Below are 57,671 nucleotides of genomic sequence, written 5' to 3'. Positions count from 1 at the left end.
CCGCTCCACTGACGAATATTCCCCCCCGTGTACAACCTCCCGCGGCTACCTGCGGGCTTCACTACGCTCCCTCTGCTCCCGTCCGCTGGCGCTCCCGTCCGCTCCGGTCGCTGCGTTCTGCCCTCCGTCCTGTCCGCCGTTGCAGCAGGCTGGCACCGGTGGGTGCATCCTTGTCCGATAATCGGTTGCCTGAAGCCGTCAGTGTCGCCGACAACCCGCGCCCCGCGCATGGTGCCAGCCTCGACGGGCCGACACCACGTCGGCGTTAGTACTTCTGACCTGCGGCGTGAGAACTTTCTTTACTGAGATCAAGCCTGGGTCCGCCGCCTACCCCGAGCTGACGCCAACGTATCTGTTTCTGGGAGTGCGGTTTCCGTTCCAGGGTCGTCGGCCCCGCAGCTGCGACTCCAACAGCATCGTGCTGGGCCGCTTCGATAACATCCACGGCCTCACCGATAGCGCCGGGCGGCCATTGCGGTTCAGCCAAACCCACCGGCTGCGCCATACCCGGACCACCGAATTGCACCGCGGGCGGGGCGCGGGGGACTGTCCGAACAACGGTGGATCTGATCTTGGTCTGACACGCCGAGCGTGAGCTTGGCGGGGAGGACTGACGATGTCAGAAACACTCGAATCTATGGCGATTGACCTGGATCAACGGCAGCTAGCGGAGCAGCTGCTCGCACAGGCGAAGGAACAAGGCGTCGAGCTGGTCGGCCCGAATGGGCTGCTGAACCAGTTGACCAAGAACGTGCTGGAAACGGCGCTGGATGCCGAGATGGCCGAGCACCTGGGCTATGACAAGCATGACCCGGCTGGCCGCGGCAGCGGTAATTCCCGCAACGGCACCCGGACCAAAACGGTGTTCACCGAGATCGGGCCGGTCGAGATCGACGTGCCGCGGGATACCAACAGCTCGTTCACCCCGCAGATCGTGAAGAAACGTCAACGGCGCCTGACGGGGATCGATGAAATCGTGTTGTCGCTGACGGCAAAGGGATTGACCACTGGGGAGATTGCCGCCCACTTCGGCGACGTCTACGGAGCCACGGTATCCAAGGACACCATCTCGCGGATCACCGACAAGGTGGTCGGCGAGATGACCGAGTGGTGCAACCGGCCGCTGGAGTCGGTGTATCCGGTGGTGTTCATCGATGCGATCTTCGTCAAGGTTCGCGATGGTCAGGTCACCAACCGGCCCATCTACGTCGCGATCGGGGTCACCTGCACCGGTGAGCGCGACATCCTGGGCCTGTGGGCCGGCGATGGCGGTGAGGGCGCAAAATTCTGGTTGGCGGTACTCACAGAGATCAAGAACCGCGGCACCGCCGATGTGTGCATGGTGGTCTGCGATGGCCTCAAAGGGCTGCCGGAGGCGATCAACACGGTGTGGTCCCGCGCGGTGGTGCAGACGTGCGTGATTCATCTGCTGCGTAACACCTTTCGTTACGCGTCGCGTAAGTATTGGGATCAGATCGCCAAGGACATCCGGCCGGTCTACACCGCGGCGACCGAGGCTGCGGCCAAGGAGCGGTTCGTCGAGTTCACCGCCAAGTGGGGTGCGCAGTATCCGGCGATCACGGCGCTGTGGGAGAACGCCTGGAGTGAGTTTGTGCCGTTCCTGGACTACGACGTCGAGATTCGTCGCGTCATCTGCTCGACAAATGCGGTCGAATCGCTCAATGCCCTCTACCGGCGGGCGATTCGGGCCCGCGGGCCTTCCCGACCGAACAGGCCGCGCTCAAGTGCCTCTACCTGGTGACCCGATCCCTGGACCCCACCGGCCGCGGTAGGGCACGATGGGCGATGAGGTGGAAGCCCGCACTGAACGCGTTCGCGATCACCTTTAACGGCCGGATCACTCCGACTGGCAACTAACCAAATGCCAGGATCAGATCCACCGTTTATCTGACAGTCCCGGGCGCGGCGGGCCATGACTTACGTTGTGCCGACCGGTTCTCGGTGTGCCGGCGCGGTGGCGGGTGCCCGGCGCCGGGATGGACGTTGAGGCCACCAGCTGGCTTGACCGAGCAGGGTGGCGATGGCGGGGACTGTGAGGGTGCGCACCAGGAAGGTGTCCAGGAGCAGCCCGCAGCCGATGATCAGCCCGACCTGGAACATGATCGCCACCGACCCGATCATGAGGCCGAACATGCTGGCAGCGAAGATCAGGCCGGCCGAGGTGATGACTGATCCGGTGTTGGCGACGGTGCGCAGGACCCCGACGCGCAGGTTGGCCGTGGATTCTTCGCGCAGCCGGGATACCAGGAGCATGTTGTAGTCGGCGCCGACTGCGACCAGGATGATGAACGCCAATAGCGGTACGGGCCAGGCGATTTGGTAGCCGAGAATCCACTGGAAGACGATGACGCCGATGCCCAGGGAGGCCAGGTAGTTCAGGATCACGGTGCCCAGCAGATACAGCGGGGCGATGATGGCACGCAGCAGCGCTACCAGGATCAGCCCGACGATGACCAGGGTGGCGATAGCCAGTTGGGTGAAGTCCGCGGACAGCAGGCGCTGGATGTCGGCGTTGACGGCCGGGAACCCGGCGACCGCCACCCTGGCATCGGTCAGGGTGGTGTTGGGGCGGGCGGCGTTGGCGACGTCGGTGATCTGCTGGGCCAGCCGCATCGCTTGAATGCTGTAGGGGTCGGCGTTGGTGTCGATGGCGAAGCGGGCGGTTTTGCCGTCGGCTGAGACGAAGTGTTTGGCGACGTCGGCGAACTCGCGGTCATCGAAGGTGGTGGCGGGCAGGAAGAAACCGGCAGCGGAGTCCGAGCCGGCGGTGGCGCGTGCCGAGTTCTGTAGTGCGGTGGCGATCGTGCTCATGCCGGTGAGCATCTGGATGTTGCTGTCGGCCAGGGCGTGTACGCCGGTGGCCAGGGCGCGGGATCCGACGGCCAGTTGGCCGATGCCTTGCTGCAGCCGGTGGATGTTGGCGGCCAGATCGGCGGGGTCACCGAGGGTTTTGAACGCGGTGTTCATGGCGGTGACGGTGTGTTGAATGTCGGTGAGGGTGCCGGTCACGGTGGCATCGGTGGCCGGGTTGTAGTGGTCTCCTAGTGTGGCGATCTGGGTGAAAAATCCGTTGTCGCGCAAGGTGACCAGGACCGCGACTTGGTCCCGGATTTGGGCGCATTCGGGGGTCGCCACACACCACGGGGCAGCGTTGAGGGCACCGGCCAGCGGGTCCAGGACACCGATGGCGTTCTCGGCGCGCTGGGCCAGGGGGCGGATGCCGGGGCCGGCTTGGATGGCCTGATCCACACCAGGTGCGGTGGCCGAGAGTTGTTGCAGCAGTGGGCCGAAACGCTGCATGCGGGCGCCGGCAGTGGAGGCCTGAGTGAGCACACCGCCCAGAGGTCCCATGGCGGTGCGCACGGCGGTGTCGAGTTGGGCGAGGCCGTCGGCGAGTTGGTCGGCCCCGTGGGTCAGGGTGTTCAGGTCGGCGCGGTGGGCGTTGGCGTCGGTGACCGATTGGGCCATCTTGTCGCCGATCTGCCGGTTCTGCCAGGACAGTTGGGCTTGCTCCAAGCGGGCGCCCGTGGGTCGGGTGACACCGGCGATCGAGACGACGCCGGGCACTTGAGCGATGCGGGAGGCCATTTGGTCGAGGTCGGCCAGCCCTTTGGCGGTGCGCATGTCGGTCGGGTTCTGCACCACGAGGAATTCGGCCAGGACCATGTCTTTGCGGAAGTGCCGGTTGAGCAGTTGGTAGCCCTGGTTGCTGGCGGTGCTGGCGGGTTGGCCGGCGCGGTCGTCGTAGCTGATGGTCATCGCGGTGGCCGCGGCGGCCAGCAGTCCCAGGATGAGCAGGCTGGCGACCAGCAGCGGTACCGGGCGGCGCACCACCGCGACGGCGACGGCATTCCAGTAGCGGCGGGTGCGGTCGGGTTTGGGTTCGCCGATGCCGCGGCGGGCCGCCACGGCCAGCACCGGGGGCAGCAAGGTCACCGTAGCCACAAATCCGACGGCGACGGCGACCGCGCAGGCCGGACCCAGGGCGGCGAACACGCTCAGCGTGGCGAACACCATGGACAGGAACGCCAACGCGACGGTGGCCGCCGAGGCCAGGATGACGCGGCCGATGCTCGCGGTGGCCGTGATGACCGCCGCCTCCGGTGGCGTTCCGGCGCGGCGTTGTTCGTGGTAGCGGCTGATCAGGAACACCGTGTAGTCGGTGCCGGCGCCGAGCAGGATCGCGGTCATGAACGCCACGGTGAACTGCGAGACCGGCAACCCGGATTGCCCGAGTCCCGAGAGCACGCCCCGCCCCACGGCCAGGCTCAGCGCGATGACCAGCAGCGGCAGCAGCGCGGTGAACAGTGATCGGTACACCATGAGCAGGATCAGCGCGATCAGCCCAGCGGTGGCGATCGACACGAACAGCAAATCGTGTTCGGCAGAAGAGATCTGGTCACTGAACGTCGCGGCCGGGCCGGTGACATGGGCACTGACCCCCGATCCGGTGAACACCGCTGTCGTGATGTCGCGCACCGCGCCCACCGATTCGGCCGCAGTGGGATCGCCGAGCGCGCCGGCAATGCCCACCGGCAGGTACCAGGCTTTCCCGTCCCGGCTGACCGCCTGGGTTCGGGTGACCGGATCGGCGAGCAGATCCTGCACGAGCAGCACGTGGGCATGGTCGGCGCGCAACCGCTCGATCAACACCCCGTACCGCTGACGTGCCTGATCGCTCAGCCCAGCGGGGTCCTCCATCGCCACGAACAGCATCGTTTTGGAGCCCTGCTCGCCGAACGCGGTGCTCATCCGGTCCACGGTCTGAAACGACGGCACATCGCGCGGAATCAGGTCCACCGACTGGCGGCGCACCACCGTTTCCAGCTGCGGGAACAGCAGGGCCAGCAGCACTGCCGCGGCAATCCACCCGCCGATCACCAGAGCCTTGTGGCGCACCGTGAACGCAGCGAGGCGCCCGAGGCGGGCGCTGTATTCCGACGACGCGGACGGGTCGGTAACCCGGCCCCGCCGCGTGATGCCAGGCCCGTCGGTGCGATCACTCATGCTGCCCCTGCCGTCAAACGGAACAAAAAGTATCGCTTCGATACTAATTGTTCCATTTCCGGCAGGGAAGTATTCGCATGTAGTTTTTCGGGCTTCGGGCGCCGAATTAAGTTGCGGCAGCGTTATTTTCGTGGACGATGTCAATGCCGGCGCAGCCCCTGGCCCGGCCCTGGCCTGGCGTTTAGGTGGCGATACCCCGGCACACCAGGGCGGTGATCGCCGCGGTCTGGGCGATCAGAACGTCACGGTCGGGTTTGTGTCCGTAGCGCAAGGCGATGCCGAAAGGGATCGCCACGATCGACTCGGCGGTAGCACCGATGTCGAGGTCGGGGCGGATGTAGCCGCGGTCGATGCCGTTGCGTAGCGCCGCACCCAGGATCGCGGCGCCGCTGTCATACATGCGGTGAAACCGCTGCGACATTTCCTGATCCACCCCGGCGGCCTGCACCACGATCAGCTGCAACAGCCGCGGCTCTTCGGCGAGGACATCGGCGTAGGCCATGCCGATTGAGGACAGGTACTGACCGAACTCCTCGATGGAGGTGACCAGGCACGGCGTGGCCTCGTCGATGGCAGCGCCCAGTCGGCCGTTGACCTGACGCACCGCGTGATCGACGATGTCCCGCTTGTTCTCGAAATACCGGTAGAACATCGAGTGCCCCGAGCCGAGCCGCGCGGCGATGTGGCTGATCGAGGTCTGGTGATAACCCCGCTCAGCGAACTCGGCCAACGCGGCATCAATGACCTCTTCGCGGACCAGTTCGGCGCGCTGGGCGCGCTGACGATCAGCCATCGTGGAGCGCGGTTTGCCCGCCGCCGAGGCCGCGGCCGTGGAGCTATTGGTTCGAGTGCCCATCGCCGGCCTCCCGCACAAGTGGAACAAAAAGTATCCCTCCGATACTAGTTGTTCCACGTTCGCCGGGCGCTGCGTTCGTCAACAAAATTTGGGCAGCCCACGGCGGAATCGGCAAAGCAATTAGCTTGCGGCAGCGTCGATATCACCGACAGGGAGGTCATGGCGCACGATACGGACCTGCCCCGGCGGCAGGCAGGCCATGTAGCCATGCCGTTTGCCGTACAGCTCCCAGGAGGCCCGGTCGCCATCGGGGGTGACATCGATACGACCCCCGGTCGACAGCACAATATGCAGCGCGCCGTCGTCGTCGCATTCGGCGTGGGTGCACGTCGCGCCGGCCATGTCGAGCAGGGCACGGTGCTGCGGCGCGAAATTGTGCGGGTCGATCACCACCTGTTCCTCGGGATACGGACCTACCGGCGGCAGGGTCAACTCCATCGCGGTGGCGATCACCAACTCGTTGTAGTCGTCGAAGTCGAGCACCAGCCCCTCGTGCAACGAAACCCGCTGGATGGTGCACTGCGTGATCCACAGAGTGTGCATGACCGGCTCCTTTCGGCACGTCGTTGTGCACACTCATGGTACAAAAAGTAGCGCAGCGATACCACAAGTTCCGCTATCGAATGTCGGTGCGCGGCAATGCCGCCAGCAGCCGGCCGACAGTGCGGTCGATGCGCTCCCGCGCGTCGGCGGGATTCACCCGACCACTGATCACGGCCGTAAGGTTGGCCAGCCAGATGTCAGCGATCAGACCGGCCAGGTGCCGCTCGCGCGCCGCGGGCGTGGGACCGCCGAGTGCGTGGGCGAACATGTCCTCGATCACGCCGACGGCGTACTGCACGGCATCGGCCGCGCCGGCATCGGCCACCACGAATGCCCGCACCATCGCATCGGTCAACGCGGGCTCGTCCAGCCACCGCTGATGCAGCCGCGCCGTCAACTGCGCCCATCGCTGCGGCGGAGTCAATTCATCGGTGCTCCAGTCGAATTCGGCGTCCAGGCGCTCGAATTCGCGGGCCAGTACCGTCACCAGCAGATGCGTTTTGGACGCATAGTGTCGGTACAGCGCGCTCGCGGCCGTGCCGGCCCGCGCGGCAACCGCACGCATGCGTACACCCTCGAAGCCGTGCGCCGAGGCGATCTCCAGCGCCGCATCGAGGATCTCTTCGCGCCGCCCGCCGACCGCCACCGGACTCGGACGCACCGGTGGCGGGCGCAAGTACGTATCGGGCTCGCTCATCTGAACATCGGGCACGCTCATCGCGGCCCACCATCGCGCTCGCCACCGCCGCCGGCGGCGTGGCGCGCGAGGTCGGCGAACATCTCGTTGAACCCGGTGATGTCGCCGTGCGCGGCGAAATGGGCCGCGTCCACAGCGATGAAGACCGCCGCCGCGGTGAACCGGGTGACGCCGTCGCTGCCCACCCCGGTGCCCTCCACGCGCAGCACCCGGCCGCGGCGATCCACGACGCGGGCGCGCACACGGTGGGTGTGGTGCAGCGGGACCGGTTGCAGATACTCGATCGTCAAGCTGCGTGTTACCGCCGGAGTGCCGGCGATCCACAGCGTGAATCCGAGCACATCATCGCAGGCCGCGGCGATCGCGCCGCCGTGGGCCAGACCGGGAGCACCGATGTGCCGTTCATCGAAGGTCACATCGGCGAACACCTCCGTCCCGTCGCGGTAGGCCGTCAACTGCAGGCCATGCGGATTTTCGGGGCCACATCCCATGCACACCGGGGTGTGCGCGGGAAGTTGCTGTGGCACAACCTCATCGGCTCCCGGGTCGCTCACGCAGCCCCGCCGGCTCACTCGAACTGGCCGGGGCGGGCACCACCGGCGCAGGCTCCTCGGGTGGCGGTGCTGATCGGCGCGGCGCCCACACCGCGACGATCACTGCCGACACCGCGCTGATCATCGCAAGCACGAAAGCCCCTGTCGCGCAACCATGAACAAACGCCAACTTCGCCTGCGCGACGGCAGCGTCAGCCGCGGGACCGACACGAAGCGACGCTTGCGCCGCGGCCGCCAGTGAGTCCTCGAACGCGGCGCGCAGCGGCGACGGCAGGGCAGCCGCCGTCGCACCGACCCGATCGCTGTAGCCGGCGGCCAGCACACTGCCCGCGACGGCAATCCCGATGGCCGCGCCGACTTCCCGGGCCGCATCGTTGACCGCCGCGGCTACCCCATGCTTGTGCACCGGGGTGGCGTCCACCACCGCGGCTGTCGACGGCGCCGTACACAGACCCAAACCGGTCCCCAGCGCCAGCAGCGCCCACACAATGTCCACATAGCCCGAGTGCACATCGAGCCGGCTCGCCAGAAACATCCCGACCGCCAGCATCCCCAGACCACCGGCCAGCATCATGCGCAACCCCCAGCGCGCCGCCAGTTGCGGTGCCGCCACCGAGACCACCACGATCGGCACGATCAACGGTGTCAGCGCCAACGCCGACCTGATCGGCGAATACCCGCTGATCAGCTGCAGGTACTGCACCAGCAGGAAAAACACCCCGAAAATCACCACGAAATGCAGCACCAGCGACACCGTGCCCGCCGCGAAACCGCGATCGCCAAACAACCTCACGTCCAGCAGCGGATCCGCGCGCCGCAACTCCACCACCGCGAACACCACCAAACATCCAGCGGCACAACCAAACAGCACCATCACCATGGCGTCCGTCCAGCCGCGATGCGGCGCCTCAACCAGAGCGACCACCAGCAGCCCGATCGCCAACGCGATCACCACCGACCCCAGCACATCGATACGAGGATGAGCATCATCGTGGGACGTGGGTACTCGCAGCGCCGCGACCAGCAGCAGCACCGCCGCCGCGGCCAGCCCCACGAAAATCGCCCGCCACGACCAAAGTTGGAGCAGCACACCAGAAACCAGCACTCCAACCACTGCACCCGAGGCGGCCACACCCGCCCAGATGCCCACCGCACGTCGCCGCTGCGCCATCCCGAACTCACCGGTCAGGATCGACAACGTGGACGGCATCACCAACGCCGCACCCACCCCGGCCGCCGCCCGCGCGCCGATCAGCCACCACGGGGTGTCGAATGCCAACGGCACCACCGACGCCGCCGCGAACACCGCCAACCCGGCCATCAGCACACCCCGCCGGCCATAACGGTCACCGACCGCGCCCGCCGGCAAGACCAGGCACGCGATCGCCAAGGTGTACCCGTCAACCACCCACGTCAGCTTGAACCGTCCTGGTCTGGATGGAGACCTTTGGTTAGGCCACCTCGGGTATGGCGGTGACGGTGTCACGGTAGCGGTTCTCGTAGTCGGTCGGTGAGAGATAGCCGAGCGAGGAGTGCAGCCGGGTGGTGTTGTACCAATGCACCCAGGTGGCCGTTTCCCGTTCGACCTCGGCCCGCCCGGTCCACGATTCGTCCCGCCCGATCAGTTCGGTCTTGTACAGCCCGATCCCTGATTCCATCAACGCGTTGTCGAGGGCATCGCCGACCGAACCGATGGAGCCGGCGATACCCGACTCCACCAAAGCGTCGGTGAACGCCAGCGAGGTGTATTGGGCTTCCGGCATCGGAGTGATGCACCAAACCCGTTGTGGTGAAGCGGAAATCAGTCCTCCTGCGGGTGAACAAGGCTTGTTCTAGGACGCTGGTCACTAACGGGGTGGCCTTGGTCGACATCACCCGCCATCCCAAAATTCGCCGCGAGTACACATCGACGCAGAAGGCGGTATAGACGAATCCCTGCAGGGTCCACACGTAGGTGAAGTCAGCGACCCACCATTGATCGGGCCGGGTCGGTGCACCCCACTGACGGTCGATCAGATCGGGGTGCCGCGCAGCCCCTGGGTTGGCGGTGGTAGTAACGGTGCACCGCTTGCCGCGCACGATTCCCGCGATGCCGCAGATCCGCATCAACCGGGCCACCTGGTCCCGACCCATGTCGTGACCAGCATGTTTCATCGCATGCCACATCTTGCGGACCCCGTAGAGCCGCCGGTTGGCCACATAGAGCCGGTGCACGGTGTTGGCGGCATGTGCTTCGGCCCAGGTGGCGTCGCTGACCGGGCCGCGGGCTTTGGCCGCGTAGTACGTAGACGGGGCGATCGGCAGGCCGTGCTCAGCAAGCACAGTGCAAATCGGGTCGACCCCGAACTGGTCGCGGTGCGCGTCGATGTAGTCGACGATCACCGAAGTCGGCGGTCGACCTCCGCCGCCGCGAAAAACGCTGTCGCTGTCTTCAAAATCTCATTGGCCCTGCGTAATTCAGCGTTCTCCCTGCGCAACGCAGTCAGCTCGGCAGCCGGGTCCTGGTCGTTACCTGCCGGTGTCGACGTGCCGGTGCCATAGCGATCTTCGACCCAGTTGCGCAATGTAGCCTCGTTGATCCCGCGAATCTCCCCGACGTACCGACGAGCCCCCCGCTTGGAATCACCACCCTGCGTGATCCGGTCCTGATACATCCGTACCGCCCGCTCGCGTGTCTCTGGGTCGAACTTCCTCTGTGCAGCCACGACAACATCCTCCTGGTGCGATCACGGACTCCACCAGACCCAGGACGGTTCAGCTGGCCCTGCGTTGCCCCCGTATCAACCGCGATGTTCGGCAACGCGGTATATAGGGCCGCCATCGAACCGATCACCAGCGCCACCGCGGCACACGACACGACCAGGGTCCACTGCTGCCCACGCGAGAATGATCTCTGCTGATCCGGCACGCTCAACACCCCTGTACACTCGGTTTCGCTGCGCTACTCGATGTACCATAACTGAGATTGCTAACGCACATACCCGGGATCAGCAAAGGAGCCGCAGTGAAAAATCAGGCCCCGCCGATACCGGACGACTATGACGAGGACATCGATCCGCGCCGCACCCGGTCACGGAACCGACTGCTCGATGCCGCCGCCAACCTGCTCAAGACCGGCGGCGTTGAAGCCGTCACCATCGACGCGGTCACCAAAGCATCCAAAGTCGCCCGCACCACCCTCTACCGCCACTTCAACAGCTCCACCCAGCTACTCGCGGCAACCTTCGAACGCTTACTGCCACAAGTGATTCCACCCGAACCCACCAGCGGAACCCTGCGCGAGCGCCTCATCGAACTGCTGTCACGCCAAGCCGACCTCCTCGCCGAAGCGCCGGTGCAAGTCACCACCCTCGCCTGGGCGGCCCTGGGCCACACCGAAACCCCGAGCACCGACACCGACGGCACCCCTCACCCCAGTGCCCACACGCTGCGCTCCCGCGTCGTCGAGCAATACCGCCAGCCCTTCGACAACATCCTGCAAAGCCCCGACAGTCGCGAGCAACTCGGCGACCTCGATGTCGATCTCGCCATGTGCCAGCTCGTCGGCCCCCTCGTCTTCGCCCGCCTGACCGGCATCCGCGCCATCACCCACAACGACTGCGTCCGCCTCGTCGACACCTTCATGAACACCTACAGCGTCAACCCAGCCGCCACAAGACCCGACGCCAGCTAGAACCAATGAACGTCCGAGGGATGGAGTATTCGCGGTAGGCGCACCGCCCAACCCGCATTCACCCCTAACGGGGAACATCAGCGGACGTCACTGCTCCCGATCAGGAACTCCGAAGCCAATGCCTCGGAAAAACACCAGATACCCCGGTGAGCACAGCGCTTACTACTTAAGATCTGCAATGCAGCGGTGAACGAAAGCCCCTTGCATCCGCCGACGAGTTCGCGATCCCACTCGACCGACTCGCCGATCTGAGCGAAGTCCTCTCCGCCTATCAAGGCGGTTCTTCAATTCGTCCGTTCGGCGGTCCGCTGACCCATCGAGGCCGTCGAAGCACAGCTCGCCAAACCACCCCTGGATAAGGTCCGGGCAGAAAGCCCACACTGCGGATAGCGACAGCGACCCGAACGGCGTGACTGCGCACGGCATCACTACCGGCCACCCGTCACCATCGAACTTGTCAACGGAGTATCTCGTTAACGGTGTTTCCGGCGGTTTCCATCAGTAGGTCGCGGCTGCCGGGAATTGGTCGCCGAACGTGATCGCAAACGCGTCGAGCGCTGGCTTGCACCGCATCACCCATCGTGCCCTGCCCACGCCAGTGGGTCCAGGGAACGCGTCACCATTTGCAAGCACTTGAGCGCGGCCTGCTCGGAGGGAAAGTGCCCTGCCTTGATCGCTCGGTGGAAGCGGGCGATCAAAGACTCAATAGCATTGGTACTGCAGATGACTCGGCAGATTTCCACGTCGTAGTCGAGGAACGGAATGAAATCCGCCCAGGCGTTGCCCCACAACCGAATCACCGCCGGATACCGCTGGCCCCATTTCTCAGTCAGATCGTCGAACGCGGCCCGGGCGTCGGCGGCGTTGATCGCGGTGTAGATCCGTTTGATGTCCCGCTTGATCTCGTCCCAGTACTTGTGGGAGGTGAGCCGAAAAGTGTTGCTGTTTCTCGTAGCCCAGGTGCTCGGTCATCTCTTCATTGAGCGCGATCTCGAGCACCGTTTTGGTCAGCTGTTTGAGCAGTCCGTCCGGACCGGTCAGCGATAGCCACTGTTCCCATGCCAGCCGCACCAGCTCGACCGCAGCCTGCTGCGCAACGGAGGGCCCCGACCTTTTCTTCGCCACATCCAGTGTCGTCATCACGGCACCTTCCTCGCCGAGCATCGCCAAGCCTGTCAGGCCGGAAACACCGATAAGTCCACAGTCCCAAGCACTGGACACAGCTGACGCCCGGCGTATCCATCGATCATGGCTCGGAGTAGATTCTTCGCACTATTCTGCCACCAGCGGGCCCCGAGAGCGCAGCGGAGACGGATTACGGGGGTACCACGAACGGCCGGTGATTCCCGCGATCGCCTCCAGCAATAACGACCGCGCAACGGAACAACCTTGACGTACTGTCTCATCAGCGATCTATGTCTTGAAAGGCTGAATATGCCAGTGAACTTCGCCACATTCAACGAACGTGTCGCCGAACAGTTGAAGGACTCCACAGTGATCATCGGCGGGCTCACGGGCTACCTCGGTTTCCGACACACCGAGTTCACCGCCGGCCGATTGGTCGCAGAAATGGACGCCCGAGACGACTTGAAGACGCCGTTCGGCAACCTGCACGGCGGCTGCCTGTCCGCCATGGTTGATCACTGCCTCGGTGTCGTGTTCTACCCAGTCATCCCTGAGGGCTCATGGGTTGCGACAACAGAATTCAAGCTCAACCTGCTTCGGCCCGTATCCGCCGGCAAGTGCGTCGCAGTCGCCGAGATTGTCGCGCTCGGGAGAACGAGCGGAGTTGCTCGGATCGACATCACCAACCAAAGTCGCGCAGTATGTGTCGCCCAGGGCACTGTGACAATCGTGGGCCTGAAGCCGACCTCGTGATCAATGGTCAGCGGAAGGGCTGAAGGATGACCGCTGCGCTTGAGCGCGTACCAACCAGCGACGGGCTCACTCTGGCTGTTGACTTCTACCGCTGTGTCGCACCTCGCGCGGTTGTATTGCTACTCCACGGCGGCGGTCAGAGCCGACACGCCTGGGACGTCACAGCACTGCTTTTGCACGCGCGCGGATTCACGGTGGCCGCGTATGACGCACGCGGGCACGGTGACAGCGACTGGGATCCCACAGGCCGTTACGATCTGAATCGGCTCGGATCCGATCTGATCGCGGTACGGTCATACGCAGACCTGGGACGGCCGATCGTGGCCATCGGAGCATCCCTTGGCGGCCTCACCATTCTCGGCACTCACCTGCTAGCTCCGCCAGACCTGTGGAACGCCGTGATTCTTGTGGACGTCACACCACGTGTGGAGATGAAAGGCGCACGGCGCGTCGTCGCCTTCATGTCGGCGCACGCCAACGGATTCGGCAACCTGGAATCCGCCGCCGAGGCCATCGCGGCATACAACCCGCACCGCTCGAGACCGAACAACCTCGACGGACTTCGAAGAGTCCTACATCAACGAAGCGACGGCCGGTGGGTGTGGCGTTGGGATCCCGCGTTCGTAGCATCGAATTTCCAGTTTCTCCAAGGCGACCAGGCCGCCGGGACAGCGGAATTCGAGAAGATGAGCACGTTGTTGGTCGAGGGTGCGCAGCGTGTTAGGGCACCAACACTTCTCGTGCGCGGGTTGCTGTCCGACGTGGTCTCCGAAGAAACTGTGAACGATTTCCGCGACCTCGTGCCGCATGCGCACACTGTCGATGTCACGGGCGCGGGCCACATGATCGCCGGCGATGACAACGCTGTCTTCTCGGAAGCGGTGCTCGACTTCCTCGACCACCTCGTCTAGATCCCTGACAAACCACTCTGATGCGGCACCCGGCGCCTTCGCGTTTATCCTGCTCACATGCCCACGGAATCCATGCGGATGTCATTCCGCCGACACATGCGCGACGAGGTGTTGCGGGCGGCCCGAGAACTCACGATCGAGAAAGGATGGGAGCGAGTCCGAATGAGCGAGGTTGCCGAGCTCGTCGGCGTATCTCGCCCGACTCTGTACAAGGAATTCACTGACAAGCAGGGCCTAGGTGACGCACTGGTCGTCACCGAAGGCCAGCTCTTCTTGGAAGGTATTCACGCCGTCCTTGCATCGCATACCGGTGATATCGGCGGTGGAATCACCGCCGCGGTGGAGTACACGCTCAAGGAAGCTGAGGCCAGTCCTCTGCTGAAAGCCGCGTTGACATCGACCCGTACAACGGAGGCACGCGATAGCGCAACCGGTGTCCTTCCACTGTTGCCCACATCCGCGTCACTGCTTGAGTTGTCATCGGCCGCGCTAATCACGTGGTTCGGCGAGCACTTCGACCAGCTCGATTGCGAGGACGTCAATGAAGTGGCCGACGTACTGGTCCGGCTCACCGTCAGCCACCTCGTGCTACCAGCCGCCGACGCCCACACCACCGGGCGGCGAATCTCCCAGGTAGCACTGCGCTATCTGGCCCCGCGATAGCTGTGCATCAATGATCGGCATGTCACGCGCGAGGCACGAGCGGCCACCGCCACCTTTGCACCGCTATTGTTCAAGGCCGCATAGTCAATGAGATGAGCTGTTCAAGAGGCACCCTCCGAAGGGCAACAGATCGCTGCCGATGCCTCTGCCAGCTTCAACTATGCACTTTTAAGGCACAAGCCGGCCGAGTAACCACTTGCCGATGTCGTCGCCAGAAACAGCGTCGACTGTAACTCGTCACGCGTGCCTTGAATATACGAGGCGTACAGCAGATTTTACGCGGCGACGGTCGGCGAAGGAGTCGGCGAAGAGTTGGGGGCGCCGAAGAGTTGATTGCTCACCCACAAGCTCGTACTTCATCCGCTGGGGCAGCCTGTCAACAGCAAGTGAATTCTGATCAGTTGTCGCGCACGTTGGTCACGATTCAGTTGCCGCCGACACCGCCAAGCCGATTCCTGCAGGAGTGTCACACCGGCTGCAGTTTGGGTGGCTCGACTTGCCCGAAATCTAGTCGATCCTGGGCCACCCGCCCGCTCACTTCTAGACCGAGCCGACACGGCCCATGCACACATAAGACTACTCTTGCAAAAATGGTACTTCTGTCGATATATTTACTTTCACTGCACATCTGTAAACGTGACGTGCCGTCAGGTCGGACGCGCAGAGCTGCCTCCTCCCGAAAGGTCAGAGCCAACATGCTTGAAGACAAAGCTTCTCGGAATACTCGGGTTCTACCAACACCACGACGAGTGACGTTTGCGATGCCGTCAGGGAATCGCCGACAGCATTTCGTAGACGACGATCTTGTGATGAGTCATTTCATAGCCGTACTATCGGCGACGTTTCCGGAGGGAGAAGATTTCTTCATACGATCAGTGCGCCAATTCCGGGCTTCGGTGATCGACGCAAGCCTGCAAGAGGCGATAAAAGGCTTTGTGGGCCAAGAAGCGACGCACCGATACCAGCATCGACTATTGAACGAGCGCCTTCAGACCATGGGATATCCCACCGCGCGTATTGACCGCCACGTAGGCAGGCTGATAGAGCGACTCGAAAAGCGTCTTTCTCCGGAGATGCGACTGTCACTGACCTCAGCGTTAGAGCATTACACCGCAACGCTAGCGGAGATAATCCTCACTAGCGAAAGCGCCCGCCAACTCATCGGCAATGGCGAAGTGAGATTGATTCTTCTTTGGCATGCGTTTGAAGAGTCCGAACATAAGGCGGTGGCTTTCGATGTCTATCAAACAATCGGGGGCACCGAGCGGATGCGTATCCGCGGCATGCGCATCGCTTCGGCAATCCTTTTCGCCGAGTTGTTCGCCCATACCGCCCTTTCAATGGCCGCAGATCGCGCGTCCTACAATCCCATTCGCCTGTTGCGCAGCCTCTATCGATTTTCCCGCAGCCCGATTTTTACTGCAGACGCACTGCGGCGCTTTCGCTCTTACACGCAACGCGGCTTCCATCCAGACGACTGGGATAGCACCGCGGTCTTGGATCACTGGAGCCGGGAATTGTTCGAAGCCGACGGATCACAAAAGTCCGTCAGTCCGTAACTGACTGGCCAACGCACGTCGTCTCGGGGTGGCGTCCAGATTCCGGTGTAAATCGGCGGGCGCAGGTTCTGGCTTCGGTGGGTGATGTTACGCGGTGGCGCTGACAGTTTCGGTGCTGTGGGTGGGGGGGCTCGGAGGTGTGCTGGGGTCGCAGTTGCCGGGGCGGGTGCAGCAGGCTGTGGCGGAGGTCTTGTAGCTGTCGTAATCCGGCGGAGGTCATGGTCAGTCCGCGCCAGCCACGCGATGCGCGGTCGAGGACGGCCCAGACGATGCTGATGCAGCTGGTTTCTCCGGGGAAGCGGCCGATAACCTTTGCGCGGCGGCGGGTTTCGCCGAAGGTCCGCTCGATGAAGTTCGAATGCCGGATGCGGTGATGATGCTCGGTCGGGAACCGCAGGTAGGCGGTGAGGCCCTCACGGTCGGTGGCCAGGATCTTCATCGCCGCCGGGTAGATGGCGGCGTAACGGTCGGCGAACGCGCTCAGGCGGGCATCGACCAACTCGACCAGGCGCGGGCCGGGCTCGGTGTTGAGGTCACTGGTGTCAAAGCAGGCCCAGTAGCCGTCGCGGATCTCAGCTTGCATCCCAGCCGGGATCTTGGCCAGCACGTTGCGCACCCGGTGGATCAGGCAGCGTTGCCGTAGTGCAGCTGGGAAGACCTGCTCGATGGCGGCGATCAAGCCGCGGGCGCCGTCGGAGACGACCAGCAGCGGACACGCCAGGCCGCGATCACGCAGATCGGTCAGGAAATCAGCCCAGGCGTCGGTCGACTCGCCGGTGCCGGGGGCCAGGCCGATGAAGACGGGTTTGCCGTCGGTGGTGACCCCCCATGCGGCCAGGATCGGTTCGGCAGGCGAGCCCGGATGCATCCGGAAGAACGAGGCATCCAGGAACAGGTAGTCCAGCACAACATTGTCGAGGCGGCGGGCCGCCCAGTTGTCGTATTCGGTCTTGATTGCTTGACATACTTGCGACACCGTCGATTTCGAGATCGCGGCTTGGTCACCGAGCGCATCAGCCAGGGTGGCCTCGACGTCACGCATCGACAGCCCACGCACGAATGAGGCGATCACCAGCGACTCCAGCGCGTTGGTCTTGGTGACATTCTTGCCGAACAGTCGGGAGGCGAACGCAGCGGTCGTGCCGCGCAGCTTAGGCCGCTCCAAGGTAACGGGTCCGGCAGTGGTCTTTACCGTGACCGGCCGATAGCCGTTGCGTGACCCCGGCTGCGCATCCGGTGTCGCTGCGGTGCGCTGGTAGCGGTCACGGCCGAGGAACTCGGTTACTTCGGCTTCCAGGGCGGCCTGCATCAGCAACTGTGCGCCAAGGCGGGCCACCTCCTCCAGGATCTCGGGCAACTCACGATCGAAGGCGAACAGCTCGTCGATCTTGGCGCGAACACGGTCGGTCGGGGATACTCGTGCAGGCACGGGCGTAGGTCCTTTCTTCGATGACTTGGTAGGTCTCGAAGCAGAACCTATGCGCGGCCCCATTTTCACCGGTTTCAGGACGCGACCAACGTCTCGGTTAAAGCGGGTCGACGCCAAGTACAGCGTGACCCATTTGTGTCAGTAGCGCAGTTGTGCGCTCGGTCGCCATCCCGGTTTCACGGTACTGGAGCGTCGACTGGATGGCGCCGATCGCTCCGTGCACTACGGCACGTAGGCCCATTTCGTCTAGTTCGGGACGCAACTCACTCAGTACGTGCACCCACTCCTCAAGATACAGACGTTGTTTGCGGCGCAACCGGCTGCGGTGCTGCGCAGCGAGATTGTGAAGTTCACGGTAGTAGACGATGGCAAGCTCGCGTTGATCCAAGACAAGGGCTACGTGGTCTGCCACTAGTGCTGTCAGCGCCTCGGTCTCGCTTTTACTTTTCTCCACAATCAAAGAAGCGCGTCGCAGCAGGGAATCGATCACCTGCTCGAAGAGTGCCGTCAGTAAGCTTGCTTTGCTGTCGAAGTGACGATAGATCGCCGGACCGACGACACCAGCAGAATCGCCGATATCCGCCATCGACGCCGCGTGGTATCCGCGGTCGGCGATGTGCTGCGCGGCCGCCGCGAGAATCCTCTCCCGACGTTGATCTCCTTTACCGAGACCGTGAGCGACTGTCATATGCGTTGGCGACCAGCCCTTTCGCCGAATTGGTGGAATCTATCATGCTACACAAATGGTTGAACAAAATGTTAACACCGACTCATCAGAGAAGCCCACTAGCATAGTGGAGATTCAGATCCGATGGCCCGCGATCGTGCCGGCGAGCCGATGGCCGAGCGCACCGGCTGGGCAGCGTCTTTGATGGCGCTAAGTGAAAGTTCCCAGTTTCTCCCGGTGCGGCCGTTGCCTGTCGTCCTGCGTGACGAGATGGCATGACCACAGTGGACGTTAGCGGGGTTGTGTCCGGAATCCGGTGTAAATAGGGAGCACGGGCGTAGGTTCCGCTTCATGACCTGCAAGTCTGCGAAGAAGGAGTCGCACCCGTGCCTGTTTCGAGTATCAGCCATCGACCGTATCCGCACCAAGATCCACGCCTTGTTTGGCGAGGATCGGGAGTTGCCGGAGATCCTTGAAGAAGTCGCCCGCCTGGGCGCCGAGCTGTTGATGCAGGCTGGCCTTGGAGGCTGAGGTCACCGAGTTCCTTGGCCGCGAACACTACCAACGCACCGCCGCCTGTCCCGACGCTAACGACGGCTCACGCAACGGGTATCGACCGGTGACGGTCAAAACCATCACCGGGCCGGTCACGTTGGAGCGGCCGAAGCTGCGCGGCAGGACCGCAGCGTTCGCGTCGCGGTTGTTCGGCAAGCACGTGACGAAGACCAACGCGCTGGAGACGCTGGTGATCGCCTCGTTCGTGCGCGGGCTATCGGTGCGGGACGTGCAGGCCACCCTGGCGAAACACTCGGTGATCAGGCCGCGATCTCCAAATCTACGGTGTTGGAAGTGTGCAAGGCGATTCGAGCCGAATACCAGTCGTGGGCGCGTCGCCGACTCGACGAGATCACGCTGGACTACTTGCTTTTAGACGCCAGCTTCTTTCGGATGCATCCCGGGTCACCGGCCGAGCCAATGTTGGCCGCCGGGGGCATCACCACCGAGGACAAGCCGGTGTTCGTCGGGTTGGCCCCCGGGACCGGCGAGTCGACCGGCGTGTGCCGACTTCCTGACCGATCTGCGCGAACGCGGCCTTGGCTGTCCGCTGCCGGTCGTCTCTGACGGCGCCAAGGCCCTGATCGCGGCCATCGAACAGGTCTACCCAAAAGCGTTGCGCCAGAAATGTCTTATTCATCGACTTCGGAACGTGCTCGCGAAGATTCCTACTGGGATGCAAGCCGAGGTCCGCGACGGCTACTGGGCCATCTTCGACCCCGCCGACCTGAGCATCGAACCGGGACCCCCGCTGGTAGAGATCGTCGACAAGCGGATCGAGGCGTTCGCCGCCAAATACTGCGACCTCTACCGGGCGGGTATGCGTATCCTGCTGACCGACAAAGCAGGGTTGACTGCCTATCTGCGGTTCCCGGTCGAACACCATGGGCGCGTTCGACATTCGAATTTTATTGAGCGTTCGTTTGGGGAGACCAAGCGACGAACCAAGGTCATCGGCCGATTCCCCGGCGAGACCAGCGCCATCAGTCTGGGGTGGGCGGTACTCGACCGAGCCTCGGCCGATTGGCGCGGGCTGACCATGACACCGGTCGCCGCCCGCCTCCATGAGTTCCAACACCGGCTCCGCAGAGCCCATTTCGGGCACCGCGTAGCGACCTGGGTCGCGACGCCGGTACGACTCAGTAAGGGATCGCCGCTATACGTGTGAGCGTCTACCTGCCCGCATCTGACAGCTTTTACCGCTGGCCATGATGGCTGGCGGTGACCAGGTCGATCGGTGGGATGTAGCCGGTGATGCTGTTGATGGTGCGATGCAGGCCGTGGTGCAGCGCGTCGATGTCGCAGCGGGCCAGGCCGCCAGCGGTGGCGAGGACGTGTTCGGTGGTGAACGCTAGGTCGTTGATGGTGCCCAGGATGCGGCGGTCGGCGGTATTGGCCACGGCCACCTGCTGGGGGGGTTAAGATTGCCGAGCGTATCGGCGGGCAGCCCTTCGGCTTGCAGCGCGGCCTGGATCGCCGAGACGACGGGCGGAACGATCGGGCGCAGCCCCGCGGCGGTGACGTTCGGCATGAACACCGAGAACAAGGTCCCAGCATGGGTCACCAGCAGGCATTTGGGCCGGTCGATCCAGACCAGGTGGGCATACCAGTCCCGCACGCACGCTTCGCCGATGGCCGGCTCAGACACCCCCAGCAGCGCCAACACCTTGGCGGTACATCGCAGCATCACGAGTCATGATGGTAGGCAAAGCCACCGACGGTCGGTACACAAGAACACCGTGGCTTGGCGCCGGTACAGTGTGGCGACGTGTTGGTCGCTGATCTGCATCACTTCCTCGACATGCCGGGGTCTGCTGCACGTATAGGTGACATCTGAGTTGGCTTGCCCGGGACCGTCAGGCCTTCCGAATTTCAGTGTAAATGGCGGTTTCCCTAGCCTCGGTTGAGGTCGGGCATCCTGTCGGCGAATGTTACTGCGAACGCGTTCAGAGCGGGCTTCCATCGCACCGCCCATCGCTGCTGGCCAGTGCCTTCGGATCTAGTGATCGGGTCACCAGATACAGACATTCGGGTGCGGCAGCCTCGGAGGGGAATATGCCCACGGGCCTTAATGGCCCGCCGGTAGCGGGCGTTGAGTGACTCAATCGCATTGGTACTGCACAACACTCGGCGAATCTCGGTGGGGTAGTCCAAGAACGGAGTGAACTCGCTCCAGTAGGACCGCCACATCCGGATCAACGCCGGATAGCGTGCGCCCCACTGCTCGTTGAGGTGCTCGAGCGCGTCCTCGGCAGCGGTAACCGACGGTGCGGTGTAGATCGGCCGCAGATCGCGTTTGAGCCCGTCCCCGTGCTGGCGCGGCAGGTAGCGGAAGCTATTGCGAATGCGGTGCACGGTGCACGCCTGCACGATGGTGGCCGGCCACACCTCAATTACCGCGTCCGGCAGCCCCTTGAGTCCGTCACAGACCAGGAAAACACGTCGGTGACGCCCCTGTTGCACAGGTCGGTCAGCACCGCGAACCAAAATTTGGCTGATTCCCCGTTCCCGTCACCGGCCCAGAGCCTGAGCACATCCTTGTGCCCGGCTAGGTCCACGCCGATCGCGGCGTAGAACGGCCGGTTGGCGACCTGCCCGTCGCGGACTTTCACGATCAGTGCGTCGACGAATACTGCGGCGTAGATCGGCTCCAGCGGCCGGTCGGGAGTAATTGTCAATACCTGTGGATTCGGGTGATTCAGGCGACCTCCGATCCGGTCGTGGTGGCTGGGTTGTCGACCGGTTTGGGTGGGGTGATGTCGGTGGGTCGTTCAAGCAGTTTGCCTTTGTGGAACACTGCTCCGGCCCGGACCAGGGCGACCAGGTGCGGTGCGTTTACCGCCCGCCAGCGGACTTGTGAACCGTCCTGGTCTGGATGGAGACCTTCGGTTAGGCCACCTCCGGTATGGCGGTGACGGTGTCACGGTAGCGGTTCTCGTAGGCGGTCGGTGAGAGATAGTCCAGCGAGGAGTGCAGCCGGGTGGTGTTGTACCAATGCACCCAGGTGGCCGTTTCCCGTTCGACCTCGGCCCGCCCGGTCCACGATTCGTCCCGCCCGATCAGTTCGGTCTTGTACAGCCCGATCCCTGATTCCATCAACGCGTTGTCGAGGGCATCGCCGACCGAACCGATGGAGCCGGCGATACCCGACTCCACCAAAGCGTCGGTGAACGCCAGCGAGGTGTATTGGGCTTCCGGCATCGGAGTGATGCACCAAACCCGTTGTGGTGAAGTGGAAATCAGTCCTCCTGCGGGTGAACAAGGCTTGTTCTAGGACGCTGGTCACTAACGGGGTGGCCTTGGTCGACATGACCCGCCATCCCAGAATTCGCCGCGAGTACACATCGACGCAGAAGGCGGTATAGACGAATCCCTGCAGGGTCCACACGTAGGTGAAGTCAGCGACCCACCATTGATCGGGCCGGGTCGGTGCACCCCACTGACGGTCGATCAGATCGGGGTGCCGCGCAGCCACTGGGTCTGCGGTGGTGGTGATGGTGCACCGCTTGCCGCGCACGATTCCCGCGATGCCGCAGATCCGCATCAACCGGGCCACCTGGTCCCGACCTATCTCGTGGCCAGCATGTTTCATCGCATGCCACATCTTGCGGACCCCGTAGAGCCGCCGGTTGGCCACATAGAGCCGGTGCACGGTGTTGGCGGCATGTGCTTCGGCCCAGGTGGCGTCGCTGACCGGGCCGCGGGCTTTGGCCGCGTAGTACGTAGACGGGGCGATCGGCAGGCCGTGCTCAGCAAGCACAGTGCAAATCGGGTCGACCCCGAACTGGTCGCGGTGAGCGTCGATGTAGTCGACGATCACCGAAGTCGGCGGTCGACCTCCGCCGCCGCGAAAAACGCTGTCGCTGTCTTCAAAATCTCATTGGCCCTGCGTAATTCAGCGTTCTCCCTGCGCAACGCAGTCAGCTCGGCAGCCGGGTCCTGGTCGTTACCTGCCGGTGTCGACGTGCCGGTGCCATAGCGATCTTCGACCCAGTTGCGCAATGTAGCCTCGTTGATCCCGCGAATCTCCCCGACGTACCGACGAGCCCCCCGCTTGGAATCACCACCCTGCGTGATCCGGTCCTGATACATCCGTACCGCCCGCTCGCGTGTCTCTGGGTCGAACTTCCTCTGTGCAGCCACGACAACATCCTCCTGGTGCGATCACGGACTCCACCAGACCCAGGACGGTTCAGTCGATCACATCTACAACACCGAACGGCCCCACCAAGGACTGCCAGGGCGGGTCACCCCGCTGACCGCCTGGGAAAGCGACACCGAAAGCCGATCCACCCCGCCCCAAACCGCACCAGCCACTGCTCGACCGGCCCGCCGCCTCACCCACTGCCCATGCAGCCGGTGCTATCGGACCTGCCCACCGGCACCCACATCAGAACTGTGAGCAAAGTCAGCACCGTGAACCTGAACTGCACCAAATACAAAGTCGACGCCCAACGCGCCTACGAGCAGGTCCTCGTAGTCAGCACCGGGCCCCACACCGGCGACGCCATCATCATCACCGACCCGCATGGCGAAGTCCTCATCGAACACACCCGACCCGCACCCGGCACCCCCTACGTCGGCAACGGCCAACCCCGCGGCGCACGCCCCAAAAACCCCAAACCGTCACCGAAGTCCTGATACATCAACTGTCACCGATGTCCTGATACATCACACCGCGACACCGCCCGGTATCAGAGCACTGCGCACGATAACCGCTCACGCACGCACTGCAAACACCTATCCTTCTCGGGCGCCGACCAAGGTGCGGAACGGACCAGAGTCAAGTCGTGGCTCCTTGGGCAAACCGAGCAGTTTCTCCCCAACAATATTTCGCTGCACTTGAGAGCTACCCGCGTAAATCGTTGCGGCCCTTGCGGCGAGCGCAGACTCAACCCACGCGAGCGACGCGTTCGGCGTACCGAGGTCCGCCGTTATCAAGGCTCCATTTGTTCCCGTGCCAGACGGCGTGAGCACGTCCGACCCGAGTATCTCCATTGCAAGTTCGGTTTCACGTTGGAAGAACTCACTCCAAATTATCTTCGTCATCGCCGCCTCGACTCCGGGATACTCACCCTTCAAGAAGCGCGACAACGCTTGGTAGCCACGACAGCGCATGATCTCGACGCGGCTGCAGCACCACGCGAGTTGTTCACGGATGTGCGGGTCGCTCGTCTTGCCTCGCTCTCGCGCCAGGTCAATGAGCCGAGTGACGTCGGCTTGAAATCGGATTGCATCGGTGGTGACGCTGGTTCCGCGCTCGAAACCGAGCAGGGTCATCGCCACCGACCATCCGCCGTTGAGCTCCCCCACAATGTTGCCCGCCGAGGTCCGAGCGTCAGTGAAGAATACTTCATTGAACATCGTCTGACCGACCATGTTCTTGATGGGCCGAACCTCGACGCCCGGCTGATTCATCGGTACGAGGAGGAAGGAGATCCCCCTGTGTTTGGAGGCGTCCACGTCCGTCCGACACAAGACGAAAATCCAGTTTGCGAGATGACCGGCGGAGGTCCAAATCTTCGATCCGTTGATCACCCACTCACCGCCGTCAAGCACCGCCCTGGTCCGCAAACTGGCAAGATCCGATCCGGCGTCGGGTTCGGAGAATCCCTGGCACCAGAGGTCCTCACCGGACAGAACTCGCGGCAAGAACCACTCCTTCTGCTCCTCTGTGCCGCAGACGACGAGCGTGTTGCCAAGCAATTGGATCCCGAACATGTCGTTCTCGGTTCCCGTAGGTACTCCAGCGCGTGCGAACTCCTCAGCCAGGACGACCTGCTCGACCGGACTCAGACCGGCGCCGCCATACTGCTCTGGCCATGACACTGCGAGTAGTCCCTCGTCTGCAAGAATCTTCCGCCACTTGCGGATGAACTCCTCGCGCTCGGTTTGATTCAGCGCCCCGATTCCGGCGAAGTCGGCAGGCACATTGGCGGCGATGAAGCTGTGTACCCGCGTCCTAAACGATTCAGCTGCTGGGGGATAAGTTAGATCCATGGTCGGGTCGTTGTCCCTTCTTCAGTCATGGCGTCAACCCAAGTGCGGGAGCACTTAGATTCCGATGCGGTCGGCGACATCGAGCCACTGATCACGTATTGACCCAAGCAGCACGCTGTCGGCTTTCGCACGCCGGTAGTACAAGTGCGCGTCGTGCTCCCAGGTGAACCCGATCCCGCCGTGAATCTGCACATTCGACGACGCGGCGAGATCAAATCCGGCAATGGCGGTCGCCAGCGCCATCGGAGCCGCTTTAGCGAGTTCAGGCCTGTCCTCCGCCGCCGCCAGGTAGGCCGCGTAGAGGGTGATCGCCCGTGCGCTGTCCAATTCGATTGCCATCTCGGCACATCGATGCTTGATCGACTGGAAGGAGCCGATGGGTCGATTGAACTGATGACGCATCTTTGCGTATTCGACCGACATCGACAGCGCACCTTCGATGCCGCCAACGATCTCCGCCGCAAGTAAGGTCCGCGCCACATCAAACGCGTGGCGCGCAACTGCAGCACCGTTCGCGTCGGACAAGGAGACCGCCTTGACCGCTTCGAACACCAGCGTGGCCATTGGCCTGGTGATGTCAAGCGTGTCGACGCGGTTCCGAGTCAGACCGGCAGCATCGCCGTCCACGAGATACAACTCTGGTTCGACGGAGTCCCCAGGTGGCAGTGCAAGCACGAGCAACGTATCCGCAGTGTGCCCGTCGATCACCTGAGCCTTGGATCCGGTCAGAGTGACGGCTTCGCCGTCTTCCATCGCGCGCATGCAAACGCCACCGAAGCTGGCGGCGTTACCCGGTTCGTTGACTGCGGTTGTCACCGTACGAGTGCCGGCTGCGATTTCCGGGAGCAGTTCCTTCTTCTGCTCTTGACTCGCCCCGATCAGAATCGGAACGACTCCCAACGCAACGGTCGCGAACAGCGGGCACGGTACGACGCCGCGTCCGAGCTCCTCCATTGCGATGGCCACCTCGATCATCGTTGCACCGGCCCCGTCGTACTCTTCCGGGATCAGCAGGCTCGGCAACCCGAGTTCCCGGCTCATGCGAGACCAGAGGTCGCTATCGTATCCCGGCGCAGTTGCGACAACCTGTCGGACCTTTGACAGCGGCGACATTTTTTCCACGAACTGCCGGACGCTCTGTCGAAAGTCGTTCTGTTCCGGGCTCAGCACGAAATCCATGTCAACTCAATCCTGTTCAATGCCATTGTCTTCCTCACCCCACTGTGTGGCGACCCATCCATGCCGACGGTCCGGCAATGGCAATTGCCAGCGGCAGGACAGTTCCGAAACAGTCTGGGCAAGCTGCTTCGAAATCGCCGCTCCGCCAGCGGGCTTGGCGTTCGCCCCGGGGCAGTCCCATCTCCAATAGGCAGCGTTTGCGTCTGATGAAAGACACACCTTGGGTTGCGGCGAGTGCATCATCAGAACGCTGCTTCATCGAGTTCCATGACGTCGTTGTCCAAGGTGTCGATCACCTGGCGAGTGCTGTTGAGCAGCGGCAGGAAGTTCTTCGCGAAGAACGAAGCCACGGCGATCTTCCCCTCGTAATAGGCTCGATCAGTGTCGCTGCACCCGGCATCCAGCGCCTTCAACGCCACAGCTGCGTGTCGCTGCAGCAACCACCCGAGCATCAAGTCGCCGACACACATCAGGAACCGCACCGACCCCAGGCCAACCTTGTAAATGCTCGAAACGTCTTCCTGCGCGTCCATCAAGTAGCCGGTCAGTGTCGCTGTCATCGCTTGCACGTCTACGAGCGCAGTCGACAGCAGCGCTCTCTCGGCTTTGAGGCGACCATTGCCGGAGTCGTCGTTGATGAACTTCTCGATCTGACCGAAAACATGTGCCAGTGCCGCACCCTTGTCGCGGACGATCTTGCGGAAGAAGAAGTCCTGCGCCTGGATTGCCGTAGTGCCCTCGTAGAGCGAGTCGATCTTGGCGTCACGGATGTATTGCTCAATCGGGTAGTCCTGCAGGAAGCCGGAACCACCGAAGGTCTGCAGGCTCTCCGTGAGCTTGGCGTAAGCCTGCTCCGAGCCGACACCCTTGACTATAGGCAGCAGAAGGTCGTTGACCTTGACAGCCAGGTCGTCGTCGATTTCGTACATTGCTTTGGCCATGACCGCGTCCTGGTAGGTCGCGGTGTACATGTACAGCGCGCGCAGTCCTTCTGCGTAAGCCTTCTGGGTCATCAGGCTGCGACGCACATCAGGATGGTGGGTGATGGTTACCCTTGGCGCGGCCTTGTTAGCCATCTGGGTCAAGTCAGCTCCCTGCACGCGCGACTTCGCGTACTCCAGGGCGTTCAGGTAACCGGTCGACAGGGTTGCGATGGCCTTTGTGCCGACCATCATGCGGGCATACTCGATAACGTCGAACATCTGCGCGATGCCCTCATGTACCTCGCCAACCAGCCAGCCCTTGGCCGCGACGTCGTGCTGGCCGAAGGTCAGCTCACACGTCGCAGAGGCCCGAATGCCCATCTTGTGCTCGACATTGGTAACGAAAACGCCATTGCGCTCGCCGAGTTCGCCAGTCTCGAAGTCGAACAGGAACTTCGGAACGAAGAACAGGGACAGACCCTTGGTGCCAGGTCCAGCGCCCCCAGGCCGAGCCAGCACCAAATGAAAGATGTTCTCAAATAAGTCATCTGCGTCCGCAGATGTGATGAACCGCTTCACTCCCTCGATGTGCCATGAGCCGTCCTCTTGTTCAACAGCTCTCGTACGCCCGGCGCCAACATCCGAGCCGGCGTCCGGTTCGGTCAGCACCATGGTCGAGCCCCACCCGCGCTCGGCGGCGATGACAGCCCACCTCTTCTGCCCAACGGTCCCGAGTTTGTAGACGATGCTGGCAGAACCGCCGCCACCCGCATAGAAGAACGCGGCGGGGTTCGCTCCAACCAGCATTTCCCGCAGCGCCCAGGCGAGAGCCTTGGGCATCGGCAGACCCCCGAGTTCCTCCTCGATGCCGACCTTGTCCCACCCCCCATCAAGCAGCGCGCGCACGGATTCCTTGAACGGAGCAGGCAGCGTCACACTGTGTGTAGCGGGATCGAAAACTGGAGGATTGCGATCGGCACTGGCGAACGAAGCGGACAGCGCACCTTCACATAGCCGACCCGCTTCGGAGAGCAACTCGCGAATCGTCGCTTGGTCCAAGCCGTTGAACTCGGCGCCGCAAACCTCCGGCAGGCGCAGCACTTCAAGCAGATTGAACTCGAGATCTCGCAATGGTGACTTGTAGTGATTCATCAGTCTTCCTTCGTGGGGCACTCAGATGCTCGCGTGGCTTGTCCGGGGTCCTGTACGTCGATCGGTCCGAAGTCCTCGACGTTCTGGGAAAGTTAACCACACATAACTATTCACGAATCGCCGAACCCATCCCGCGGCCGCTAAGAGATCAGCGAGAAACGACACTGGGGATACCGGCCTCAGAACTCCCGTGTGGGTGATGTTAATCATTGTTCATCTCGGACGGGACAGCTGATCGAAATTGAGACCAACACCACACCACCCGTCAACCTGCGCCACCGCTAAAACTGCACAGAAGCTGTCGACGATGGTGTCTCGCCGCGTGCTCCACGAACGGGATGTAGCTGACCTCGTCAACGACCAGCAAAGTCCAGCGGCGGAGTTTCGCCAGTTCGGCGGCCAGGCATCCCTGCCGGTGGGCGGGGTGGATTCGAGCAGCCAACTCCACCGCGGTGGCGAACATCACCCGGTGACCGTGCTGGGCCGCCGGTGATGCCTAACCCGACACGCCGCTCGCTTCAGAATCTCGTTGGCGCGCTTGAGTTCTCGGATCTCCTGCGCGAGTTCCTTGACTCGCGCTGACTCCGTGGTCGTCACGCCAGGCTCGTACCCGTCGTCGATGTCAGCTTGGCGCACCCACGAACGCACCGACTCCACCCCGTAGCCCCGCTGACGGGCGACCCGATACACCGTCCCATGTTCGGTACCCAGCTCCGCCCGCCCCCAACGTGCGGACCGTCCGGACCGTAGCGGCGTTCTCCTCCCAGCTGTACCTACGTGTGGTCGGCTTCCCTGGTGACTGTTCACTCGGCATGACTCCATCCTCGTTTCCAAGGTCAGGAGCCTCCACATTTCCCGTTGCGATTCAATGTCGATCTGGCCGACGGTGTCAGTGAGCACCGTGTTGGTGCGCGTACCGTTACGGGAGTTGGCACCGTTTCGGCCAGCCGGGTCGTGCTTGTCATAGCCCAGGTGATCGGCCAGTTCTTCCAGCGCAGTCTCGACCACCGTCTTGGTCAACGCCCGAAGCACCCCGTCGGCCGTATCGGCGAACGACACCCCGCAGGCCTGCAACAGGCGCACCAGCTCCCGCGCGGTCGCCAGCTCATCCGGTGCGGGTGAGCTGGCCATGGACACATCATCGTGAGTATCGGCTGCAGAGGACACAGCCCTCATCGTCTCGGTCACTGTGGACCCTTCCCACCAAGCTCACGCTCGGCGTATTGGGCTATTTACACCGAATCCCGCAAACTCCCGCTGGCTCCTCTTGTCCTCTCGCTCGACGTGCCGTAGGCTCCCGACTGTGAATTTGAATTAACATTCGAGTTCGGCTTTAGCAGGGGCCGTGAAGAGGGTTTGATTGCCAGCGCGGATGGTCACGCTCCCATTTGCATTACTTCCAGGCCCGGGTCTCTACGGGTGAGTCGCGAGCTTGCTGCTTTTACCGAGAAATTGGGGAGTTATGCGGTCTGACGTAGTTGTGAAACCCGTTGGTGCGCTCGGGGGTTTCTTCGCGATGACCCTGGATACTCTGGTGGCAATGGTGCGGCCGCCCTTTGCCTGGCGAGAGTTCTTGCTGCAGGCGTGGTTCGTTGCACGGGTATCGGTCGTGCCGACCGTGATGCTGTCGATCCCGTTCACAGTGCTGTTGGTCTTCACATTCAACGTGCTGCTGGTGGAGTTCGGCGCCGCAGATTTCTCGGGCACCGGTGCTGCCCTCGGGACGGTCACCCAGATCGGTCCGATCGTGACGGTGCTGGTGGTCGCCGGCGCCGGCGCGACGGCGATGTGCGCGGACCTGGGTGCCCGCACCATCCGTGAGGAACTCGACGCGCTGAGGGTCATGGGCGTTGATCCAATAAAGACTCTCGTGGTGCCGCGCGTGCTGGCGGCCATGGTCGTCGCGCTGCTGCTGTCATCGGTCGTGGTGTTGGTTGGACTCGCTGGGGGCTTCGGGTTCTCGGTGTTTGTTCAGCACGTTACGCCGGGGGCGTTTGTCGCCGGTCTGACATTGGTGACCGGACTGTCCGACGTGATAGTCGCTCTGATCAAAGCCGCGCTATTCGGCTTGTCGGCCGGGTTGATCGCCTGCTACAAGGGCACCACCGTTCAGGGTGGGCCTGCGGGGGTCGGCAATGCGGTGAACGAAACCGTGGTGTTCTCGTTCGTAGCGCTGTTTCTTATCAACGTGGTTGCCACCGCCGTCGGCGTGAAGGCTAAATGATGACCGCTCGTGTTCCCAGCAAACGTTTTCCTAGGCTGAGCCGGATGGTGCGGGGCGTCGTCGACCGTTGGAACCAAATGGGTGGCCAGGCCCATTTCTATTTCAGTACGCTCGCGTCCACCGGTGACGCGCTGGTGCGCTACCGGGCCGAGACGGTGAGGTTGGTCGCCCAGATGGGGCTGGGGACTGGGGCCTTGGCAATCATCGGCGGCACGATCTCGATCGTCGGATTCCTCACCCTGTCAACTGGAGCGCTGGTGGCGGTGCAGGGTTACAACCAGTTCGCTGATTTCGGCGTCGAGGCGTTCACCGGCTTCGCATCGGCGTATCTGAATGTCCGGCTCATCGCGCCTCTGACCGCCGCCATAGGGTTGGCAGCCACCATCGGTGCCGGTGCAACGGCGCAGCTGGGCGCGATGCGGATCAACGAGGAGATCGACGCACTCGAGGTAATCGGTATCCGGTCGATCGCATACCTGGGTTCCAGCCGTTTGGTGGCAGGGGTGATTGTGCTGATCCCGCTGTACTGCGTAGCGGTACTGATGTCATTCTTCGCTGCGCGCTTCGGCACTACCTTCGTGTACGGCCAGTCGACCGGTGTGTACGACCACTACTTCAATACGTTCCTGAGCCCGACCGACCTCATTTGGTCGTTCTTCCTGGCGATCGCGATGGCGATCGTGGTCATGCTCGTACATACGTACTACGGATTTACAGCCGCCGGCGGGCCGGCAGGCGTTGGTGAGGCAGTGGGACGGGCGATGCGTGCGTCGTTGATCAGCGCCGCGATGGTGATCGTGTTCGTGTCGCTGGCCATCTACGGTCAGGCCGGCAACTTCCACCTGGCCGGTTAAGGAGCTCCGCTCATGGACTTTCGATCAGGGGAACGCAGCATTCACCCGGCGTGGTGGACGCTGATTCTGGTGGCTGCCATCGTGACGTTAGTGGTGGTGTGCTTGGGTTTCTTCGCGGGGTCCTTCAAGTCTTTCGAGACGGTGACGTTGGTGTCGGGCCGCTCAGGTTTGGTGATGGAGCGAGGGGCAAAAGTCAGAATGCGCGGCGTCGAGGTCGGTCGGGTGGCCTCGATCAGCGGCGGTGCCGGACCGGTACGCATGAATTTGGACCTCTTCCCCACCCAGATGCAGTTCATTCCCGCCAACGTCGAGGCCGAGATCAAAGCGACGACCGTGTTCGGCGCGAAGTACGTCGAACTGATTGCGCCCAGTGATCCGAGCGCCCAACACCTGACCGAGGGGGCGGTGCTGCGATCACGCAACGTCAGCACTGAAGTCAACACTGTGTTCCAGAGTCTCGTCGGCGTGCTGAAGCAGGTCGACGTCTCGAAGCTCAACGCGACGTTGAGCGCGCTGGCCGACGGGGTGCGCGGCCAAGGCCGGCGCATCGGAGAGGCCACCACCGCAGCCAACAGCGTGTTAACGGCGGTCAACCCGAGAATGGACACCTTGGCGCAGGATTGGCGCTCGCTGGCGGGTTTCAGCGACGCCTACCGTGCGGCCGCTCACGACATACTGGCCACAATCGATGCGGCCAGCGTGACGAGCACGACGATCACAAACCACGCCTCGGACCTGAACGCCTTGCTGCTCAACACGATCGGTTTCGCGAATGCGGGTGTCGACGTGTTGGCGCCGAACAGGGACAACCTGGTTAATGCGATCAACATCGCGGCCCCCACCACAGCTTTGCTGCTGAAGTACAACCCTGAGTACACCTGCACCCTGGTGGCCACCAGGAATCTGATCACGTCCGAGAACGGCGGGTACTACGTGTACGGCGGCGGCAACGGCCATTCGATCATTTTGGATGTGGGTTTGGACCTGGGTGACGATCTCTACAGGTACCCCGAAAACCTGCCGATCGTCGCGGCCAAGGGCGGCCCTGGCGGAAAACCAAGCTGCGGTTCGCTGCCCGACCCCAACAAGAACTACCCAGTGCGCTATCTGGTTACCAACACCGGGTGGGGTACCGGTCTCGATGTGCGGCCGAATCCAGGCGTCGGCCATCCGGGGTTGATCAACTTCTTCCCTGGCACTCAGGCGGTGCCCAAACCGCCATCCGTGCGGGGTGACGGGCCACCGGCGATCGGCCCGGTGCCCTACCCGGGAGCACCACCATACGGAGCGCCCCAGTACGGCCCGGACGGCGCGCCGCTGTATCCGGAAGTTCCGCCGGCTCCGCCCCCGTCACCCTGACCGCCCGACCAGACGCCGAGGAATGCAGCGATGAAAGAAAACCTAGCAGGAGCGACCTGGCGCCTGGCGATCTTCGTGGTCGTCTGTGCACTGGGCACCTTCGGCCTGCTGGTCGTGTTCGCGCAACTGCGATTTGGCGACGAGCAGCTCTTCAAGGCCGAGTTCACTGATGTGGGCGGGCTGGAAGAAGGTGACTTCGTGCGGATCGCGGGCGTAGAGGTCGGCAAGGTCAGCAAGATCTCCATCGAACCGAACGCACTCGTGCTAGTGGAGTTCTCGACAGCCAAGTCCGTTGTGCTGACTGATGGCACCATTGCCGCGATCCGCTGGGCCGACGTGATAGGCGGACGGTACCTTGCCCTCGAGGAGGGTGCCGGGGGTGTGAAGCGGTTGGCGCCAGGGCAGACCATCGCCACTGGGCAGACCCGGCCCGCGCTCGACCTGGATGCGCTGATCGGCGGGTTCAGACCGTTGTTCAGGGCGCTGAACCCCGACCAGGTCAACGCTCTGAGCAGTCAGCTGATCGCAGCGTTTCAGGGCGAGGGCACAACGGTGAACTCGTTTCTCGCTCATACGGCAGACGCCACCGCCACACTGGCAGACCGCGGTCAGCTGATCGGTGAGGTGATCACCAACCTGAATACGGTGCTGGGGTCACTTGCACAGCGCAGCGACCAGTTCGGCAAGGCGATCGACTCGCTCGCGCAGCTGATTCAGCTGCTCGCTGAGCGTAAGAGCGACATCAGCAGCGCGGTTGCACACACCAACGCCGCTGCGGCGGCAGTCGCAGATCTCCTAGGGGCTGCTCGACCGCCGATTCATAAGGTCGTCACCAACCTCGACCGCACGGCCGGCAACGTGGTGGCCGATCACCAATACGTCGATGATCTGCTCAAGACCCTGCCAGATTCGTACCGCATGCTTCGACGTCAGGGGCTGTACGGCGGGTTCTTCAGCTTCTACTTGTGCGAAATTCTGGTCAAGCTCAACGGCAAGGGAGGTCAACCGGTGTTCGTAAAACTGGCTGGTCAGACCTCGGGACGGTGCGCTCCTCGATGAAACCTTTCGCTGAACGCAACCCTGTGGTCACCGGTGGAATCGGCATCGCACTGACCGTGGGCCTCATCATCGCTGCCCTGCAGTACGACAAGCTGCCCTTCTTCGACCAGGGCAGGCAGTACTCGGCGTACTTCGCCGAGGCCGGGGGCCTGCGGCAGGGCGAGGCTGTGCAGGTATCGGGACTGAAGGCGGGCAAGGTTTCTGCCATCGAACTCGACGGACCCCGCGTGAGGGTCACTTTCACGGTGGACAAGAATATTCGCCTGGGCGAGCGGACCGAGGCGGCGATCAAGACCAAGAGTCTGCTCGGCGCCAAGATCCTGACCCTCACGTCGAGGGGTGACGGCCGACTGTCCGAGCCGATCCCGCTGGACCGCACCACGCCGGCCTACGAACTGCCCGACGCTCTCGGTGACCTGGCCACCACGGTCAGCGGCTTGGACACAGACCAGGTGTCGAAGTCACTGGCCACGCTGGCCCAGACGTTCTCCGATACCCCACCAGATCTCAAGCTCGCCATCGACGGGGTGGCCCGGTTCTCCCAAACCCTCAATGATCGCGACACCCAACTACGCGGCCTGCTGGCTAACGCCAATAAGGCGACCACGGTGCTCGCCGAGCGCACCGACCAGATAGTGGGCCTGATCGCCAACACCGACACACTGCTAGCCGAGTTACGAACGCAGAGCGCTGCCCTCGATCAGCTCTCCGCCAACATTTCGGCGGCCGCCGGACAGCTTTCGGGGTTCATCGCGGAGAACCGGCAATCGCTGCGGCCGGCCCTGGATAAGCTCAACGGTGTTCTCACGATCATCGACAATCGGAAAAAACAAGTGCAGCAAGCACTGAAAGAGCTCCCGGGCTATCTGCTGAGCTTGGGTGAGTGCCTTGCTTCGGGCCCGTTCTTCATGGCCTACATCGTCAACCTACTACCCGGGCAGTTCGTGCAACCATTCATTGACGCCGCTTTCTCCGATCTCGGTCTCGACCCAAACGTGTTGCCGCCCAGCAAGTTGAGCGACCCACAGACCGGGCAACGCGCCACCCCGCCGCTGCCGCTCCCGTACCCCCGCACCGGTCAGGGCGGCGAGCCACACTTGACGCTCCCTGATTCGATCACCGGAAATCCGGGCGATCACCGGTATCCGTACCGGGAGCCCTTGCCGGCGCCGCCGCCGGGCGGGCCGCCACCAGGACCTCCGAATGAGTCGACGCCCGGCCCGGTGTGGACGCCGCCCGCGCCGAAGACGGTCGTCAGCCAAGCTCCGGCAGAGGAGCCGGCACCGTGACCCGCAAGAGCCGAGCCATCCTCGCAGTCGGGCTGTTGCTCATCCTGGTCGCCGCCGTCGCTGTTGTCGTCCGTCCGTTATGGGGTGTGGCGAATCGGACGCATATGGTTGCCTACTTCGACAACAGCAACGGCATCTTCGTCGGGGACGAGGTGCGCATCCTCGGCGTCCCGGTAGGCGAGATCGACCGGATCGAACCTCAGCCGCAGCGCGCGAAGATCTCGTTCTGGATCAACGGCACGTACAAAGTTCCCGCTGACGCGAAGGCGGTGATTCTTGCCCCACGCCTAGTCACCGCGCGTGCGATCCAGTTGACGCCTGTTTACACCAGCGGACCCGCGATGAGTGACGGTGCCGTAATCCCCCAGAACCGCACCGCCGTGCCGGTGGAGTGGGACGAACTGCGCGACCAGCTCGAGAAGCTGACAAAGGCCCTACAACCCACCCAACCCGGTGGAGTCAGCACGCTAGGTGCATTCGTCAACACGGCTGCGGCCAATCTCCGTGGTCAGGGGGCCAAAATCCGCGAGACAGTCATCAAAATCTCGCAAGCCTTCGCCATACTCGGAGACCACAGCAACGACATCTTTTCGACCGTCAAGAACCTAAATGCGCTTGTGTCCGCTCTGCAATCGAGCAGCGATTTGTTGGCCCAGTTGAATGTAAACCTCGCCGCGGTAACCGCCACGCTGGCTAACGACCCTGATGAGGTGGGGCGCGCCGTCCAGAATCTCAACACCGCTGCTCGCGATGTCACGGATTTCGTTGCCGACAACCGGGAGGCCATCGGCACCACCTCTGACAAGCTCGCATCAGTGTCCCAGACCCTGGTCGACTCCCTCGGCGACATCAAAGAACTCCTGCACACTGCGCCGAATACGATCCAGAATCTCAACAACATCTACCAGCCCGCGCAGGGGACTCTCTCGGGCGCCCTGGCGATCAACAATTTCGCTAATCCGATCCAGTTCCTCTGCTCGGCCGTTGAGGCCGCCTCACGTGAGAACGGGGAGCAGTCGGCGAAGCTGTGCGCGCAGTATCTGGCGCCGATCTTGAAGAACCGGCAGTACAACTTCCCGCCGATCGGAGAGAACCTCTTCGACGGAACAACGGCCCGCCCCAACGAAGTGACGTATAGCGAGGACTGGATGCGACCCGACTATGTGCCACCGCGGCCCGCTCCGGCGCCGGAGGCAGCGCCCCCGGTAGGCCCGCTGCCCGCCGAAGTTCCGCTGCCGCCCGGTCAGGAGTCTTTGCCTTCATCCGCTCCCACGGCTGTGCCCACTAACCCGGCCGCCGGTCTGCCCGGCCTGATGTTGCCGCCGGGGGGAGGATTGTGACGGCGATGCGTCTACCCGCGATCCTGCTGGCTCTTGCGCTGGCGGCTGTGCTATCGAGCTGCGGCTGGCAGGGCCTGAATTCGCTGCCGATGCCGGGCACCGAGGGGGGCGGACTCGGCTCGTACGTAGTTCAGGCAGAGCTCGCGGACGTGACGACGATTCAGCCGAACTCCCGTGTTCGGGTCGGCGATGTCAACGTAGGCACTGTCACGAAGGTCGAGCTGCAGGGCTGGCACGCCCTGATCACGATGCGACTCAATGGTGACGTGACCCTGCCCGCGAATGCGATGGCCACCATCGGGCAGACGAGTCTGCTGGGCTCGACGCACGTCGAGCTGGCCGCGCCGACAGATGCCGCCCCGCAGGGCCGGATGCACAACGGATCGCTGATCCCGCTTTCGTCGAGCGCGACCTACCCCACCACCGAGCAGACGCTGGCGGCCGTTTCGTTGTTGCTCAACGGCGGCGGCATCGGCAGAATTGAAGAGATCACCCAGGCGTTCAGCACGGCCTTCGCCGGCCGCGAGAAGGACCTGCGCAGCCTGGTCGAGCAACTCGACCGGTTCGCGACGCAGGTAAACGCCCAGAAGAACGATATCGTCACGGCCACTGAGAGCCTCAACCGCCTCACCGGCCAGTTCGCCGAGCAGAAGCCGGTCATGGACCGCGCCCTCGTGACGATCCCCGATGCGCTGGCGGTGCTCAACGAACAGCGCCCGAATCTTGCCGACGCACTCGATGCGTTTGGCAAATTCAGCGCAGTGACCACCGACACCGTCAATAACACCAAAGAGAATTTGGTCAAAGAACTCAACGACATCGGCCCGGTGTTGGAGTCCCTGGCCAACGCCGGCTCCGCACTGACGCGATCATTCAGCTTCTTCCTCGCCCCCCCGTGGGCCAAGGAAACGCTCCAGAAGTGGTGGCGAGGTGATTTCGCCAACTTGACGGCGGTTATCGACCTCACTCTCAGCCGCCTCGATTCATCGCTGTTCACCGGCACCCGGTTCGAGTGCCAGCTAACCCAACTCGAGCTGCAGTGGGGCCGCACCATCGGCCAGAAGCCAAGCCCGTGCACTGCTGCCAATCCGCTGGTAGCGCCCTACCGAACCGACCAGGGGCCGTGACATGCGACTGAACAGACGTGTCAAGCTTCAGCTTGCAATCTTCATGGTGGTGGCCCTGGTCGCCGGTGCTGTCATGATCTTCGGATTCGTCCGGCTGCCGGCAACACTGTTTGGTGTAGGCGAGTACACGGTGACCGTTGAACTGCCGCGCGCGGGTGGCATCTATGGCGGTGCCAACGTCTCGTACCGCGGTACGGAAGTGGGCCGCGTTACCGCGGTGCATCTCACAGACAAGGGTGTTGCGGCGGTCTTGTCGCTTCGATCCGACGTCGCGATCCCCTCGGATCTCGACGCGGACGTGCACAGCGTGTCGGCGGTCGGAGAGCAGTTTATCGCGCTGTCTCCACGCAACGGCACCTCACCGCCCCTGAAGAACGGCGACACCGTCGTCCTAGACCGCAGCACCGTCCCGCCCGACATCAATGAGCTTGTCGATGCCACCAACCGGGGCCTGCAGGCTATTCCGCGCGACAACCTCAAGACCGTCGTCGATGAGTCCTACACTGCTGTTGGAGGCTTGGGACCGGAGATTTCACGGATCGTGCGCGGTTCCACCGCACTCGCCATCGACGCCAACGCCCAGCTGGATTCGCTCACCTCGTTGATCGACCAGGCCCAGCCAGTTTTAGATTCCCAAGCTGGCACCGCCGACGCAATTCAGGCATGGTCCGCGCACTTGGCCGAGATAACCGCTCAGTTGCGGAACCGTGACGGGGACGTCGCCGGGTTGTTGACAACGGGTCCTTCGGCCACCGACCAAGCTCGCCAGTTATTCAAGCGGGTGCGGCCGACCGTGCCGATCTTGTTGGCGAATCTGGTGGGCTTGGGGAAGGTGGCGGTGCTCTACCAAGCCGATATCGAACAGCTCTTAGTCACTGTGCCGATGACTGTCCAGAACTTTTACTCTGTCACCGTCGCCAACCACAACACCAAACAGGCGTACCGGGGTGCTACCCTGGACTTCAATCTCAACATCAACCTACCGCCGCCCTGCACAACCGGTTATTTGCCTGCGCAGCAGCGACGCTCGCCCGCACTTGAGGACTACCCGGACCCGCCGCGAGGCGCGTTGTACTGTCGTATTCCGCAGGACTCACCAATGGCGGTCCGCGGCGCGCGCAACATCCCGTGCGAGACGAAGCCCGGTAAGCGAGCTCCGACCGCGTGGATGTGCGAGAGCGACGAGCAGTATGTGCCGCTCAACGATGGGAACAACTGGAAGGGCGACCCGAACGCCACCCTGACCGGCCAGGGCATTCCGCAGTTCCCTGCAGGCGCACCGCCGGTGCCTGACGCGCCGCCATCGACACCGCCGCCGCTGTCGGTTGTCGAATACGACCCTGGCACGGGAAACTTCACCGGTCCTGACGGTAAGGTCTACTCGGCAATCAGCGTCAGCCAGACTGTGAAGCCGGCGAACGACTGGAAGGCGATGCTGTTGCCGCCACAGAGCAGGTGACAGCAGAGGGCCCGCTGGCCGCGAATCGCGGAGAACCGGACTGCCCAGAACCGGCGGATCAGGGTGTGGTTGGCCACTTGCCGGTGAACTCGGCGAAAAGCACGCTGGTCCTCTGCAGCTGATGCCCACGATGATGTGTCCATGGCCAGCGCACCCTGATGGGCTGGCGACCGCGCGGGAGCTGGTTGTAGCCTTCCGGGGTGATGGGACCACTGGTTTGCCATTCGCATGGGTTGTTCCGATTTCAGGCCGTGTGTTGGTGGTGACCGATGCGAGGGTTGCCGGTCAATCCCGACGAAGTCGGAGGGACCGGCTTTGACTTTCCGGGTTTCTGGCGTTGCCAGTAGGACTCGCCTTCCACGACGAGTTCGTAGGCTGCTGATTGCAGGTGTCAACGACGGACGGATGTCGTCCGTTACGCAATTCCCCGGCCTGCCGTCACGGAATTCCTCCAGGGTGTCGGCGGCAACTGAATACCGATCAGAGCGCGGCAACTGAATTTTGACCAGCTTCCTGGAGACCCTTGGCTTGGGCGAGCCAGGGAGGAAGCGGGTGTTGAGCGTGGAGGACTGGGCAGAGATCCGGCGGTTGCGCCGGTCGGAGCAGTTGTCGATTTCAGAGGTCGCGCGTGTGATGGGTGTGTCGCGCAATACCGTCAAGGCCGCATTGGCCAGTGACCAGCCGCCGAAGTATCAGCGGGTGCCGGCAGGGTCCGTGGCCGATGAGGCCGAGCCGCGGATCCGGGAGCTGCTCGCGGCGTATCCGAGAATGCCGGCGACGGTGATCGCGCAGCGGATCGGTTGGCAGTACTCGATCCGCACGCTCAGTGAGCGAGTGCGTGAGCTGCGGCCGTTGTACGTGCCGCCGGATCCGGCGTCGCGCACGACCTACCAGGCTGGGGATATCGCCCAGTGCGACTTGTGGTTTCCCGATGTACAGGTGCCCGTCGGTTGCGGCCAATCGCGCACAGCCACGGCGCTGCCGGTGATGACGATGGTGTGCGGATACTCGCGGTGGGCGTCGGCTTGGTTGATTCCCACCCGCACCGCCGAAGATCTGTATGCCGTTTGGTGGCAGCATGTTTCGACTCTGGGTGCGGTGCCGCGTGTGTTCGTGTGGGACGGCGAGGGTGCCGTCGGGCGGTGGCGGGCCCGGGCGCCGGAACTGACTGCGTCGTGTCAGGCATTTCGTGGGACGGTGGCCGCCAAGGTAGTGATCTGCAAGCCCGGTGACCCTGAAGCCAAGGGTTTGGTCGAACGCTTCCATGACTGACTACCTGGAGCGGGCGTTTCTGCCCGGGCGGGTGTTCGTCTCACCGGCGGATTTCAACACCCAACTGACCGACTGGCTGCAGATCGCTAATCGTCGTCAGCACCGGGCGCTGGGGTGTCGACCTGCCGATCGCATCGAAGCCGATAAGGCCGCCATGCTGGCACTACCTCCGGTCGCGCCGATCACCGGATGGCGGTCCCATGCCCGCTTACCGCGCGATCACTATGTGCGCCTCGACGCTAACGACTATTCGGTGCACCCCCCTCGCGGTCGAGCGGCGCATCGAGGTCGTTGCCGACTTGGCGCACGTTCGGGTGTGGTCTGATGGCGCTTCACCGTCGGTCGAGCACGTACTCACGGAAGCGTTGTCGGAGTTCGGCCTTCATTACCTTGGCCATCGCATTCTTCGGCAGCTCGTCCACGACAACAACGTGGCGTGGGCACTTGTAATCGGCGAGGTGCTGCCGGCAGAACTGGTTGACCCTTTCGGCGCTGAGATCAGCTTCGCCACCGAACCCGGGCTGGGGCACAACGACCGCAAGAACATCCTCCCCCAGGTCGGGATGTGGCACCGCAATGACGGCGGCTTCCAGGACTTCGGGCATCTCAAGCAGCACGCGCTCGACCTCGATGGCGAAGATGTTGTAGCCGCCGCGTAAGACCATGTCCTTCTTGCGGTCGGTCAGATAGACGTAGCCGTCCTCAGCGACATAACCGACGTCACCGGTGTGCAGCACGTTGCCGCGCCAGAGCTCAGTGGTGGTCTGCTCACCCTTGTAGTAGCTGCGCCGCGGGGTTTCCGACTTGAAGCAGATCTCGCCCACCTCACCCTGCGGGAGCGGGTTGCCATCATCGTCGACCACAACGACCTCGCAACCCAGAGGTCGGCCGACGGAACCCGGCCGGGCAAGTATGTCTTGCGGGTCGGGGCCGAGCATGCAGGCCGCGCCAGCACCTGCCTCAGTGAGGCTATAGCCGTTCAGCATCTTCACCGTCGGCCAGATCTCCAACATCTTGCGCACCGTGTCAGGTTGAATCGGTGCCGCTCCGAAGAAGACGAACTGAAGCGAGCTGTAGTCGTGATCCTTCACCTTGGGGTGCTTCATAGCCAAGTTCAGCATGGTCGGCACCCCCATGATCGACGTCGCTCGGTGTTTTTCGATCGAAGCGAGCAACTGTTCCGGATCGAAGCGGGGCAACACGATCTGCGTGATGCCTGCACGAACGCTGAGGAGCATCAGCCCGTGGCAGCCCGTAAAGCCAAACAGGGGAACGGCGTGCAGCAAGCTGTCGCCGAATAGCGCGCCAAGAAGCGCACTGAGATTCGCCTGTCCGGGGTCATCTGCGAGATTGCCCTCGGGCACCAACACGCCCTTCGGCATCCCCGTCGTACCGGATGTGTAGAGGAGGTCTGCCGGGTCATCGGCCCCGGGGGGAGGGTCGAGGGCAGGCACGTCCGTCGACCCCTCACCCGTCACGTCGCCGAGGGACTGCAGGCCGTCCAGCGCTTCGCCGCCCGTCACGAAGAAGTGTTGGAGCTTGAAGCGCCCCGGACGACCGCCGATCTCGACCTCTCGCCCTGCGGCGAGTGGAACTAGGACGTCACGGTGGACGGGTCCGCTGATCACCGCCACGGCGTCGCTGTGCTCGAGCACATACAGTTTCTCCGGCGCCGCCCACCTGGTATTGAGCGGCACCGGCACGGCACCCAGTTTGTGAATTCCCCAGTACACGGCGTTGAAATGCATGGCCTGGTCGTTCGCGAGAAGCATGGCCACTTTCTGACCACGGCTAACACCGACGGCGTGCAATCGGTGGGCGACCCGACTGCTGGCGAGATCGAGACCTCGGAAGGTCAATTCGCCGTCATCGGCGATGACAGCGGGCTTGTCCGGTTGGTGCTCTGCGGCCCGGCTCAGCAAATCGATCACTGCCATGAGGTAGCCCCTTCTCGTCGTGCGTTCATCGTCAGCCGAGCGCCTTCATTACGAAGCCGATCTCGTCATTAGCCTGCGTCGGAGTGATGTAGCCGTCTCGGTCGCAGATCGCCTCGAGGTTGTCGTGGACTGCTTCGATATCGAGCGTCGGAGTTGCGAACCCCTTCGTCACACCGATGAATATCTCCGCCACACGCCCGCCCCCAACGGAGAAGATCCTCGACGTGAGATCACACGACTCATGGCATAGATAAGCCACAACCGGCGCGACAAGTGCAGGATCGAGCTTCTCGGCGACCGGCCCGAGAAGCTCCTCGGTCATCCGCGTGCGCGCCATCGGTGCGATCGCGTTGACCTTGATGTTGTACTTCGCGCCCTCCTGTGCCAGCACACGCGTGAAGCCGACGATGCCCATTTTCGCGGCCCCGTAGTTTGCCTGACCGAAATTGCCGAAGATACCGGCGGCCGACGAGGTGTTGACGATCCTCCCGTAGCCTTGATCACGCATTCTCTTGAACGCGGGTTGCGTCACCCATATGGTGCCGTAGAGGTGGACGTCTATCACCGGGTCGAGCAACTCGGGCGTCAGATGATGGAATGACTTGTCTCGCAAGATGCCGGCGTTGTTGACGAGAATATCGACTCGCCCGAAGGCGTCGATCGCAGTCTGTACGATTGCCACCCCGCCTTCCTGGGTCGCCACGCTGTGACCGTCTGCGACCGCGACACCGCCGGCCGCTTCGATCTCCTCCACGACGGCCTCCGCGGGGGTCAAGTCGGCACCCTCACCGGCGACGCTGCCGCCGACATCGTTCACGACGATGCGCGCGCCGCGTGATGCCAGCAACATCGCATGCTCCTTACCGACGCCGTTTCCAGCCCCGGTGACGATGGCGACCTTCCCGTCGTAGCTAAACCCATCCATGCCAATTCCTTTCATTCCGTTGCCCCGCGGGGCGGCTTCTCTAACGTCGTCGAACAACGACGGCACCACCATGCGAGTGGTCTCGATCCGACCGAACGCCCGTATACCCTCGCGGCTACCTGAGCTATCGAACGCGAGCCACAATCCAGTGGGAACCGCGCTGAGCGGATTGCCGCAACGGCTCCATCTGCGCTCCCGTCCTCGCTGCGGAGCCCGCGATTTCAGTCGCAAACATGGTGTGGCCCTCCAACTCGACGGTCTGCACTACCGAGCCGCCGGCTACGCGGTGGACTGCAGAATGTGGATTACGCAGACCGCGCCAGCACCCATCATGTGAGCGAGCCCGGTGCGGGCTCGCTCGACCTGCAGCGGTCCCGCCTCGGCCCGTAGCTGTCGCGTCACATCCCAGATCTGAGCCAGGCCGGTCGGGCCACCGGGGTGGCCGCGACCGATTAGCCCGCCGTCGGTCGAGAACGGGATCCGACCACCCAAACTCGTCGCACCCTCGGCGACGAGTTTGTCCCCCTCCCCTGCCTCACACACACCCAGAAGCTCGTAGTACATCAGTTCCTCGATCGGAAACGCGTCGTGCACGTGGGCGAGGTCAAGGTCGGCCGGCCCCAAACCGGCCTCCTCATAGGCGGCCGCAGCCGTGGTCCGGGTGAGTTCACCCGGACCGACGACCGCGCCCATGAAGATGTGGCCGTCGACGTACTGCTCGGACTGCTGCTGACTGGCGACCACCCGAATCAGGGGACGCGAACCGGCCAGTCGCTCTGCCACCTCTCGGGTTGCGACGATGGCGGCCGCAGCTCCTGAGCCAGCGGCGCAGGCCATCTTCGAGGTGTGTGGGTAGGAGATCATGCGTGAAGCGAGAATCTCTTCCACGGTGACCTCATGATCAGCCCGCCGCTGCGCAAATGGATTGAGGCGAGCGTGATTCCAGTTCTTTGCGGCGATGGCGGCATAGGTCTCGACCGTCGTACCCACGTCGTACATCCGCCGCGTCGCCCACATGGCGAAGAACGCGGCCGGAAGAATCACTTGGCCAATACCCGGCTTGTCGCCCCCGATAGCCGGCGCAGCTCGGTTGAGGTCGTCGAAACCCAGCGCCATCGCAACATCGACGCTACCCCCCGCCACCACCTGGACCGCCTCGTGGAAGGCGCACGATCCGGTCGCCGAAGCATTCTCCACGTGGGAGATGGGGACGCCGGTGAGACCGAGATCCTTGGCAAGTGTGACACCAGTGAGCAGACCGGCGCTGATGTACCCGTTGTACAGATATCCCACGGCGTCGAAGCCGATACCCGCATCGTCGAGCGCGTTCACCGCCGCCTCAAAACCCAGGTCAGCGGCATCGGCGTCTGGCTGGCCGAACGGCACCATCCCGACGCCTATCACATAAACATCGCGAGCCATCACCGGGATGCCTCCTGTCCCGCAGGGCCGAACCGGAACGAACACAACTCGGTGCCATCGGCTTCGGTGACAAGGGGATACACCTCGAGTTGCATGGGCATCCCGATCTCCCAGTCACCCATTCCGCCCCGCAGGATGGACTGCACACGGACGCCTTCAGGCAGTTCTATCTGGCCGACACCGTGGCCGTCACCGGTGGAGCTGAAACGCGTTTTCCCCATCCACGCCGACTCTACGAAGGTCCAGGCGTACAGCTCACCGGTTGGCGACAGCAGGACATCCTCCACAGCCCCTGCCGTCAGCGGACAGCGGCGCCGACGTGGAAAGAAGTACTTGTCTGCGGTTTGGCTGTAGGAACCAATCAACCGCGGCTGTTCGCGGCCGTCGGGCATCGTGAAGTAACCGTCTTCGAATGGTCGACGCATCGTGTGGGGTCTCCGGTCGTGTGGGATTGAGGTTGGACAATTCATTTGTCTCATTTGTCGTGGCGAATGCTGGACGACCCCTCGCCTTGCGGCGTTCCGAAGGATCGATCGCCTTAACTATTGCTTCGCGTGCAGTGGCTATACATTGGAATCGCGTTGTTTGGTCATCCCTGAGTGTGTTGGCGTGGTCAGTAAGTGCGCCGAAGACGGTTGCCACTCGAGGGAGGACCGATGAGGCACGGCAGAAGCGGCGAAAATCAGCAATTCCGCACCGGATCAGCTACAGCGGGCTTCGACGCCGAAGGTGAGATTGCCGTTGCCACAACACCTTTGAAGTCACGGCGGTGTCTTATGTTGTTGTCCCTGCGCCATGGGGAAGGGTACCCGCGCTCGTTTCTCCGTAAGCTCCCCGGCCGGGCCGAACGTCGAATATTCGGTCCGCGGTACATCCGACAGCGATCGACTCACCTCCCCACTCTCAAAGTCATCTCCGCAGCGCCCAGGTTGAGCCGAAGTTATTGCTCGTTAACATACTATCAAAATAGTTCCGTGAAGGCATAGTGCGAGGTTGCCCCCGGATGGTGGACACGGGGTCAGGCGGCTTGTGCCGTCTGATGATGGCGGTGCTCGAAGTCGACTGGGCTGATCATGCCGATCTTGGAGTGCCTTCGTCGGCGGTTTTAGATCCGTTCGATCCAGTCGCCGACTGCGAGCCTGGCAGCGTGCTTGGTGGGCCAGGTGTATCGGTGGTAGAATTCCAATTTCACTGTGCTCCAGAAGGATTCAGCCTGGGCATTGTCCCAGGGTGTACTGATTGGGCTCAACCGGTGGACGCAACACTCAAGGTCAGGAGGGTGTTGGTGGGACGTCCATCAGATTGGATGCGCGAGGTTACCGGGCGAGCACCGATGAGGTCGCCGGGAGCACCGAGTCATCCACGGTCCAAGGAACGAGAGTTTTGGGACCAGATCGCCACAGGCCAGCTCCCCCGGGAAGCAGCTGACGCTGTCGGCGTGGAAGATGACCTGTGCGGGCAACGCCCCACGCAGCGCCACTGCCATCGAGAGTGCGGACTCCACCAGATCGGTGCGCATGTGGCCCTCGACTGCCCAATCCAGGACCCGCCGCGAGCACCCGTCCTCGAACCGCGCACAGGTACAGCCAGGCCGCGCCGGTGGGCAAGTACGTGATGTCCGAGGTCCAGACCTTGTTGAGCTCACCGCGGTCGAATCGACGGTTGACCAGGTCTTTGGGGCGGTGTGCGTCGAGGTCGACCACGGTGGTCACCGAGGTGAACTTCCGCGGGCTGATCCCGGCCAGGCGTTGGCGGCGCATCGAGGCCGCCACCGTCTTGCAGAAGATCACCTCCCCGTCTTCACGCAGATCGGCCAGGATGTGCGGTGCGCCGTACACCTGATCGGAGGCGTCGTGGAAACCCTTGACCTTGACGTCGATCGCCTCACGGCGCTGCTGGTCCGGCGTGGGCCCCGCCGCACGGGCTGTGCGCCACTTGTAGAAGCCCGACCGGGACACCTCCAACAGTCCAGTCATCCGCACGATCGTGAAGTTGGCCTTCTCCGCTTCGATGATCCGGTACATTTCTACCGGTTCTGTTCGGAGGCGAAGAAGGCTGCGGCTTTTTCAAAAGCGCACGGTCCAAACGCAATTCGGCGTTCTCCGTGCGCAACCGTTCTCACTCTTTGCGTTCATCATCGTCGAGCACCTCGGGATTACCGGATGCCGACGCCGATGTTGTCCACGGGGGTGGGGTCGGCCGGGTGGCGTTTCTGCGCATTGGCGACAGACGTTATCCGTGACTAACATCACGACGCGAATCCGCGGCTTCCGAATGGTCTGCTTGATAGCCTGCCCCAATGAGTACTCCGATGGGGCCCGATGACGACGAGCCGCTGTTCAGCCTCGAGTTCGGGAAGCTCCTTTGCGCGGGCTGCCGTGCGATGAACCGTTGTCGATTCGGCATGCGTTTGCACCGCGTCGCCGAGTGCGACGCGGTTGAAGGTACGGCGTGGTTCGCGCCAGACCACGAGGGAGCCGGGGGCGTCGTGCATGGCGGGTCAGTGATGGGCGCACTGGATGAGGCATGCGGCGCGGTGCCGATCGCTGCGGCGGTTTTGGCGGTTACCGCCGAAATGGAGGTCAAGTTCCGGCGCCCGGTTCCCCTGGAGCGTGAACTGCGTATCCACGCCTGGCCAGAATCGCGCGATGAACGCGGCCACTGGATTGTTCGTGCCGAGATTCTACTGCCCGAGACAGACACGTTGCTGTGCCACGCGCGGGCACGCTTCGTCGAACGGGACCCCGTCGAGCACTATGGTCGATTCCGGCGGTGGCTCAATGGTGAGCCCGGCCCATCTGGCGGCGAGCAGGCTGTCGTTCCTGTCACGAATCCCATGTGAACGCACCTCATGGTGCGGGAAGCTGTCGGACATGGCGCGGCGGTCGCGGGAAAGCACGTCGCCCAGCGAGATCTGCCATTCGTACCCGGATCGCAGTTCACTGCCGTCCACTACGGCGAGCGCATCGCCGTAGTCGCTGAGGTACCCTAGTGGTGTGTCACACAAATAGCTAGCTATATGTTCGGTATTCTCGATGAATGAGTGGATCCCCTGCGGCGGCGTTGTCGATGACGCCGGGCGAGCGCGAGACATTGGAGAGGCTGCAGAGGTCGCGGACGGCGCCGCATCAGCAGGTGCTGCGTGCGAGAGTGCTGTTGATGGCCGCTGATGGCGAACCCAACATCCGGATTGCCGAGGACGTCGGAGTGACGCCGGTGACGGTGCGGGCCTGGCGTCAGCGTTTCGGTGAGGACGGGCTTGCCGGGTTGGACAAGATCCGTGCGGGTCGGGGCCGCAAGCCCTCGATTTCTGAGGAGACGATCGCCGAGATCGTGCGGTTGACCACCACGACGACTCCAGAAGGTGCCACGCATTGGTCGTGTCGCACGATGGCCAAGAAGGTGGGAGTCAGTTCGGCGACGGTGCAACGTATTTGGTCGGATCTGGGATTGGCACCGCATCGGGTGGACACCTTCAAGGTGTCCACCGATCCGAAGTTCGAGGACAAATTGATCGACGTGGTCGGTCTGTATTTGAGCCCCCCAGACAGGGCGATCGTGTTGTGCATGGATGCGAAGTCCCAGATCCAGGCCTTGGACCGCACTCAGGCGTCGCTGCCGATGGTGACCGGCCGGGCGGGCACCATGACCCATGACTACAAGCGCAACGGCACCACCACCTTGTTCGCCGCCCTGGATGTGCTCACCGGCTCGGTGATCGGTCAATGCCTGCCCCGGCATCGCAGCACCGAGTTCCTCAAGTTCCTCAACACCATCGACCGCGAAGTCCCCAACGGCCTGCAGGTCCATTTGATCCTGGACAACTACAGCACCCACAAACACGCCGAAGTCGAGCGTTGGCTCAACCGGCACAAGCGTTTTCATCTGCACTTCGCGCCGACCTCGTCGTCGTGGCTCAACCAGGTCGAGCGTTGGTTTCGCGATCTGACGGATAAGAACCTGCGCCGCGGGATCTTCGCCAGCGTGCCCGATCTGATCGCCAGCATCGAGGCATACCTCAACGCCCACAACGCCGATCCCAAACCCTACGTGTGGACAGCCACCGCCGAATCCATCTGAACCGTCCTGGGTCTGGTGGAGTCCGTGATCGCACCAGGAGGATGTTGTCGTGGCTGCACAGAGGAAGTTCGACCCAGAGACACGCGAGCGGGCGGTACGGATGTATCAGGACCGGATCACGCAGGGTGGTGATTCCAAGCGGGGGGCTCGTCGGTACGTCGGGGAGATTCTCGGGATCAACGAGGCTACATTGCGCAACTGGGTCGAAGATCGCTATGGCACCGGCACGTCGACACCGGCAGGTAACGACCAGGACTCGGGGCTGAGCTCATCGCGTTGCGCAGGGAGAACGCTGAATTACGCAGGGCCAATGAGATTTTGAAGACAGCGACAGCGTTTTTCGCGGCGGCGGAGGTCGACCGCCGACTTCGGTGATCGTCGACTACATCGACGCTCACCGCGACCAGTTCGGGGTCGACCCGATCGTCGCCGTGCTCGCCGAGCACGGCCTGCCGATCGCCCCGTCTACGTACTACGCGGCCAAAGCCCGCGGCCCGGTCAGCGACGCCACCTGGGCCGAAGCACATGCCGCCAACACCGTGCACCGGCTCTATGTGGCCAACCGGCGGCTCTACGGGGTCCGCAAGATGTGGCATGCGATGAAACATGCTGGCCACGAGATAGGTCGGGACCAGGTGGCCCGGTTGATGCGGATCTGCGGCATCACCGGCGTCGTGCGCGGCAAGCGGTGCACCATCACCACCACCGCAGACCCAGTGGCTGCGCGGCACCCCGATCTGATCGACCGTCAGTGGGGTGCACCGACCCGGCCCGATCAATGGTGGGTCGCTGACTTCACCTACGTGTGGACCCTGCAGGGATTCGTCTATACCGCCTTCTGTGTCGATGTGTACTCGCGGCGAATTCTGGGATGGCGGGTCATGTCGACCAAGGCCACCCCGTTAGTGACCAGCGTCCTAGAACAAGCCTTGTTCACCCGCAGGAGGACTGATTTCCACTTCACCACAACGGGTTTGGTGCATCACTCCGATGCCGGAAGCCCAATACACCTCGCTGGCGTTCACCGACGCTTTGGTGGAGTCGGGTATCGCCGGCTCCATCGGTTCGGTCGGCGATGCCCTCGACAACGCGTTGATGGAATCAGGGATCGGGCTGTACAAGACCGAACTGATCGGGCGGGACGAATCGTGGACCGGGCGGGCCGAGGTCGAACGGGAAACGGCCACCTGGGTGCATTGGTACAACACCACCCGGCTGCACTCCTCGCTGGACTATCTCTCACCGACCGACTACGAGAACCGCTACCGTGACACCGTCACCGCCATACCCGAGGTGGCCTAACCAAAGGTCTCCATCCAGACCAGGACGGTTCAGATGGATTCGGTGCGGGACTTGGCCAACCCCGGTCCGGTGAGAGTGGCCGCGGCGCGGGTGAGGTTGAACGCCATGACGGCCAGCACCAGCCAGGCGGCGTTGGCGTTGAGGCGTGCCGAGGGCAGATGAGCCAGCGCGGAGTCTTTGAGGTCGGCGTGGACCTGCTCGATGATGGCGTGGCCGCGGTGGATCTTGTCGGCGGTGACGGTATCGGCGTCGGTGGTGGTGAAAAACGCGTGGAAGCGCCACACGTCAAACAGGGTGGCCTGCCCGTTGTCGCTGGTCCGGTTGAGGTCGGGGATACGGCGCACCACCAGCCGGCCCGCGACCTGCTCGGCGGCGGTGCGGGAGCTAAACGCGGTGAACCCGATCTCGGCGACCTCGGCCCGGGAGATCCACCGCTGGGTGGTTTCGTCGTAGACGGCGTCGGTGTATTCGATCGCAGTCCAGGCGTCCTCGCCGATCTCGGCGATAGCGGCCTTGACTTTGGGGTCCAGGCGCACGGTGACCGACACATCGGCACCGCCGCGCAGCGCCGCGGCCACGCTGGGATAACCGTAGAACGCCGAATCCATCCGCACCAGCGGCTTGCCCGTGGCCTGCGGTGAGCGCAGCCGTGTGACGGTGGCCAGGGTGTCGCCGATGATCCGGGCCGCCCCACGCGCCGACCCGCACGCACCTTTGCGCAGGCGTTGGCCGGCGATCACCGGTGCGCCCTGTTCGGTGGTGACGGTGGCGATCAACGCATTCAATCCCCGCACGCCCGAGTAACCGTAACCGGATCCTTGCTTGCCGTAGCCATGCACTTCGACGATGGTGTCGTCGAGATCGACCAGGACCGGGCCGTCGATCCCGGCCAGCAGCGGCGCGTGGGCGGGCAGTCGCCCCAGCAGTCGGGTGGCCACGGCGTCGAGTTGACGGACTTGGCCGAAGGTGAATTCCCGCAGAAACGACCCCAACGTCGAGGGCGCATACGGGCGGTCGAAGACGGTGCGCATCGCGCCATGCCGTAACAGGGCCATGTCATCGATGCTGTCGGCCCCGGCGACCATCCCCGCAACCAGGGCGCTCACCTTCGCCCCGGCATTGGCGCCCTTGTCGGTCGGCACGCTCAGATGCTCATCAGCCAGCGCAGCCAACCCGCATCTGTGGGCCAGGGCGGCCATCGGGACCAGCCCGGCGCACGACACCAGATTCGGGTCATCGAAGACCGCCGCCGCCACGGGCCGGATGTGAGACAGTTGCATCTACGAGATGCCCCTTCGTAGTGGTCGAATTTGATCCTAGAGAAATCTCATTCTTCCACCACGACAGGGCATTTCGGCGTTACAACCCACCTCAGGCCGCTATCCAATCGGTGTATCCAGGCTAAGGGGTCTTGAGGGTTCGGTTGACTCCTGATATCTGAGGATTGTGGGGTTCTCGGTAGAAGGGTGCCGATCATGGCGAAGGCGTATCGGGAGGAGTTCCGGGACGATGTGGAAGCGGAATTACTGCCTCGATCGGAATGAACCACTGTCGCAACGGGATTGCGAGGAATAATGGCCATATGGAGCCGCGTTGACCGCCAACTGCGACTTCATCGGGAATCGATCGAGTAACGGAATATACGATTAGAAAACACGCCGTTTACCGCACAGGCGTAGCTTGTCCGTGGTCGTAACGTGTTATGTGATATCGCTGAGTCACAACTGATTTGGCCGATCGGCGATGAACACACGGTGCACGAGATCGTCATGAACGGGCGGCCCACTTTTGTCGGCACGGCTGGCTTCTCACCAAACATGCGGAAATTCTGTCGCGTGAGCGCAGCCGCCAAAAGCGCCGCAGCCTTTCTCGGCCAGACCGTCAGGGATGAAGCGGTACACGAACCCGGGATCATCAAGATGGACATCAGGGCAGCGTTGGTCAGGGGGACTGCCCCGAGTTCAGTTGACTCGCGGGGTGTGAATTTTCAGGCCGCAGTTGCGACTGGTGTGTGGAGCAGTTCGAACTCTATCGGCGTGAGTCTGCCGAGTGCGCGTTGTCGGCGTCGGCGGTGGTAGGTCCGCTCGATCCACGACACGATCGCCAGGCGTAATTCGGTGCGAGTGGCCCAGCATTTCCGGTCGGGCACGTTGCGTTGCAGCAGGGCGAAGAACGACTCCATCGCGGCATTGTCACCGCATGCACCGACACGGCCCATCGATCCGTGTAATCCGTTGTGCGACAGCGCTTGAACAAATCTCCGGGACCGGAATTGATTCGATTCAGGGGTCTAGTGCAACAGCTCCTATCTGGGGAGTTGTTGCATGCGTCCTGGCCCTCTGCCTTCGGTAGTGCGCCTGTTCTGGTCTCATGTCAGTTCTGAGCTGTCGATCGATGCGGCTGCGGTCGCTGCCGGCGTGTCGCCGGGCACTGGATGGCAGTGGTTTGTCAACGCTGGCGGGGTGAAACCCAAGATCGATTCGGCGCCAAGGAAGTACACTCGGCTGACTTTCGCCGAGCGTGAGCAGATCGGGCTGGCGGTCGCGGCGCAGGAACCGATCCGTTGCATCGCCAAGCGACTAGGACGGGCGCCCTCGACGATCAGCCGGGAGATCAAACGCAACAGCTCTGATGGCCGCAACAAGTACCGGCCGCAGTTCCGTTTCGGTGCCCCGTGGCGGGGCGGACCGTTGCGACGCCCGCACTATTTCCCCAGCGCCGCCCAGGGCCGCGCCCAGCACAAGGCCCGGCGACCGCATCCGCGCAAGCTGGCTACCAGCGCTCGTCTGCATACCCAGGTGCAGACTTGGCTCAAAGATTTCCTCAGCCCCGAGCAGATCGCCCGGCAGCTGGTGGTTGAGTTTCCCGACGATCTGGAGATGCGGGTGTCCCACGAGACGATCTACCAGTCGATCTACGTGCAGGGCAAAGGCAATCTGCGTCGGGAACTGCACACCTGCCTGCGCACTGGGCGAGCGTTGCGTCACCCACGCCGCCGGGCCGGGGAACGCCGCGGACGCATCCCCGGAATTATCAACATCAGTGAGCGTCCCGCCGAGGCCCTCGACCGGGCTGTGGCCGGGCACTGGGAAGGCGACCTGATCCTGGGCAGCACCGAATCAGGGTCAGCGATCGGGACGCTGGTCGAGCGGTCCACGCGGTACGCGGTGCTGCTGCATCTGCCCGAGAACCACACCGCTGAGGCGGTACAGAACGCCATCGTGGCCAAGATGCCCCGGCTGCCGGCGATGCTGCGTCAAACCTTGACTTGGGATCAGGGCAAGGAGATGGCCAACCACGCCCAGATCACCGAAGCGATCGATCTGGACATTTACTTCTGCGACCCGCACTCGCCTTGGCAGCGCGGCACCAACGAAAACACCAACGGTCTTCTGCGCCAGTGGTTCCCCAAGGGCAGCGATCTATCGATATTTCCTGAGGACTATCTGGACCACGTCGCCGCCAAACTCAACAACCGGCCACGCAAACCCCTGGACTGGAAAACACCCGCCCAACGCCTCGACGAACTACTGTCCGACCCGTCCGATCCACCCGCTGTTGCACTAGGACCTTGAATCCACCACGATTTTCGTGCCGGAAACCGGGCCGATCGGATGTGTCCTTCGCCGCCGTGGGCTTCGCGAGCGGACACTTCCCGTTGTAGGCACGCGGCCAGGTATTCTTCGTGGCTCCAGTTCTCCGCGCGAGCCCGCTCGGCGAGCCTTTCGGTGGCATCGCGCAACGTCGGTGCCTTCAATGCCCTTGTCAGGTAGGCGATTTCAGCGCGGACATCACGGCCGGCTGGGCTGGTTTTCGCGGTCGCCATCAGGCCACCCCGCCATCGAGGTCCACACCGAACGCGGTGTCGTAATCGGTCAGCGATCGGGTCACGACTTGCGGTTCAGCCACGGCGTGTTTGGCTGCTATTCGCCTGCGCCGCAGTACTTTCGCCGCCTCAACGTGCGCCGGGTCCGACAGGGTCTGATGCGTTGCCCAGATACGTTCATGCTCGGCGACCAGTTCCCCGTCGCAGAACGCGTGGACTCGATCCAGATCCGCCCGCACCAGCACCCGCCGTCCGACGGCCCCGGGATGCACCGAGTAATCATTGCCGTCCAGACGCACATAGTGATCGCGCGGCAGGCGCAACGAGGCACACCAGCCTGTCGCCGGCGATACCGGCGGCAGCGCCAGCATCGCGGCCCGATCGGCGGCGATCCTGTCGGTCGGAGTACACCCCAACGCGAGGCGGGGCCGGGTGTTGACAATGGCCAACCAGTCGGCCAGCTGAGAGTTGAAATCCGCCGGCGAGGCGAACGTGCGACCGGGCAGAAACGAGCGCTCCAAATAGTCGTGAGAGCGTTCAATGAGCCCTTTGGCTTCCGGGTCAGCCGGCCGGCACACGATCACCTTGGCGGCCAGCACCCCACGAAACGCCTGACATTCCTGGGTCAACTCCACGTGTCCGGCCCGCCAGCGCCCGATCGCTCCTTCACCGTCCCAGACCAGTGCCCGTGGCACCTCGCCCAGACCCGCGATCAGTTGCCACCACCCGGCGAACAGATCCTCGCTGCGGCGACTGGGAATCAATACCGCCGACAACCAGCGCGAGTAGGCGCAGATCATCGTCAACACCGGCAACAACGCCGGTTTGCGGATCTGACCGAACCCGACCGGCACCGCCACCGGCGGAAACCACAGATCGCACTGGGCGATCTCCCCAGCGGCGTACGCCGTGCGTGAGGCCGGATCCGGAGGCAGATACACCGGCCGCAATTCGGCCACCCTCGCCGACAACGTCCGAATCGAGCGGGACCACCCAATCCGCTCGGCAATCACCGTCGCCGGCATCGTCGGATAGGCCGCCAACAACTCCCGAATCCGCGGCTCGACCTCGTCAACAATCGAACCACGTTGTGGTCGTTCATATTTCGGCGGCACATCCTGCGCCAACGCGGACTTAACGGTGTTCTTCGATATGCCCAACACCCGGGCGATCACCTTGATCGGCATCTGCTCTGCCCGATGTAACCGCCGAATCTCTGCCCAATCTTCCACTGACAACATTCCCTTCTGATCCTTCTGGCTCGGGTAAAGCCAGGTCACCGGACCAGAGGGTCAAAATTCAGTTGCCGCGCGGGGGTCAGTTTTCAAGCGCCGCTGACACGCGGGCCTTGATCGCCCGCCGATAGCGGGCGTTCAAGGACTCGATGGCATTGGTGCTGCAGATGACCCGGCGGATCTCCACGTCGTAGTCCAGGAACGGAATGAACTCCGCCCAAGCGTTGTCCCACAACCGGATCACCGCCGGATACCGCTGGCCCCATTTCTCGGCCAGATCGTCGAACGCCGTCCGGGCCGCGGCAGCGTTGACCGCCGTGTAGATCGGTCTGATGTCCCGCTTGATCTCATCCCAATACTTGCGGGAGGTGAGCCGAAACGTGTTGCGGATCAGATGAATAATGCATGTCTGCACGATCGCCTGCGGCCACGTTGCTGACCACCTCGGACAACCCTTTCAGCCCGTCGCATACCACGAAGAAGACGTCTTTGACGCCGCGGTTGCGCAGATCGGTCAGCACACTCATCCAAAACTTCGCGCCCTCACCACCGGTGCCAGCCCACAGCCCGAGGATGTCGCGCTCGCCGGCCAGTGTGACCCCTATCGCGGCGTAGAACGGCCGGTTGGCCACCTGGCCGTCGCGGACCTTCACCACGATGGCATCGATGAAGATCGCGGCGTAGGTTTCATCCAACGGACGCACCGCCCAGTCGTTCATATCCTCGATCACCTTGTCGGTGATCCGGCTGATCGTCTCCTTGGATACCTTCTCCTTGGATACCGAGGCGCCGTAGATCTCGGCGAAATGCGCCGAAATCTCCACGGTAGCCAGGCCTTTGGCATACAGCGACAACACAACCTCATCAACACCGGCGAGTCGGCGTTGGCGCTTTTTGACGATCTGCGGCTCAAACGTCGACTCCCGGTCCCGCGGCACATCGATCTCGACGGTGCCGGTGGTGTCGGTCAACACCGCCTTGGCGCGGCTCCCGTTGCGGATGTTGCCCGTGCCCGCGCCGGGCGGGTCATGTTTCTCGTAGCCCAGGTGCTCGGTCATTTCCTCATTGAGTGCGATCTCAAGCACCGTTTTGGTCAGCTGTTTGAGCAGTCCGTCTGGACCTGTCAGCGACAGCCCCTGTTCCCCCGGGCCAGCCGCACCAACTCGACCGCAGCCCGCTGCTCAGCAGAAGGCTCGACTTTTTCTTCACCACATCCAGTGGCGTCATCACGGCACCTTCCCCGCCGAGCCGCGCTCAGCGTGTCAGGCCGGAAACACCGATAAATCCACAGTCCCACCCAAAGTGCTGACCTGAGAGGTTGGGAACACAGATGGCTGGTGGCTGACCGCCGCGTGCGGTGTGGTCGCGGGCTCGATGCAAGTCTCTGCAAGGTTGGTAGAGGTGATGGGCAGGACAGCGCCTGGGGCAACATCGGATCTCTTTGGTGGTGCGCCCTTCGGCGCGACACCGTTTCGACGTAGGCCCGTGTGTCTGAGATGAAGCGTCTCACCGACGCTGCTCGGCTGTGAGAGATCACGCATTTTGCCCGAGGACGTGACAACAATTCAGAATCGACCTCGGTCTGACACAAGTGACCCTGGCGGGAGTGAAGCCGAGAAAGTCGAGCTTCTCGACCGTTCGGCGACGCCCTGGACTGCCCATCTGACGTGATTGGGCTTCTCGTCGGGCGTTACCGCTCCGGCCGATAGCCGGCCGCTGATTGGCGCAGCTCCCAGATCTGGGCTGGGCAAAGAATATCGACTGCGTTACTTACAAGGTAGTTCACCGATTCCTCGTCATTGGGTGTGATCGCATTCCGCACGTCGGCGACGACCACACTGTAAGTATCGCCTCGTTGCACAGCATCACAAATTGTGCGTCCATATCCAACCGCATCGTTGTTCGGGAACTGATAGTGGCGTCGAAACGCAACGTTGTACGTGAACTCGATCTCCGGTGCCGGTTTAGCGGCAGCCGGCTGAGCAAACGCCAAAAACGCTAGGGCCGCAAGGACTGCCGCGCCGATCGATCTCTGCACCGTTCCGGTCACCACCGCATCGCCCTTTCACTCGTGATCCTGACTTAGTAGCCTTCGTGACCCGTCCAATTTTCCGGACGTGGCCGCTGCAATGCAGCTTAGCTGGACACTCGTCCTGTAGTGTTGGGGCGCCAGGCTACCTTCGGGTTCGTCGCGGATGTCTCTTCTGCGCGATGCCGCCCACCCCGAATGACGTCAGTTTGGCATGTTCAGCGAATGCGAAACCCAGACGGGTGCCGTGATCAACGTTGAAATCGGGATATATCTCTTTAAACCATCTTAAGGGGACCTGTGCGTCGGGTCCGACCAACATCGACTCGTTGACGTGCTCTCGAACCATGATGTCACGGAGAGCGTCCACCGCCTCACGCCCGAGCGCGTCGCTGTCGAGCATCTGAAGGAAAGCCAGCGCTGGCATGCCCGCGTCTTCGAGCTCCACAGCCCACCCCCTTGTGAGCTAAATCCACACTTCTCTGACTGCTTCGAACATAGCGATACCGATTGCTCACGGCAACAATTGGAAGGTGGATACGCGAGTAAAGGACGGGCAGTTATGGCAGTCGTAACCTTTGTCTCTCAGGCTAAGTCCCCTGGGGTGGTGGGAATTCGGGGACGGGGCTGAGGTGGGCGGAGATGTTCAGGCCGTGTCGGTGCCG

Annotated in this window: 39 protein-coding genes, 18 pseudogenes and 3 other annotated features (1 of these 60 running past the window's edge); of the genes and pseudogenes, 22 read left to right on the top strand and 35 right to left on the bottom strand. The window is 63.0% G+C overall.

Annotated features, from left to right (window positions below; translation table 11 throughout):
* Together AC3WTE_RS00285 and AC3WTE_RS00280 are read left to right on the top strand one after the other, a co-directional pair.
* Positions 1-12: the end of a creatininase family protein gene (locus AC3WTE_RS00285; RefSeq protein ID WP_406804665.1), read on the top strand. Its footprint begins 714 nt before the window's first position; only the last 12 of its 726 coding nucleotides appear in the window; the start codon falls outside the window, past its left edge; its stop codon occupies positions 10-12.
* A 625-nt stretch (positions 13-637) separates the two neighbouring features.
* Positions 638-1,878 (top strand): annotated as a pseudogene (locus AC3WTE_RS00280) (IS256 family transposase).
* Between the two features lie 60 nt (positions 1,879-1,938).
* Here AC3WTE_RS00280 and AC3WTE_RS00275 read toward each other — a convergent pair.
* The 7 genes and pseudogenes from AC3WTE_RS00275 to AC3WTE_RS00245 form a co-directional block, all read right to left on the bottom strand.
* Positions 1,939-5,028 carry an MMPL/RND family transporter gene (locus AC3WTE_RS00275; RefSeq protein ID WP_492434728.1) on the bottom strand — a complete coding sequence of 1,030 codons (3,090 nt, stop codon included), beginning with the start codon at positions 5,026-5,028 and terminating at the stop codon, positions 1,939-1,941.
* A gap of 181 nt (positions 5,029-5,209) precedes the next feature.
* On the bottom strand, positions 5,210-5,884 hold the full coding sequence (locus AC3WTE_RS00270) for a TetR/AcrR family transcriptional regulator (protein ID WP_492434726.1): 675 nt from the start codon (positions 5,882-5,884) through the stop codon (positions 5,210-5,212).
* 120 nt (positions 5,885-6,004) lie between these two features.
* Entirely contained in the window at positions 6,005-6,427 is a 423-nt protein-coding gene (locus tag AC3WTE_RS00265; protein ID WP_492434725.1) for a DUF6188 family protein, read from the bottom strand.
* Between the two features lie 73 nt (positions 6,428-6,500).
* Positions 6,501-7,145 carry a TetR family transcriptional regulator gene (locus tag AC3WTE_RS00260; protein WP_492434723.1) on the bottom strand — a complete coding sequence of 215 codons (645 nt, stop codon included), beginning with the start codon at positions 7,143-7,145 and terminating at the stop codon, positions 6,501-6,503.
* Positions 7,142-7,615: a PaaI family thioesterase gene (locus tag AC3WTE_RS00255; RefSeq protein ID WP_492435436.1), complete on the bottom strand. Its 474-nt coding sequence runs from the start codon at positions 7,613-7,615 to the stop codon at positions 7,142-7,144. The genes AC3WTE_RS00260 and AC3WTE_RS00255 overlap by 4 nt, the downstream gene beginning before the upstream one ends.
* Before the next feature lie 40 nt (positions 7,616-7,655).
* Positions 7,656-9,086 (bottom strand): MFS transporter, encoded by a 1,431-nt coding sequence (locus tag AC3WTE_RS00250; RefSeq protein ID WP_492434721.1) that lies wholly within the window; start codon positions 9,084-9,086, stop codon positions 7,656-7,658.
* 43 nt (positions 9,087-9,129) lie between these two features.
* A pseudogene (locus AC3WTE_RS00245) lies at positions 9,130-10,383 on the bottom strand (IS3 family transposase).
* Positions 9,968-10,099, bottom strand: a sequence feature (AL1L pseudoknot). Its footprint overlaps the pseudogene before it by 132 nt.
* A 299-nt stretch (positions 10,384-10,682) precedes the next feature.
* Between AC3WTE_RS00245 and AC3WTE_RS00240 the strand changes: the two are divergent.
* Positions 10,683-11,351 carry a TetR/AcrR family transcriptional regulator gene (locus AC3WTE_RS00240; RefSeq protein WP_492434719.1) on the top strand — a complete coding sequence of 223 codons (669 nt, stop codon included), beginning with the start codon at positions 10,683-10,685 and terminating at the stop codon, positions 11,349-11,351.
* A gap of 498 nt (positions 11,352-11,849) precedes the next feature.
* On the opposite strand, the pseudogene AC3WTE_RS00235 reads toward AC3WTE_RS00240, so the two are convergent.
* Both AC3WTE_RS00235 and AC3WTE_RS00230 read right to left on the bottom strand, forming a co-directional pair.
* A pseudogene (locus AC3WTE_RS00235) lies at positions 11,850-12,292 on the bottom strand (transposase); the annotation flags it as partial.
* Positions 12,291-12,392: pseudogene (locus AC3WTE_RS00230) on the bottom strand (transposase); the annotation flags it as partial. The pseudogenes AC3WTE_RS00235 and AC3WTE_RS00230, both read right to left, overlap by 2 nt.
* A gap of 399 nt (positions 12,393-12,791) precedes the next feature.
* On the opposite strand from AC3WTE_RS00230, the gene AC3WTE_RS00225 reads away from it, so the two are divergent.
* The 4 genes from AC3WTE_RS00225 to AC3WTE_RS00210 all read left to right on the top strand — a co-directional run bounded on the left by AC3WTE_RS00225 (position 12,792) and on the right by AC3WTE_RS00210 (position 16,362).
* A complete protein-coding gene (locus AC3WTE_RS00225; RefSeq protein WP_492434717.1) occupies positions 12,792-13,229 on the top strand; it encodes a PaaI family thioesterase in 438 nt (145 codons plus the stop codon).
* Positions 13,230-13,255: 26 nt separating this feature from the next.
* On the top strand, positions 13,256-14,140 hold the full coding sequence (locus AC3WTE_RS00220; protein ID WP_492434716.1) for an alpha/beta fold hydrolase: 885 nt from the start codon (positions 13,256-13,258) through the stop codon (positions 14,138-14,140).
* A gap of 96 nt (positions 14,141-14,236) precedes the next feature.
* Entirely contained in the window at positions 14,237-14,803 is a 567-nt protein-coding gene (locus AC3WTE_RS00215; protein WP_226522212.1) for a TetR/AcrR family transcriptional regulator, read from the top strand.
* Positions 14,804-15,498: 695 nt separating this feature from the next.
* Positions 15,499-16,362, top strand: a complete 864-nt coding sequence (locus AC3WTE_RS00210; RefSeq protein WP_492434714.1) for a metal-dependent hydrolase — start codon at positions 15,499-15,501, stop codon at positions 16,360-16,362.
* An 87-nt stretch (positions 16,363-16,449) separates the two neighbouring features.
* On the opposite strand, the pseudogene AC3WTE_RS00205 reads toward AC3WTE_RS00210, so the two are convergent.
* A pseudogene (locus tag AC3WTE_RS00205) lies at positions 16,450-17,791 on the bottom strand (IS256 family transposase).
* Between the two features lie 97 nt (positions 17,792-17,888).
* On the bottom strand, positions 17,889-18,479 hold the full coding sequence (locus tag AC3WTE_RS00200; RefSeq protein ID WP_492434712.1) for a TetR/AcrR family transcriptional regulator: 591 nt from the start codon (positions 18,477-18,479) through the stop codon (positions 17,889-17,891).
* Positions 18,480-18,809: 330 nt separating this feature from the next.
* Here AC3WTE_RS00200 and AC3WTE_RS00195 point away from each other — a divergent pair.
* Positions 18,810-20,106: pseudogene (locus tag AC3WTE_RS00195) on the top strand (IS256 family transposase); the annotation flags it as partial.
* A 103-nt stretch (positions 20,107-20,209) separates the two neighbouring features.
* On the opposite strand, the gene AC3WTE_RS00190 reads toward AC3WTE_RS00195, so the two are convergent.
* The 5 genes and pseudogenes from AC3WTE_RS00190 to AC3WTE_RS00170 all read right to left on the bottom strand — a co-directional run bounded on the left by AC3WTE_RS00190 (position 20,210) and on the right by AC3WTE_RS00170 (position 23,156).
* Positions 20,210-20,413, bottom strand: a complete 204-nt coding sequence (locus AC3WTE_RS00190; RefSeq protein ID WP_492434710.1) for a DUF6933 domain-containing protein — start codon at positions 20,411-20,413, stop codon at positions 20,210-20,212.
* Positions 20,365-20,700, bottom strand: coding sequence for a DUF6933 domain-containing protein (locus tag AC3WTE_RS00185; RefSeq protein ID WP_492434708.1), 336 nt, complete (start codon positions 20,698-20,700; stop codon positions 20,365-20,367). The genes AC3WTE_RS00190 and AC3WTE_RS00185 overlap by 49 nt, the downstream gene beginning before the upstream one ends.
* Positions 20,701-20,906: 206 nt before the next feature.
* Positions 20,907-21,625, bottom strand: a pseudogene (locus AC3WTE_RS00180) (IS256 family transposase).
* Positions 21,626-21,711: 86 nt separating this feature from the next.
* Positions 21,712-21,879 (bottom strand): annotated as a pseudogene (locus AC3WTE_RS00175) (IS256 family transposase); the annotation flags it as partial.
* Between the two features lie 23 nt (positions 21,880-21,902).
* A pseudogene (locus AC3WTE_RS00170) lies at positions 21,903-23,156 on the bottom strand (IS3 family transposase).
* Positions 22,741-22,872 (bottom strand) — a sequence feature (AL1L pseudoknot). (Overlaps the previous pseudogene by 132 nt.)
* 207 nt (positions 23,157-23,363) lie before the next feature.
* On the opposite strand from AC3WTE_RS00170, the gene AC3WTE_RS00165 reads away from it, so the two are divergent.
* Entirely contained in the window at positions 23,364-23,654 is a 291-nt protein-coding gene (locus AC3WTE_RS00165) for a hypothetical protein (RefSeq protein WP_492434706.1), read from the top strand.
* 99 nt (positions 23,655-23,753) lie between these two features.
* Here AC3WTE_RS00165 and AC3WTE_RS00160 read toward each other — a convergent pair whose 3' ends face one another.
* From AC3WTE_RS00160 to AC3WTE_RS00135, 6 genes and pseudogenes are all read right to left on the bottom strand, one after another.
* Entirely contained in the window at positions 23,754-25,013 is a 1,260-nt protein-coding gene (locus AC3WTE_RS00160; protein ID WP_492434704.1) for an acyl-CoA dehydrogenase family protein, read from the bottom strand.
* 54 nt (positions 25,014-25,067) lie between these two features.
* The gene (locus AC3WTE_RS00155; protein ID WP_492434702.1) at positions 25,068-26,192 is read right to left on the bottom strand and encodes an acyl-CoA dehydrogenase family protein; all 1,125 of its coding nucleotides are present in this window, start codon (positions 26,190-26,192) and stop codon (positions 25,068-25,070) included.
* A gap of 242 nt (positions 26,193-26,434) precedes the next feature.
* A complete protein-coding gene (locus tag AC3WTE_RS00150; RefSeq protein ID WP_492434700.1) occupies positions 26,435-28,267 on the bottom strand; it encodes an acyl-CoA dehydrogenase in 1,833 nt (610 codons plus the stop codon).
* 265 nt (positions 28,268-28,532) lie between these two features.
* Positions 28,533-28,730 (bottom strand): ATP-binding protein, encoded by a 198-nt coding sequence (locus tag AC3WTE_RS00145; protein ID WP_492435434.1) that lies wholly within the window; start codon positions 28,728-28,730, stop codon positions 28,533-28,535.
* 44 nt (positions 28,731-28,774) lie between these two features.
* A pseudogene (locus AC3WTE_RS00140) lies at positions 28,775-29,081 on the bottom strand (transposase); the annotation flags it as partial.
* Between the two features lie 38 nt (positions 29,082-29,119).
* Positions 29,120-29,455, bottom strand: a pseudogene (locus tag AC3WTE_RS00135) (transposase); the annotation flags it as partial.
* A gap of 274 nt (positions 29,456-29,729) precedes the next feature.
* On the opposite strand from AC3WTE_RS00135, the gene AC3WTE_RS00130 reads away from it, so the two are divergent.
* The 9 genes and pseudogenes from AC3WTE_RS00130 to istA (AC3WTE_RS00090) form a co-directional block, all read left to right on the top strand.
* Positions 29,730-30,491, top strand: coding sequence for an MlaE family ABC transporter permease (locus tag AC3WTE_RS00130; RefSeq protein ID WP_492434698.1), 762 nt, complete (start codon positions 29,730-29,732; stop codon positions 30,489-30,491).
* Complete coding sequence (locus AC3WTE_RS00125) at positions 30,491-31,345, top strand: ABC transporter permease (protein WP_492434696.1); 855 nt, start codon at positions 30,491-30,493, stop codon at positions 31,343-31,345. The genes AC3WTE_RS00130 and AC3WTE_RS00125 overlap by 1 nt, the downstream gene beginning before the upstream one ends.
* A 12-nt stretch (positions 31,346-31,357) precedes the next feature.
* A complete protein-coding gene (locus AC3WTE_RS00120; RefSeq protein WP_492434694.1) occupies positions 31,358-32,704 on the top strand; it encodes an MCE family protein in 1,347 nt (448 codons plus the stop codon).
* 30 nt (positions 32,705-32,734) lie between these two features.
* The gene (locus AC3WTE_RS00115) at positions 32,735-33,763 is read left to right on the top strand and encodes an MCE family protein (protein WP_492434692.1); all 1,029 of its coding nucleotides are present in this window, start codon (positions 32,735-32,737) and stop codon (positions 33,761-33,763) included.
* On the top strand, positions 33,760-35,052 hold the full coding sequence (locus AC3WTE_RS00110) for an MCE family protein (RefSeq protein WP_492434690.1): 1,293 nt from the start codon (positions 33,760-33,762) through the stop codon (positions 35,050-35,052). The genes AC3WTE_RS00115 and AC3WTE_RS00110 overlap by 4 nt, the downstream gene beginning before the upstream one ends.
* Positions 35,049-36,392 (top strand): MCE family protein, encoded by a 1,344-nt coding sequence (locus AC3WTE_RS00105; protein ID WP_492434688.1) that lies wholly within the window; start codon positions 35,049-35,051, stop codon positions 36,390-36,392. The genes AC3WTE_RS00110 and AC3WTE_RS00105 overlap by 4 nt, the downstream gene beginning before the upstream one ends.
* Positions 36,393-36,397: 5 nt before the next feature.
* Positions 36,398-37,519, top strand: a complete 1,122-nt coding sequence (locus AC3WTE_RS00100) for a virulence factor Mce family protein (protein WP_492434686.1) — start codon at positions 36,398-36,400, stop codon at positions 37,517-37,519.
* Position 37,520: 1 nt separating this feature from the next.
* Entirely contained in the window at positions 37,521-38,978 is a 1,458-nt protein-coding gene (locus AC3WTE_RS00095; RefSeq protein WP_492434684.1) for an MCE family protein, read from the top strand.
* 552 nt (positions 38,979-39,530) lie between these two features.
* Positions 39,531-40,579: pseudogene (gene istA / locus AC3WTE_RS00090) on the top strand (IS21 family transposase); the annotation flags it as partial.
* A 3-nt stretch (positions 40,580-40,582) separates the two neighbouring features.
* Here the strand turns inward: istA (AC3WTE_RS00090) and AC3WTE_RS00085 are convergent.
* The 6 genes from AC3WTE_RS00085 to AC3WTE_RS00060 form a co-directional block, all read right to left on the bottom strand.
* Entirely contained in the window at positions 40,583-42,187 is a 1,605-nt protein-coding gene (locus AC3WTE_RS00085) for a class I adenylate-forming enzyme family protein (RefSeq protein ID WP_492434682.1), read from the bottom strand.
* Between the two features lie 31 nt (positions 42,188-42,218).
* Positions 42,219-43,112, bottom strand: coding sequence for an SDR family oxidoreductase (locus tag AC3WTE_RS00080; protein WP_492435433.1), 894 nt, complete (start codon positions 43,110-43,112; stop codon positions 42,219-42,221).
* A 279-nt stretch (positions 43,113-43,391) separates the two neighbouring features.
* Complete coding sequence (locus AC3WTE_RS00075; protein ID WP_492434680.1) at positions 43,392-44,534, bottom strand: thiolase family protein; 1,143 nt, start codon at positions 44,532-44,534, stop codon at positions 43,392-43,394.
* Entirely contained in the window at positions 44,534-44,959 is a 426-nt protein-coding gene (locus AC3WTE_RS00070; protein ID WP_492434678.1) for a Zn-ribbon domain-containing OB-fold protein, read from the bottom strand. The genes AC3WTE_RS00075 and AC3WTE_RS00070 overlap by 1 nt, the downstream gene beginning before the upstream one ends.
* Before the next feature lie 680 nt (positions 44,960-45,639).
* The gene (locus AC3WTE_RS00065) at positions 45,640-45,783 is read right to left on the bottom strand and encodes an integrase core domain-containing protein (RefSeq protein ID WP_492434676.1); all 144 of its coding nucleotides are present in this window, start codon (positions 45,781-45,783) and stop codon (positions 45,640-45,642) included.
* A gap of 67 nt (positions 45,784-45,850) precedes the next feature.
* Positions 45,851-46,510: an IS3 family transposase gene (locus tag AC3WTE_RS00060; RefSeq protein ID WP_492434675.1), complete on the bottom strand. Its 660-nt coding sequence runs from the start codon at positions 46,508-46,510 to the stop codon at positions 45,851-45,853.
* Positions 46,511-46,845: 335 nt separating this feature from the next.
* Here AC3WTE_RS00060 and AC3WTE_RS00055 point away from each other — a divergent pair, with 335 nt between their 5' ends.
* From AC3WTE_RS00055 to AC3WTE_RS00045, 3 genes and pseudogenes are all read left to right on the top strand, one after another.
* Complete coding sequence (locus AC3WTE_RS00055; RefSeq protein ID WP_492434673.1) at positions 46,846-47,376, top strand: PaaI family thioesterase; 531 nt, start codon at positions 46,846-46,848, stop codon at positions 47,374-47,376.
* 197 nt (positions 47,377-47,573) lie between these two features.
* Positions 47,574-48,614: an IS630 family transposase gene (locus AC3WTE_RS00050; protein WP_492434671.1), complete on the top strand. Its 1,041-nt coding sequence runs from the start codon at positions 47,574-47,576 to the stop codon at positions 48,612-48,614.
* Positions 48,615-48,663: 49 nt separating this feature from the next.
* A pseudogene (locus AC3WTE_RS00045) lies at positions 48,664-49,916 on the top strand (IS3 family transposase).
* Positions 48,947-49,078 (top strand) — a sequence feature (AL1L pseudoknot). It overlaps the preceding pseudogene by 132 nt.
* A 32-nt stretch (positions 49,917-49,948) precedes the next feature.
* On the opposite strand, the pseudogene AC3WTE_RS00040 reads toward AC3WTE_RS00045, so the two are convergent.
* Together AC3WTE_RS00040 and AC3WTE_RS00035 are read right to left on the bottom strand one after the other, a co-directional pair.
* A pseudogene (locus AC3WTE_RS00040) lies at positions 49,949-51,196 on the bottom strand (IS1380 family transposase); the annotation flags it as partial.
* A gap of 707 nt (positions 51,197-51,903) precedes the next feature.
* Positions 51,904-52,194: pseudogene (locus tag AC3WTE_RS00035) on the bottom strand (integrase core domain-containing protein); the annotation flags it as partial.
* Between the two features lie 46 nt (positions 52,195-52,240).
* On the opposite strand from AC3WTE_RS00035, the gene AC3WTE_RS00030 reads away from it, so the two are divergent.
* Positions 52,241-53,491, top strand: coding sequence for an IS30 family transposase (locus AC3WTE_RS00030; protein WP_492434669.1), 1,251 nt, complete (start codon positions 52,241-52,243; stop codon positions 53,489-53,491).
* 8 nt (positions 53,492-53,499) lie between these two features.
* Here AC3WTE_RS00030 and AC3WTE_RS00025 read toward each other — a convergent pair.
* From AC3WTE_RS00025 to AC3WTE_RS00005, 5 genes and pseudogenes are all read right to left on the bottom strand, one after another.
* A pseudogene (locus AC3WTE_RS00025) lies at positions 53,500-53,742 on the bottom strand (IS21-like element ISAau2 family helper ATPase IstB); the annotation flags it as partial.
* The gene (istA, locus tag AC3WTE_RS00020; RefSeq protein ID WP_492434667.1) at positions 53,742-54,983 is read right to left on the bottom strand and encodes an IS21 family transposase; all 1,242 of its coding nucleotides are present in this window, start codon (positions 54,981-54,983) and stop codon (positions 53,742-53,744) included. The gene istA (AC3WTE_RS00020) and the pseudogene AC3WTE_RS00025, both read right to left, overlap by 1 nt.
* Positions 54,984-55,083: 100 nt before the next feature.
* Positions 55,084-56,139: pseudogene (locus tag AC3WTE_RS00015) on the bottom strand (IS256 family transposase); the annotation flags it as partial.
* Between the two features lie 528 nt (positions 56,140-56,667).
* Positions 56,668-57,027 (bottom strand): DUF732 domain-containing protein, encoded by a 360-nt coding sequence (locus AC3WTE_RS00010; RefSeq protein ID WP_492434665.1) that lies wholly within the window; start codon positions 57,025-57,027, stop codon positions 56,668-56,670.
* Between the two features lie 172 nt (positions 57,028-57,199).
* Positions 57,200-57,454: pseudogene (locus AC3WTE_RS00005) on the bottom strand (AraC family transcriptional regulator); the annotation flags it as partial.
* Positions 57,455-57,671 lie beyond the last annotated feature (217 nt).

The sequence above is a fragment of the Mycobacterium sp. FW102-FHT13B02 genome, assembly GCF_058790275.1.
Note: the sequence above shows the minus strand (reverse complement) of the source record. Positions and strands in the feature narration are given on the sequence as shown.

Coding starts and splice junctions, on each gene's coding strand:
- AC3WTE_RS00070 (WP_492434678.1), bottom strand. CDS start 44,959: ATGCGTCGACCATTCGAAGACGGTTACTTCACGATGCCCGACGGCCGC.
- AC3WTE_RS00120 (WP_492434694.1), top strand. CDS start 31,358: ATGGACTTTCGATCAGGGGAACGCAGCATTCACCCGGCGTGGTGGACG.
- AC3WTE_RS00260 (WP_492434723.1), bottom strand. CDS start 7,145: ATGAGCGTGCCCGATGTTCAGATGAGCGAGCCCGATACGTACTTGCGC.
- AC3WTE_RS00095 (WP_492434684.1), top strand. CDS start 37,521: ATGCGACTGAACAGACGTGTCAAGCTTCAGCTTGCAATCTTCATGGTG.
- AC3WTE_RS00050 (WP_492434671.1), top strand. CDS start 47,574: ATGAGTGGATCCCCTGCGGCGGCGTTGTCGATGACGCCGGGCGAGCGC.
- AC3WTE_RS00275 (WP_492434728.1), bottom strand. CDS start 5,028: ATGAGTGATCGCACCGACGGGCCTGGCATCACGCGGCGGGGCCGGGTT.
- AC3WTE_RS00085 (WP_492434682.1), bottom strand. CDS start 42,187: ATGGCAGTGATCGATTTGCTGAGCCGGGCCGCAGAGCACCAACCGGAC.
- AC3WTE_RS00060 (WP_492434675.1), bottom strand. CDS start 46,510: ATGACTGGACTGTTGGAGGTGTCCCGGTCGGGCTTCTACAAGTGGCGC.
- AC3WTE_RS00270 (WP_492434726.1), bottom strand. CDS start 5,884: ATGGGCACTCGAACCAATAGCTCCACGGCCGCGGCCTCGGCGGCGGGC.
- istA (WP_492434667.1), bottom strand. CDS start 54,983: ATGTTGTCAGTGGAAGATTGGGCAGAGATTCGGCGGTTACATCGGGCA.
- AC3WTE_RS00030 (WP_492434669.1), top strand. CDS start 52,241: ATGCGTCCTGGCCCTCTGCCTTCGGTAGTGCGCCTGTTCTGGTCTCAT.
- AC3WTE_RS00210 (WP_492434714.1), top strand. CDS start 15,499: ATGCTTGAAGACAAAGCTTCTCGGAATACTCGGGTTCTACCAACACCA.
- AC3WTE_RS00255 (WP_492435436.1), bottom strand. CDS start 7,615: ATGGGATGTGGCCCCGAAAATCCGCATGGCCTGCAGTTGACGGCCTAC.
- AC3WTE_RS00155 (WP_492434702.1), bottom strand. CDS start 26,192: ATGGATTTCGTGCTGAGCCCGGAACAGAACGACTTTCGACAGAGCGTC.
- AC3WTE_RS00220 (WP_492434716.1), top strand. CDS start 13,256: ATGACCGCTGCGCTTGAGCGCGTACCAACCAGCGACGGGCTCACTCTG.
- AC3WTE_RS00165 (WP_492434706.1), top strand. CDS start 23,364: ATGCAGCCGGTGCTATCGGACCTGCCCACCGGCACCCACATCAGAACT.
- AC3WTE_RS00100 (WP_492434686.1), top strand. CDS start 36,398: ATGCGTCTACCCGCGATCCTGCTGGCTCTTGCGCTGGCGGCTGTGCTA.
- AC3WTE_RS00265 (WP_492434725.1), bottom strand. CDS start 6,427: ATGCACACTCTGTGGATCACGCAGTGCACCATCCAGCGGGTTTCGTTG.
- AC3WTE_RS00115 (WP_492434692.1), top strand. CDS start 32,735: ATGAAAGAAAACCTAGCAGGAGCGACCTGGCGCCTGGCGATCTTCGTG.
- AC3WTE_RS00075 (WP_492434680.1), bottom strand. CDS start 44,534: ATGGCTCGCGATGTTTATGTGATAGGCGTCGGGATGGTGCCGTTCGGC.
- AC3WTE_RS00055 (WP_492434673.1), top strand. CDS start 46,846: ATGGGGCCCGATGACGACGAGCCGCTGTTCAGCCTCGAGTTCGGGAAG.
- AC3WTE_RS00215 (WP_226522212.1), top strand. CDS start 14,237: ATGCGCGACGAGGTGTTGCGGGCGGCCCGAGAACTCACGATCGAGAAA.
- AC3WTE_RS00145 (WP_492435434.1), bottom strand. CDS start 28,730: ATGTTCGCCACCGCGGTGGAGTTGGCTGCTCGAATCCACCCCGCCCAC.
- AC3WTE_RS00200 (WP_492434712.1), bottom strand. CDS start 18,479: ATGACAGTCGCTCACGGTCTCGGTAAAGGAGATCAACGTCGGGAGAGG.
- AC3WTE_RS00185 (WP_492434708.1), bottom strand. CDS start 20,700: ATGCTGCGATGTACCGCCAAGGTGTTGGCGCTGCTGGGGGTGTCTGAG.
- AC3WTE_RS00150 (WP_492434700.1), bottom strand. CDS start 28,267: ATGAATCACTACAAGTCACCATTGCGAGATCTCGAGTTCAATCTGCTT.
- AC3WTE_RS00080 (WP_492435433.1), bottom strand. CDS start 43,112: ATGGATGGGTTTAGCTACGACGGGAAGGTCGCCATCGTCACCGGGGCT.
- AC3WTE_RS00130 (WP_492434698.1), top strand. CDS start 29,730: ATGCGGTCTGACGTAGTTGTGAAACCCGTTGGTGCGCTCGGGGGTTTC.
- AC3WTE_RS00110 (WP_492434690.1), top strand. CDS start 33,760: ATGAAACCTTTCGCTGAACGCAACCCTGTGGTCACCGGTGGAATCGGC.
- AC3WTE_RS00160 (WP_492434704.1), bottom strand. CDS start 25,013: ATGGATCTAACTTATCCCCCAGCAGCTGAATCGTTTAGGACGCGGGTA.
- AC3WTE_RS00125 (WP_492434696.1), top strand. CDS start 30,491: ATGACCGCTCGTGTTCCCAGCAAACGTTTTCCTAGGCTGAGCCGGATG.